Here is a 42,174-nt window from a genome sequence, read left to right as displayed (position 1 = left end):
TCTTCCCCCTCTTCCCCCTCTTCCCCCTCTTATCTTCATCATTTTATATCGAACTCAGGTGATACCTACCCCCTCAAAATACTTTTTCATCATCCCTAGCTATACATGAACGAATTAAAACGATCGATCTCCATTTCTGTGGGTACTATTGCATTAGTAAGCGTCACTATCTTGCTAATAATTTTGCTATGGCAACTTAGAAGTTTGTTGGTAATTTTGATGATTTCTTCGGTGTTAGCGGCAACTTTAGCCCCCATAGTCGATATAGGGGAAAAAATGCGGATTCCTCGATGGTTAGGGGTGATATTAGCCTATTTATTAATTTTGCTGATAATTACCGAAGCAGGATTAATTATCGGACCAACTGTAATTACTCAAATTCAAAGATTATTACAAAAATTACCTACTTATTTAGACATCATCACAACTTTAGCCCAATCTTTAATCATTCGTTTTGGTATTACCGAACCAAAAGCCTTAAACTTAATTGATCAATGGTTAGATTTACAAGGCTTAACGGCATGGGCTGTAAAATGGAGTCAAAAATTGATTGTAAGTTCTTTAGGTGTTACTAAAGGTATTGTGGGAGGAGTGTTAAACGTCCTTCTCTCCATCATCTTTTCAGGGTATATGTTAGCAGGTTCAACTAAATTAATCAAAGATTTTGTGAGCCTTTTTCCTTCCCCTTGGGATGCTCGTTTAGAAGCTCAATTCCCTATCGTGAGCGATCGAATGGGAAAATATATACAGGGTAGGATTCTTGTTTCCTTGATTTTAGGAGTAGCCATTACCATCGGCTTAAAATTTATCGGTATCACGGAATTTGCTTTGGGATTAGGCGTTATTGCAGGTTTTACCAACTTAATTCCCTTTTTTGGACCCGTTTTAGGCTCAATTCCCGCCTTGATAGTTGCGATCGCATCAGGAGGCTGGACGTTTTGGTGGGTATTACTGCTTTTTGTCATCATTCAAAATGTAGAAACCTATGTACTCGATCCTCTTTTAGTGGGTTCAAGTGTTAAAATACAACCCCTATACCAACTATTAGCAGTATTAGGAGGAGTGCAAGTATTAGGCATTCTTGGGGCATTAATCGCCCCCCCTTGGGTGGCAGGTGCAGGAGTTGTCTTAGAAAATTTATACTTAAAACCCAAACAAATAAATGAGAAGTTAGACATATGTACCAAAAATCAAGGGGTTGAGATTCCTTCGCTACTCTCGGAATGACAGAATATCATTTCATTAGAGGTGCGTAAATCCCATGAATTGAGAATTATTAGTTATTTTTTCTATTTTCGTCATTGCGAGGCACGAAGCAATCCCTTCTTTTCAGATAAAATCTAGTTGTTAAGATTAAGTTTTTGCACAAACGCCGAATGTCTATCTGAGTTTAAGTGCTTTTGTAAAATCGATAAAACTTTCGCTAAATCATACTCCAAAAGAGAATCGACGGCTAAAACCAATGCGGGGAAAACCTGACTTTCAATTAATCCCTCAGAATCAGGCTCAAAGGTAAGATACTTTCCTTCATGGAGATAAAACCAATCTATTTTACGGCTATATACCTGCCAAACAATATATTCCTTCACTCCGTGACGACGATAAACCTGTAGCTTATCATGTAAGTCATAAGAAGCCGTTGAACCTGCGATTTCCACAATTAATTCTGGTGCGCCTTCGATATAATCATCTTTGCTAACTCTCGATTGCCCACCTTTTTTGATTCTCAGCAAAGCATCGGGTTGAGGTTGATTGTCTAAGTCTAATCTGATAGTCGCATTATCTGCTAACTCTACTCCGAAAGTATTTGCCATATAAAAGCCTAACCAAGTAATAATTAAGCTATGGGGTAAACCATGTCCTTCGTATCTTAACGCTGCAGCCATATAAACAACTCCATTGATTAATTCTGTTTTGATGTTTTCAGGGATTGTATGGGAGAGTTTTTCAAACTCAATACTGTTAAGACGATCGCCATTTTCGATAGTTAGTGTGATATTAGTATTCATGGCTTAAAAATAATCTTGGTTGTTCAACTTTGAATATGATAAATTTTTAATGATTTGAAGTGTTAAAAAGTAGTTATATTTCAAGCTACTTTGAATTTTTAGAGATTAGGAAAAAATACCACTTTGCTAAGGATAGCTAAGATACCACCTGTTAAAACTCCAAAAATACCTAAAAACCCTATGGTTAAGGTATTAAGACGGTTGTTTATAGATGTTTCTAGCTTGTCAATTTTGCCGTTCAGTTTATCTTCTAATCCGTCAATTTTGCCGTTCAGTTTATCTTCTAATAAGTCAATTTTGCTGTTTAGTTTGTCGTCTAATGCGTCAATTTTACTATCTAGTTTATCTTCTAATACGTTAATTTTACTATCTAGTTTATCTTCTAATACGTTAATTTTACTATCTAACTTATCTATTTTTACGTCTAGCTTATTGAGTATGTCAACTAAACTAACTTCAACGGTTTGTGTCATGATAAAATGTCCTTAAGTTTTATGTAAATTAGAAGTTACACACTTGCCGCAAAAATCAAAGGATTGAGATTCCTTCGCTACTCTCGGAATGACAGAATATCGTTAGAGGTGCGTAATTCCTATAAATTATTCAGAGTAGTCGATGGCTACTCTTTTTAGTTTTATTTTAACTTACCTTTCCAAACGTGAATGTTTAAACTCTAATTTGTTGATGCACACAAGCAAGATACCACATATAATCATCAATTTTGTAGGAGATAGCTTTATCCATATAAAACCAAGATTTACTCTTTTCTCTTTGGGCTTCATAATATAAACCGATATAAAGATTTAGATAAAACATCTCTCTTATATCCTTGGTATTGGCATTATTAATGATGGTTTGTATGGTTGCTTTACCTGCAAAAAGTCGGTATATTGAGGTCATAAACGATCGAGCGTCGGGTTTCACGGGTAATAAACTATTTCTTGCTGACTGTGCATCCTCTAACTGGGCGATCGAAAGGTAATACCAAATAGTTTCTTCTATATCTAAAGAATTAATACTTAAATCCACTTCAAACTGCCGTGCGGCTTTAGCGTATTTTTGCAAATAATAATAGGTGATACCCCTCTGCCAAAGATAAGGAGTCAATTGAGGGTTTAACTCCTCTGCCTTATTAAAATCCCGTAAAGATTCTTCTAATCGAATTAACTTAAAATAAATCATACCTCGATAAATATACATTCGAGGATCAAAAGGATAAGTTTTTAATCTTTGATTACATTTGGTTAAATCTGACTCTAAAACATTTGTATCAATCATACTAAGCTAGTTTGCATTTAAGTTTACTGATAGAGGTAGGCAAAAGGCAAAAGGCAACAGGTAAACGATGAATTCATGGGCAAGGGGTTTAAACCCCTTGTTAATAAAAACTGTAAGTTAAATGCGTCTTAGTTTATTGATTAACTTTTTTACAGTGTCTATATATGTTATATTAAGCCTTTATTTTTTAAGGGGAAAACAAAACCAGAAATATGTAAATCAGATATAAACAAAAAAAATTTAATGGTGAAAAAATATTAATGAGATTTTTAAACAAATTTACTATAGTTCGATCGAAAATAAAAACAACAATGCTGGTATGATTTACAAAAATCAGTATATCATTAAAACTAAATTATAGTTACTACTTATTTTGGTGTGCAGGAGAATATAACTATGAAAGAAATAGATTTGCAGGGTAAACCTTTTCATTTTATTGGCATCGGAGGCATTGGAATGTCTGCTTTAGCCTATATTTTAGCCAAAAGAGATTTACCCGTTTCAGGTTCGGATATTCGTACAAGTCATATAACGGAAAGATTAGAAAGGGTAGGGGCAACTATTTTTACCTCCCAAACCGCAGAAAATTTTGAGCAATTAAACAAAAATAGGTATTTAAAAAACAACCTTCCTGATGCGAACTTAAGTAGTAACTATGTTCCTCAAATCGTTTGTTCTACCGCCATTAATAACAGTAATTGTGAATATAAAAGTGCCATTGAAAAAGGCTATCCTATCTATCACCGCTCGGATTTATTAGCCGCTTTAATTAAAGATTACAACAGTATAGCAGTAGCGGGAACGCACGGCAAAACTACTACCAGCAGTTTAATTGCTTATATGCTTTTACAATGTGGTTTAGACCCTACCGTTATTATAGGGGGAGAAGTAAGTGCATGGAAAGGAAATGCTCGTTTAGGTACAAGTTCCTATTTAGTGGCGGAAGCCGATGAATCCGATGGTTCTTTGGTCAAACATCATCCCCAATTTGGTATTATTACTAATATAGAATTAGATCATCCTGATCATTATCAATCTTTAGAGCAATTAGTTCATATTTTTCAAGAATTTTCGGCACAAACTGAAACTATCATCGCTTGTGTGGATTGTCCTGTCGTGGCAAAATATATTAAGGCAGATGTGACTTATAGTCTAAAAGACGATTCTTCAGCAAACTATATCGCCAAAAATATTGTTCATCATCCCTTCGGTAGTGAAGCCCAAATCTGGGAAAATGGTCATTTATTAGGTACAATTTCTCTTTTATTGTCTGGAAATCATAACGTTAGTAATGCTTTAGCCTCTATTGCTTTAGGACGTAAATTAGGACTAGAATTTGATGACATTGCCCAAGCCTTAAGTACTTTTGAAGGAGCAAAAAGAAGATTTGAGAACAAAGGTACTTATAAAGGAGGCACATTAATTGACGATTATGCTCACCATCCTAGCGAAATTCGTTGTACCTTACAAGGGGCTCGATCGAGATTACCTCAATACCAAGCAAAAAGATTAGTCGCCATCTTTCAACCTCACCGTTATAGTCGCACTGCTACTTTTTTAGAAGAATTTGCCCAATGTTTTACCGAAGCCGACATCGTGATTCTTACGGATGTTTATAGTGCAGGAGAAACCAATAATCAAGGGGTTACGGGAGAAACTTTAGTAACTAAGATGAAAGAATATCACGATCGAGTTTACTATCATCCGAACCTATCTACTATGACAGAATTTTTAGCCGACTTTTTACAACCCGACGACTTAACCTTATTTTTAGGTGCAGGAAATCTTAATCAAATTATTCCTCAATTAGTAAAACTAAATACCGTTAATCTACCTCAAGTAGCCTAAACGGGAATGAGGAATGAGTAATGAGTAATGAGTAATGAGGAATGAGGAATGAGTAATGAATAATATTAACTCCTTAAACAATTTAGAGTTCAATTTATTGAACGTGATTTTGTTAGATGTGTAATTTATTACACGGCGTGTTATTGATTAACACCTTTAATTCTTCATTCTTCATTTTTCATTCTTCAATTCTTCCTTATCATTTATAATCATTTATATAAATTATCACTATGAAAAGCATCTGTTTACCCGGCACCGAATGCCACATTCATCACTCTGTCGCTTTATCTAATTACACTTCCTACCGAGTGGGCGGTAACGCACAATGGTATGTTGAGCCTAAATCTTGGGATGAGATTCAAGCGGTATTTGAATGGATAGAAAAACAACAAATTCCCTTTACTTGCATGGGAGGAGGCTCAAATTTACTCGTCAGTGACAAAGGAGTAGAAGGATTAGTCTTAAATACCAAGTATCTTAAAGAGTGTGAGGTTAACGAAGAAAATAATACCATCACAGTCGGTGCCGGATACCCCTTGCCAAAACTGGCATGGAAAGCCGCTAAACGTGGTTGGCAAGGCTTAGATTGGGCGGTAGGCATCCCCGGCACTATTGGCGGTGCGGTGGTAATGAATGCTGGGGCGCATAAAGGCTCAATGTCTGATATTTTAATTAATGCTGTGGTAGTTTACGGAGACGGTAGTATGGAAATTCTCTCTAAAGATGATTTAGAGTATAACTATCGATCGTCGAGATTACAAAAAGAAAAAGCCTTAGTGTTAAAAGCGACTTTAGCCTTAACCCCCGATGTGGATAGGGAAACAATGCTAGAGATTACCACCCAAAATTTCCGCATGAGAAAAAGTACCCAACCTTACGATAAGCCTAGTTGTGGTAGTGTGTTTCGCAATCCTTATCCCCAAGCGGCAGGATGGTTAATTGAAAATATTGGCTTAAAAGGTTATCAAATTGGAGGCGCTCAAGTTGCCCATCGCCACGCAAATTTTATCATCAACTCAGGAAATGCTACCGCTAGGGATATTTTTACCTTAATTAACCATGTACAAGAACAAGTACAAGAAAAATGCTCAATTTTGTTACATCCTGAAGTTAAATTATTAGGACAATTTTAACGTAAAACAGGCATCTTGCCTGTATTTTTTAAGTTAATTTTTAAAAGCTAATTGCGGTTGTAAGTTATTCAGGTAACATCAGTGACTAACCAAATAATGAAAGGTAAAGTGGCAAAACTAGCTAATGTAGAAATAATAATTGTTCTTGCCACCATGACGGCATTGCCTCCAAATTCCTTTACCATTACTACCGCATTAACTGCCGTTGGCATGGCGGTTTGTAAAGTTAATACTTTTAAATCTAATCCTTCTAAACCAACTAATATCCCTATACCATAAGCTATTATCGGTGCGATCGCAAGTCGTCCGATCGTAGCATAAAACTCAGTCATCCCAAACTCAAATTTCGTTTTACTTAACTGCATTCCCAAAATAATTAACGCAATGGGAATAGAAGAAATACCTAACCACTCCACACTTTTACCAAGATTAAAAGGTAATGTTATATCTGTCAGATGTAGAATAATACCGATAATCATAGACCAAATTAAGGGTAATTGCCACATAGATTTTAGGGTAATGATTAAGCTATCACCCTTTAACATCACGGGTAAGAGTCCAAATAAAACCATACTAGAAAAAATCATATAAATTACGGCTCTTTCTAAGCCTTCGTTACCCAAAGAAAAAGCAATGATAGATAATCCCATATTCCCATTATTAGGACATAAACTAATGGCGAATAATGCTTTATCATCGTCAGTGGATAATTTTAGGCATCGACTAATAATTAAGACTGCACCATAGATAATTGAGGTCGTTAAAATATATCCTAATAGTAATCTCAAGGCGGCTTCTGTGGAGATGGTAGTGCGATAAAAGCTATCAATAACTAAAGCTGGAGCGAGGATATAAACACTAATCTGAGATAATGTTGATTGATCTAATTTTAGAATTTTGTTTGCCACATAACCCATGAGAATTATTAAGGCTACGGGTAAAACTGAGGATAAAATTATATTCACAATGATTTATACTTTAAAATTTATTGATACTACGCTTTTTTTTCCTATTGCAATATATTAAGCAATCAACTTGATTCAAGTTTAAATCATTATTCTTTTATCTCGAAAATATTGTTAATTGTTCTCGATCGTGCTAATAATGTTGAAATAAATAATGCCATCAAAAATATTTTAAATACTTATGTACATGACTCCTAAGAGTGGTTTATTACTACTCCTTTCTTCTATAGCTGCGATCGCTTGTGTTGGTTCGATATTTGAGTTAAGCTCAGGTATGCCCCAATTAGGACAAATGAATACCTCAATTATTTTAGCTTTAAGTATTCCCTTAACGATCGTTTGTTTTGTGTTAGCGGTAATGGATGCTAGGGCAAATCTAAAGTAATCTTTATGTGGATATGAAGATAAATTGATATATGCACAATGTGAGTTTAAACAAAAATTCCTTTAATCATTACTTCATTATCTCTTATCCACTCATAAATATCGATTAAATAGGATCAAAAAGTGAGCTTATGAAATATAAATACACGGCTAAATATACAAAAATTCCATCTGGATATATGGGACAAATTATAGAATGCCAAGAAGTCATTACCGAAGGAAAAAATCTAGCAGAATGTCGTTTGATGCTCGAAGATGCTTTAAAGGAAATGATTTTAGCCTATCAACAGTTGGAAAAACCCATTCCCTTAAATGAGAATAACATTATCGAAAGTTTATCCATTGAGGTTGCCTAATGTCGGTAAAAAGAAGAGAAGGAGGCAATCATTCTATTTACACCAATGATGAAATTACTATTCCCGTCAAAAGGCATAACATTTTCGATCGAATTACAGCTAATCAAATTTGCAAACAAGCAGGATTAGATAAAAGATTTTAACTTAAATATATTTTATAAAGTTACCATTAGACAAGGTTCGATTAAGGTAGAAAGTTCGATCGAGATTTTGTCTGATAAAATATAGAAAAATAAACGATTATAGTGATTAAAAGTAATGAATTGGCAAGAAAGAATTGTAATTGATCAAAATATTTGTCATGGAAAAGCCTGTATTAAAGATACACGGATTATGGTGTCTGTTATTTTAGATAATTTAGCAGTTGGTGTTACTATTCCTGAAATTCTTAAAAGTTATCCTTCTTTGTCTCAAGAAGACATCTTCGCAACCCTTGCTTATGGTGCACAATTAGCCCGTGAGCGTGTTATTTTATTAACAGCATAATTCATGAAATTTAAAATAGACGAAAATTTACCCGTAGAATTTGCCGAATTATTACGATCGCAAGGATATAATGCTGAAACTGTTAAAGAAGAAAATCTTTGTGGAAAACCTGATGAAAATATTATTGAAGTTTGTCAACAAGAAAACCGTATTTTAGTTACATTAGATTTAGATTTTGCTGATATTCGGGCTTATCCTCCTCAAAATTACCCCGGCATTATTGTCTTGAGAGCATCCCGTCAAGATAAATTATATTTACTACCTATTTTTGAAAAAATTATCCCATTGTTACAAAAAGAAACTGTTAATCAAACTTTATGGATTGTCGAAAAAAATAAAATAAGAATTAGAAGTTAAATAACCTATCTTTAACCTAATACCTAATACCTAACACCTAACACCTCCCCTCATCAAAATACTTTTTCAGCAAAACTTATTTACACCAATGATGAAATTACTATTCCCGTCAAAAGGCATAACATTTTCGATCGAATTACAGCTAATCAAATTTGCAAACAAGCAGGATTAGATAAAAGATTTTAACTTAAGAATATTTCTTGAGAGATAGTTTAAATCGTGCTAAACTGTTAAGAACGATCGTTCTTGATAAAAAGATCATTTAAGGGCAAAAAAACTAAAATAAAGCCTTAAACAGAGGAATTATACATATATGAGTACAGAAAAACAGACAACAAACTACGGTGCAGAGCAAATTCAAGTCTTAGAAGGCTTAGAACCTGTGAGAAAGCGTCCGGGTATGTACATTGGAACTACAGGACCTAGGGGATTGCATCATCTAGTTTATGAAGTTGTTGATAATTCGATCGATGAGGCTTTAGCTGGTCACTGTAGTCATATTGAAGTAGAACTTAACGCAGATGGTTCAGTCTCCGTCACCGATGATGGTAGAGGTATCCCTACAGATATTCACCCCTCCACCAACAAATCAGCCTTAGAAACCGTAATGACAGTGCTTCACGCAGGGGGAAAATTCGGAGGCGGTGGCTATAAAGTATCAGGAGGTTTACACGGAGTTGGTATTTCCGTAGTTAACGCCCTTTCTGAATGGGTACAAGTAACAGTATGGCGCAAAGGCAATATTCACACCCAACGCTACGAAAGAGGTAATGCCGTCACTGAATTAATCGCAAAACCTGATCCAAATCATGCTACAGGTACATCTATTAGTTTTCTACCCGATAACCAAATTTTCACCGAAACCACAGAATTTGATTATAATACCCTCTCAGGGCGACTCAGAGAATTAGCTTACCTCAACGCAGGAGTAAAAATTACTTTTAGCGATAAACGAGTTATACCAGAACGCATCGAAACCTACTGTTATGAAGGGGGTATCAAAGAATATGTTACCTACATGACAAAAGAAAAAGAGCCTCTGCATCAAGATATTATTTATGTAGAAGGAGAGAAAAACGCTGTACAAGTGGAAGTTGCCTTTCAATGGTGTGTGGATTCCTACAGTGATACTATTTTAGGATTTGCTAATAATATCAGAACCGTGGACGGGGGTACACATTTAGAAGGCTTAAAAACCGTCTTAACCCGTACTGTTAATAGCATTGCTCGTAAACGCAATAAAATCAAAGAAAACGAGCCGAATTTAGGGGGAGAAAACGTTAGAGAAGGTTTAACGGCTGTAATCTCGGTGAAAGTTCCAGAGCCTGAATTTGAAGGACAAACTAAGACAAAATTAGGTAACTCCGAAGTTAGAAGTATTGTGGACTCTTTAGTGGGAGAAGTTTTAAACGATTATTTAGAGCGTAATCCCCAAGTAGCGGATAGTGTCATTGATAAAGCCATTCAAGCCTTTAAAGCCGCCGATGCCGCTAGACGTGCCAGAGAATTAGTGCGCCGTAAATCCGTGTTAGAATCCTCACCCCTACCGGGTAAATTAGCAGATTGTAGCTCTCGTGATCCTTCTGAATCAGAGATATTTCTTGTAGAGGGAGATAGTGCAGGTGGTAGTGCAAAACAAGGGCGCGATCGACGTTTCCAAGCTATTTTGCCTTTGCGTGGTAAAATCCTCAATATCGAAAAAACTGATGATGCAAAAATCTATAAAAATAACGAGATTCAATCCTTAATTACAGCCTTGGGTTTAGGTATTCGAGGGGATGAATTTGATCCTAGTCAACTACGTTATCATCATATTGTAATTATGACTGACGCTGATGTGGATGGCGCACACATCCGTACTCTTTTATTAACATTCTTCTATCGTTATCAAAGACAGTTGGTAGAAGAAGGCTATATTTACATTGCTTGTCCTCCATTATATAAATTAGAAAGAGGCAAAAATCATTATTATTGCTATAGCGATCGAGAATTACAACAAAAGATTGCGGAGTTTCCTGCCAATGCTAACTATAATATTCAACGATTTAAAGGTTTAGGGGAGATGATGCCTCAACAACTTTGGGATACTACCATGAATCCCGAAACCCGTATGATGAAACGGGTAGAAATTGAGGATGCTGCTCAAGCTGATCATATTTTCACCGTATTAATGGGCGATCGAGTTGCACCACGTCGGGAATTTATCGAAACCCATGGACCGAGATTAAACTTAACTCAACTAGACGTATAATTGTAGGGTGGGCATTGCCCACCCATTTGAGCTGAAATTATTTCAAATTTTCCCTCAGAAGATAAAGGGTGTCTCGTTGCTGGTAAGGTCGATCGATCGAAACAATGGCGTTTTTAATGGTATCCTCGTCTAAGCAAGTGCCTCCTTTCGCCCCTGCCATGGTGGTAATATGCTCTTCCATGAGAGTTCCCCCAATATCGTTACATCCCCATTGCAAAGCCTCTAATGCCCCTTTTAAGCCCAATTTTACCCAACTAGGTTGATGATTTGGGATGACATCCCCTAAAAATAAACGGGCAACGGCGGTTAAGATTAAACTCGATCGTAAATCAGGTTGATCTCTGCCGACACGATTTCTTAAGGGTTTTGGGGCTTGTTCTCCCACAAAAGGAAGTAAAATAAATTCTGTAATTCTAGCAGGATAGTTCTTTTCTAAGGCTTTTTCTTGTATCGATCGAACCTTACTTAAATGTAATATTTGTTGCTCTGGAGTTTCAATATGTCCTGATAACATAGTGCTAGTAGTGGGCATTCCTAAACTATGGGCGGTGGAGACGATTTCTAACCAAGTGTCAGAGTTGAGTTTTTCGGGACAAATAATTTTTCTGACGTTATCATCTAAGATTTCAGCCGCAGTACCCGGCATTGAACCCACTCCATGATCTTTAAAGGCTAAAATAACATCAGAGTAGGTTAAACCGTCTTCTCTAGCGATAAATTGCACTTCTTGAGGAGAAAAAGCGTGTAAATGTAATTCAGGAAAATTATTTTTTATCCCTGTTACTAATTTAAGATAATATTGCAAACTGCTACCGTTGATTTTAGCTTGAGGATTTAATCCTCCTTGCATACAAATTTCTGTGGCATTTTTTTCGATCGCACCCTGACACTTAGCCAAAATATCTTCTAAATTAAGCCAAAATGAGCCTTCTTCTTCGGCATCTCGTCTAAAGGCACAAAAGCTACAATGTTGCTCACAAATATTGGTAAAATTGATGTTTCTATTGATAACATAAGTTACGGTTTCTCCTTTTTGTTCTTGACGAGTTCGATCGGCTTTAGTTTTGAGATAAGATATATCTTCATCAGAGTTGGACTTGAGTAAATAAAGAGCATCAGTGGAGGAAATAAACATAAAATCTATTAGGGGAATAAAAAGGAAAAATAAAAGTTGTCATGATGAGGGGATTATTTATCTCAAAATTCTATGGAATTGAATTTTCTTATTTCCCTCGAAGTCATCTTAATATTGCTTTATTATCACTTAATGAGGATGAGATTGCTTTAGATTGCTTCATGGCTCGTAATGACGAGAAAAACATAATACTATAAATTATTTGAAACTAAATTTTTTAGAGATTGCTTCGTGCCTCGCAATGACAAGGAAAAAAGAAAAATGGATGAGCCAATTATTGAATTAAAAGGAGTTTGTAAAGCCTTTGGAAGTAGGGTAATTTTAGATCATGCTGATTTAAAAATTTATCCTAATGATGCTTTAGTTATTGTAGGTCCTAGTGGCACGGGAAAATCGACTATTTTAAGGCTAATTGCTGGTTTAACCGAACCCGATGAGGGGGAAATTTATATCAAAGGAGAAAAAAGACATGGTTTAATCGAAGATCATCAAGATATAATGACTATTAGCATGGTATTTCAACAGGCGGCATTATTTGATTCTTTGACGGTGAGAGAAAATGTCGGTTTTTCTTTATATGAACATTCTGGATTACCCCGTAAACAAATTGCCCAAATTGTCGATCGAACCTTAGAAATGGTAGGTTTATCACCGATTACTGCGAATCTTTATCCTGCGGAATTATCAGGAGGGATGCGTAAAAGAGTTAGTTTTGCCAGAGCAATTATTTTCAATCCTGATAAACCAGAACAACGTCCAGAGGTAATATTATATGATGAACCAACGGCGGGACTCGATCCCATTGCTTCCACAGTGGTAGAAGATTTAGTAGGGCATTTACAAGAGAGTTTTTCGGATTCTAATGCCTATGTCATGGTAAGTCATCAAAATAGTACCATTCGCCGTACGGGAAAAAGATTAGTTTTTTTGTATGAAGGTAAATTTCAATGGGAAGGTGATATAAAAGAGATTGATACAACAGATAATCCTTTGGTTAGGCAATTTTTTAGTGCTAGTACTCAAGGACCAATTAAATAACCTTAGTTTGACACTCATAAAACTGATGAAGATGAGAGGGGGAAGAAGGGGAAGAAGGGGAAGAAGGGGAAGAGATGCAAAAAAAGATATAGGAGTGAGCTAAGATTATTTAGTGTAAATTCTTACGGGAAGGTATGTTATGCGATCGAGATTATTTAGAGAAGGTTCGGTAGGTTTATTTATTTTGGTAGGTTTAGCGGTTTTTGGGGGTATCATCTTTTTTTTGAGAGGGCATAAATTTCAAGATAATAGCTACCAATTAACATTATTTTTTGAAAACGCTGGAGGATTAAGAGAAGGGGGTAGAGTTTTTTTTCGGGGTGTGGGAGTGGGTAGAATTGTCACCATTAAACCTAGTAGCAATGGGGTAGAAGTAATCACGGAAATTAGTGACGGTTTACAGATTCCTTCAGATGTTCGGGTTTCCACCACTCGATCGGGTTTATTAGGAGATGTTAGTGTTAATTTAATTCCTCAAGCTGAATTGACAGAGGAAGCGAAACAAATTAGCCCTTTAAGTGAAGAATGCACAACTCAACAATTAATTCTTTGTAACAGAGAAACCATAAATGGTAAAGCTAGTCCAGACTTAGTAGAGAGTTTAAGCCGTCTAGCCGATCGATTTGACGATGATGATTTATTTGATAGTATCAGTGAAGCTGTAATTAATATGAATAAGGCAGGAGAAAAAGTTGCCAAATTAACCGATCAAATGTCAGAGTTTACTATAACTGCTCAAAAAGATTTAGCTTCCATTTCCGAAGCTGCCAACGAAGTAGGCAATACGGCACAGGCTTTTTCTCGTACCGCCGATTCTTTTTCTCGTACGGCAGAAATTACAGGAGAACAAGTTAAACTTTTAAGTGAAGATTATCGCAGTCTTCCCGCCGAAATTACCACCCTTACCAGTAACCTTAATCAAGTTATCAATGATAATCGATCGAATTTAAGTAGTGCCATCGCCAGTTTTAGTGACACTACCAGAAGTGTGAGTGAATTAGCCAAAAATGCAGATCAATTAATCACTAGGGTTAACAATAACGCCGATGTAGAAAAAATAGCGAAAAATCTCGAAACCAGTACCGAAAACCTAAATAAAATTAGCAATAATCTTCTCGCCCTTTCTGAAGAATTAAACAACCCCACTAATTTAGCTACCTTACAACAAACCCTCGATTCTGCTAGAGTTACCTTCGCTAATACGGCAAAAATTACATCAGAAATCGAAGAATTTACAGGCGATCCCGAATTTCGCAGAAACCTCAAAAATTTAGTCAACGGATTAAGTAATCTTGTTTCCTATACGGAATTTTTGGAAAAACAAGTCGAATTAGCCACTTTATTAGAGAATATTAATCAATATGAGTCACAAATGAAAAAAGGTGAATTAATAGGGAAAATATATAAATAGAGATTGACTCATAGTTTTTTGATGAAGGTAGGGAGAAGGGAAAAGGGAAAAGGGAAAAGGGAAAAGTGCTTAAATTTCTCTAACGGAGGGTTTACCGTCAATAATTTCTCCCACGAGTATCACATCGGCTACCCCTACAAATAAACCGTTTTCTAACACCCCCGGTAAATTATTGATTTTCATTTCCAATTCTGAGGGATTATCAATTCGATCGAACTTAACATCAATAACTAGATTACCTTGATCCGTCACCACAGGACCAGCTTTTCTGATACCCATTCTCAACTCAGGTTTACCTCCTAACTCTGCTAATTGGCGCATAACGGGAGTAACTGCCATAGGGATAACTTCCACAGGTAACAAAAAAGTCGAACCTAACTGATCAACTAATTTACCACTATCCACCACCACAATAAATTGTTCTGCTAAACTATCGACAACTTTTTCTCTCGTATGCGCAGCGCCTCCCCCCTTAATTAAGTTTTTGTGAGGATCAACTTCATCTGCACCATCAATAGCTACATCTATATGATCGATCGCATCGAGGGTAGTTAAAGGAATGCCGTATTTTTTGGCTAATACTTCCGCTTGAAAGGAAGTCGGTACACCCACAATATTAGTTAACTCACCGTTGGCTAGTCTTTCTCCGATATATTGAATGGCATAGGCAGTAGTTGAACCTGTACCCAATCCCACGATCGTGTTAGACTTTACTTTAGAAGCGGCGGCTTTGCCTACTTCTTGTTTCATTACTGTTACTGGATCTGTAGTCATAGTTACTGTTTTTGATAATCAATATTTGACATTATCTGTGATTCTCGATCGATTAACAATAAGAATTAGAAATTAAGAATTAAGACTTCTCCAGAAAAACAAGCAAGATGCCTGTTCTATAGTGATAAAATCATCTTCAATGGAAAAATCTAGTCTGTGCAAATACGACTAGGAATAGAAACGATCGATCGTCTAAACTGAGATAAATATTGTTCTAAAGCCACCATATTAGGAAGATTTAAACTATAGTAAGTCCATTTTCCTTGCTGACGAGTATTAACTAGATTCGCCTCCCGTAAAGTTTTGAGGTGAAAAGATAACTTGGATTGAGGAATATCTAAAATTTCAGTAAGTTCACAGACACATAACTCTCTACTGCTCAATAATTCTAAGACTTCGATTCTCAGACTATCAGATAACGCTTGAAAACCCTTAATATAACTTTCTTTAGTATTAATTTCCGTAAGAACCATAATAATTAATCATATACTCGTTTGTTATGATACTCGATCGTAAGAATTAAGAATTAAAAATTAAGAATTATCTAGTATTTATTACCGCTTATTTACGATAAAGCGATCGAAAAATATCTACAATAGAATATAAAGTTTTGTAACAAGATTGCCGTGAATTTTTTGAAAACCTTGCAAAGTATCGAAAAAACGAAATTAATCAATTTGGGGATACTGTTTTTCTGTGCTTTATTTTTTTGGACAAGTACAACCTCTTTATTACCAGTTTTACCTGCTTATATTCAAGACATGGGTGCTACTGCGAAGCAAGTTGGTTATGTAATGGGATGTTTTGCCATTGGTTTATTATTGTCGAGGGTATGGTTAGGAAAACTAGCGGATGAGGGGTTAACCAAGTTAATTCGAGGTATAGGCATCAGTGCCAAGATAACGAATATTTTAGTAGATATTTGTCGTCAAGTTATCGGAAAATTAGTGGACTATCCTAGTCGAAAAGTTGTTATCGTTATTGGTACTATGGTAGTGACTTTAGCACCTTTGGGCTACTTATTATTAGATACCATTCCAGAATTGATGGTAATTCGAGCTTTTCACGGGGTGAGTATTGCGGCTTTTACTACGGGTTATAGTGCGTTAGTGGTGGATTTGTCTCCCCCGAAACAAAGGGGAGAATTAATAGGTTATATGAGTTTAGCTGTGCCGATTGGTATGGCTTTTGGACCCGCTTTAGGGGGTTTTTTACAGGAAGCTACTAGCTATGAGGTATTATTTGCTATTTCCGCTTTTTGTGGATTTTTAGCGGTGGTTTTAGCCTTACAAATTCGGGAATTTGAGTCTTTCCCTAAGAATTATCCTACTAAACCTGTTTATGAGTTCGATCGAACCCAAGATAGAAGTTTTAAAGAGATTATTTTTCATCCCTCTTTTTTAGTACCAACTATAATTTTATTACTCATTGGTACTTTATTCGGGGCATTGGTGACATTTTTACCCCTTTACTTAAGGGAAATCGAGATTAAGTTTAATGTCGGCTTGTTTTATACTATCTCTGCCATCGCATCTTTTTTAGTAAGATTTATTTCAGGTGGTTCATCGGATAGATATGGTAGAGGTATTTTTATTAGTATGAGCATCCTTTGCTATATGTTATCAATGGTTTTGTTAACCTTTGCCAATAGTAGCAATATGTTATTATTTTCCGCCTTATTGCAAGGTTTGGGGGCAGGGATGTTAGTACCCATTATCCTAGCATTAATATCCGATCGATGTCAGCCAACGGAGAGGGGAAAAGTATTTGCTATTTGTGTCAGTGGTTTTGATGTGGGAGTAGCCTTAGGAGGACCTGTTTTAGGGAGTTTGGTGCTAGACTTTGGTTATCGTTTTCTGTTTGGCATGACAATCATCATGGCGATTTTAGCGTTAATAATCTTCATGGGTTTTTCTAATAAAAACATTGCTAACTCATGGCGTTTTGCTTTAGGTTACACACGGGATTTATATGCACTTAAATAACAGGATTTTTTCATTATCAAAATTTGATCTAGTTGGTATAATTGACATGGAATCTAGCCTTTTTTTATAGTAAGAAAATTGCTATATATTATTATGAGAAACCATGATATTTTTTATATAAATTGAGTTAAATTTATTGGCTCTTCTACAGTAGTTATGATATTTTAGTAGTAAATAATCCTTAAAATCGTTTATATATAATAGGTTTATGATTTTAAAAATGCAGATGTTATAGATTGACAATTTTAATTTAACCTAACACCTGCGACCTGATACCTGACACCTTTTTTTAGACATAATTTATCATACTCAAAGTAGAAGAACCAATTTATTTAACGATCGCTATTAGACGTATAATTCATTACACGTTGAGATAATAACTCCAAAACTATTACCTATTACCTATTACTCATTACCTATCATATTACCCCGTCTTGGGAGACAAAAGTTCGATCGAGGGGTAGAGGAGCAACCGCTTCTGATAAAGTAAAATTACCTTCTTCAATCCATTGTTTGAGAGTTTGTGCAACTTTATTACTCAAATACATACTAGCCACAGAAGCTACTCTTACAGTTTGCCCTTCGATTTTGATTTTACCGTGTTTCAACTGGGCATAGTTAACCAATCCAAAACTAGGGCGCACTCGTCTAGGAATAGAAAAATCCACTACGGGGGCGACAATATCTTCATCCTGCACAGCACAACGCTCAATAATTTTTTCACTCAAGACAGGGAAGGGAATACCAACCCCTAACATTAAGGATGGACCATAATTTTTGAAATAGCAACCCCTTACCCATTCAGGGGACATTTTTTTGGCATCGCCTATCAAGGCTAAAGTCGAAGCGGGCCCTATGGGTGTATCATTGGGCAATCTTTTTTGTAAGGGAAAATGTTGTGTACCCTCCCACACAATCATCCCCTGCGCACCGCCTAAGAATATTTTAGTACCAATACCCACTACTTCTAAATTGGGATCATTTAACAAAGGAGACATAGCACCGATACTACTATAAACAGCGTTACCTAAACGGGGTAACAGTGGCCCTAAATAAGTATATAACTGTCGATCGCCTCCATTCACTCCGACGATGAAATTTTGGTATAAATTACGAGGGTTGTATAAGTAAAACTGATTAATTGTCTCGATCGAGATGGAAGATTCAAAAGAGGCACGGGGATAACAGTCCGTAACTTGTCCAATAGCTTTTACAGTAACGGATTTACCAGCAATAAGATTTTCGATGACATGAGAACCACCTTTTTCGGGGAGGGGCGAATTATCATGATCATGAACGGGATTATAACTGGTGTGGGCGGTAGCACCCAAATACAAGTCCACTGCTCCAAATCCTGCGTAAGCTGGTACTCCATCTAGCCAACATTCCCTAATTTTTATGGGGGGATCAGTATGTCCTAAGTTCAAAATCGCCCCCGATGATTCCATCGGTTCAAATGTACCCGTACAAATTACATCAACTTTTTCATAAGTTTTCTTTATACCTAGTTTTTTTACTTTTGCTTTCAATTCTTCGATCGTGCAGACATTGGCTTTTTTGTCAAGAATTTTCTCGTTAATTTCTTCGATCGTGCGCATAAAATTAGCTAAATTTTGATTAATTAATTCATTATTAGACTCCGACTTCTTGATTGTCAATGACTTGATTAAGTTTGCCACTGCGATAACCTTCCAAGTCGAGGGTAACGTAAGTAAATCCTAATGATTGAAAATGACTAACGATGTCGGGGAGATTATTTTCGACTATAAATTCTTTGATTTGTTCGGGTAATAGTTCTATTCTAGCGGTATCTCGATCGAACCTCACCCTCAGATTACTATAACCCAACTTCCTAAGATAAATTTCTGCTCTACCGACACGGTATAATTTTTCATAGGTAATTTCTTCACCATAGGGAAAACGAGAGGAGAGACAAGGTTGAGAAGGTTTATCCCACCATGACAACCCCAAAAGTTTAGTCATTTCTCTGACTTCTACTTTAGTTATACCAACTTCTGCTAAAGGCGATCGAGCGCCCCTTTCTTTTGCCGCTTGAATACCTGGGCGATAATCTTGTAAATCATCGGCATTGACTCCATCCACTACATAGGGATAATTTCTTTCTAAGGCAATGGGTTTGAGCTTGTCGTGAAGTTCACTTTTACAAAAATAACAACGATTAACGGGATTTGAGGTATAGTTAGGGTTACTCATTTCTTCCGTTTCGATTAACTCATGGTTAATACCAATTATCTTAGCTTGTTCTTGGGCTTCGTCTAATTCTTCGGGTAATAAAGAAGGTGATACTGCTGTAACCGCAACACTTCGATCGCCTAAGACATCATAGGCAACTTTTGCCACCAAAGTGCTATCAATACCGCCTGAATAAGCAATTAAAGCCTTATCCATAGTACGAAAAATATCTTGTAAATCCTGTAATTTTTTTTCAATCATAGAAAATAATAAATAATTAGTGAATAGTGAATAGTAAATAGTGAATAGTGAATAGTGGATAGTTAATTAAGACTTATGCAAAGATAATCCTATTTTGTCATTGCGAGGAAACGAAGCAATCTTATAAATCTTGATTTTTGTCTTAAAAAGTGCTGACTTATTCTTGGTATTTTCTTCCCCCTCTCCCCCCTCTCTCTTTACCATTATCCATTAAGTATTGTCTCTACGGCGACGGCGACGACGGCGATTTTCTTGGGATAACTCCTGATGAGTTTCTTGCACAAGGGTTGTTTTATGATAACTTTCTCTCGGTTTAAGAGGCTCTAATTTAATGGTAGGTTTATCTAAAACTAATCTACCGGGGGGATGTCCAAAATTCTGAATGGGCATTTTATCTGTGGCTTTTAACATGAAATTACGCCACATTTGCGCCGTTATGGCACTACTTCCTCTGGTTTCTCCATTGTTATCATTACCTACCCATATTCCAGTAGCTAATTGAGGAATATAACCAATAAACCATAAATCCCTTGCTTTATCGGATGTGCCTGTTTTTCCTGCTACGGGGCGCCCTATCTGGGCGGGTACTCCTGTACCTGATCGTACAACTCTTTGCAACATCCACGTTGTGATATTAGCACTATTTTTGTCTAAGGCGGTTTGAGATGGAAATTTGGCTTCATAGAGAATTTCTCCTTTGGCATTGACAATGCTTTTAATGCCGTGAACTTGTATATGTTGTCCTTGATTTGCTAAAGTACCATAAGCACTTGTTAATTCTAAAAGGTTGACTTCCGAAGCGCCCAAGGCTAAAGAGTAAGTGGGTAAGAGAGGGGATTGTATGCCCATATTTTGTGCGACTTTGATGACAGGATTCCAACCCACATCAATCAGGTTTTTTACTGCAACCACGTTTAAGGAGGAGGTTAAGGCTTGGGCAATGGAAACATCCCCCCGATAACTTTCACCGTAGTTTTTAGGCTCATATCCATCTACTACATAGGGTGCGTCTAAGTAGCTTTTCTCTGGAGACATTCCTCCAGCAATAGCAGTAGCATATACAAAGGGTTTAAATGTTGAGCCGGGTTGCCGTTGCGCTTGGGTGACTCGGTTAAATTGATTTTTGGCAAAATCCACCCCTCCTACCATTGTACGGATTTCTCCCGATCGAGGATCAATAGTTACCAATGCGCCTTGAGTGAATCTTTGCCATTTTCCATAACGTTTAACAGCATTTTCTACCACTTCTTCGCCTACTTCTTGCCATTGAGGATTAAGGGTGGTATTAATCGTTATTCCTCCTTGTGCTAATATATCTCGACTGACGTATTTGCCCATTTCTTTTTGTATATATTCCACAAAATAAGGAGCTCTGCGAATATGTCTTTTTAAGGGGCTTGATTTTACTTCTAAGGGGGTTTCGATCGCACTTTGGGCTTCTTCGGCGGTAATATAGCCTTGTTGTGCCATGCGATTTAAGACTAGATTTCTACGGGTTTTTGCCTTATCAGGATTTTCGAGGGGAGAATAAAGACTAGGCGCTGGGGTAATTCCTGCAATGGTTGCTATTTCAGGAAGGGTAAGTTCATCTAAGGATTTGCTAAAATAACGATGGGCGGCATCTCCTACTCCATAAGCACCTGAACCAAGATAGACTAAGTTAAGATAGGCTTGTAATATTTCTTCTTTGCTGAGTTGATTATCGATTCTTTGGGCAATTACTGCTTCTTTGAGCTTTCTTTCTATACTACGATCTTGATCTAAATAAACGATTCTCGCTAGTTGTTGAGTAATAGTGCTTCCCCCTTCTCTTACTTCTCCTGATTGAAAGTTAGTCATGGTAGCGCGCGCGATACCTTGTACATCGACTCCGTTATGTTGATAATATCGACTATCTTCAATGGCAATAAAAGCCTGTTGCAGTTTTTCGGGAATCTCCGTAATTTTTTTTCTCTTGTGACTGAGATCACCAAATTGAGCGAGAATGGTGTTATCTTGGGCTTTAATAGTCAGGGTATTGGGTCGATCGTAATTAACCACCTCAGTCACATTAGATGGTAAAATCTTATCAAATTCAAGCCATTGACCGATTAAAAAAGCAAAGAAACCAAAATTAATGGTGAAACCTACCGCAAAACCATGCCAAAATATACGACTATGACGTAATTCCTTAATAGATGCGAAAGTTCCCATTTTTTCCTCGATGGTTGATAAATTTTCCTTGAATAATGGTACTTTATTTTAACTCAATTTGCAGAATAGTAAGAATTAGGAATTAAGAATGGCAAGAGTAATTTTTGAAATAATTTTCTTTTCTAGTCTTCTAGTCTTCTAGTGTTCTAGTCTTCCCCCTCTTATCATCATCATTATAGTTCACTTAGATTAGATATTAGGTGTCCATCTTCTAATTCGATAATTCTTTCGGCTACGTCTAAAATTCGATCGTCATGGGTGACAATGAGAATAGTACAACCTTGATTTTTGGCTAAATTTTCCATAATATCCACCACATCACGCCCTGATTTGCTATCTAATGCCGCCGTAGGCTCGTCTGCTAGTACCATTTTCGGGTGACTGACTAAGGCACGGGCGATGGCTACCCGTTGTTTTTGTCCCCCTGACAGATTTTCGGGATAATAATTAATATGATCTCCTAATCCTACCGCATTTAACATCTCGATCGATCTTAACTTGGCTTCCTTACTTGAGATATGATTATGTAGTTCGATCGACATTTGCACATTTTGTCTTGCCGTGAGAGATTTAAGTAAATTATGGGCTTGGAAAATATAACCAATATTGCACCGTGTTTCGATTAATAATTTATCCTTCCCATTGACTAATTCTTTTCCAAATACCTTTAAACTACCATGACTGCTCGATCGTAATGCACCCATTAAAGTTAATAATGTAGTTTTACCAGAACCTGAAGGTCCTTTCATAATCACTACTTCCCCTTTTTTGAGGGTTAAATTAATGTCAAATAGAATCTGTTTTTTTAATGCACCACTACCAAAATAAAAATCCAAGTTAGTGATTTCTACAACTTTATCATTATCATTAGTATTATTGTTAACTGGATTAGATTCAGAATTGAGTAGTAACATGATAAATTTTCTCTTTATTTATTCAAACTTTGTTGGTTAGATTCGTGACAGTGAAATTAATAAAAAAATGAATTTAAAAACTAGACATTGATAAATAATTCTGTTTTCATAACGTTTCACCATATAGTAGGAACAATAGATGCAGTAATTTTTGTATCACGAGTAATTAAAGGTAAGTTCAAATACAGTGCCGTAGCTGTGATAATTCTATCAGGCATTTCAGGCACTACTTGACGATCGATTTTTGGTAAACTTAAGGCTATGTCTAAATCAATAGCTATAACTGCCAATTACTTGATACTTGATTTAAGGCATTAATCAATCTTGTTAATGCTAATTCAGGTATTCTTCCTTTTTCTGTTAAATAAGTTATCTCGATGATAGTAATACTACTCAAGTAAATTTTAGAAGCAGAATCGATGGTTTTTCGTGCTGTTTCCGAGAGTTTAGGAGATTGTAAAAAATACCAAATAGCTGTATGAGTATCAACTACTACTGCATTCATAGCTCAATCTCCTTACCAAAGTTAGCCCATATTTCTTGTCTAGCTGTAGCTATATCATCTTCGTTAACAGAGAAATTTAAATCCTCCCATAATCCTTTGAAATTCAAGTCGATGATAGGCTGATTTTTTTCTTGATACTTTAGAAATTTCACAAACTCTAATACTGTTTTCTGTTTATCAATACTTAAGTCTTTTAAGTTATCTAACACAGCTTTTTGTATGTTCATAATTATTGTTATTAAACCTCTTGTAAAATAAAAATTAGGATAATTATAATATCAGTATATTTTTGAATTGTTATACTTAGTCCATTATAACTACTGTATAAAGTTCATCACTAATGTATATAATGTAAAATTAAATAACTAATCATTTATTATTTATCTCAAGTATAATGCAAAAACAAACTATTTTATATACATCTAAATTAGATGCTTTAATTGCGGTTGCCAAAAGGTTAAGTATGTATGAGACTGAACAAAACATGGATTCAGAAGAATTTTTCCACCGATATAATCAGGGATTATTGTCTGATGATGTTTTATTTGTAGAATGGGCTAATGATTACCAACATTATCTTGCTTTACATAAAGAATTATCACAAAAATTAAACTATGTTGCCGCCTAAAATTTTAACCGATTATCTAAATCAAATAGAAGAAGTAATTAACCATTTCAGAAATGTTGATATTGAACATTATAAAGAGGAAATTTTAACCACAGAAAGAGCAAATATCAAAATTAGATTAAGATTTAATCATAAATATTTGTTGGAAATAAATGAGGCAATAATAGTTTCTGAAAATAAATTAAAAACTCTCGATTATCGTTATCATTTTCAAGATGAACACAATAGGCTAATTTTTCGTTATGATAGCACCCCCCATTTTCCTAATCTTTCTACTTTTCCTCATCATAAACATTTATCAAATGATGTAATTAGTTGTCAAAAACCCGAAATTACTGAAGTATTAGAAGAAGTAAAAAACATTATTTATTCTTGATATATTAACCTAAGTATATTAAAATATATCCGCAGGATCGGCAGATTTTAATTTACTAACGGCGATCGCACCTGAGAAACAACACATCAACAAAGTAAGCACATAAACAAAGAAAATAAGAGATTTTGTCATGAAAATTGGTAAACCCGTAGCATTAGCGGCACTTTGATAAAGTAGAGTAGAAAAGACTAAACCGGGGATAAAACCAATACAAGCCAAAATAATTGCCTGTTGAAATACTAGCACTAATAAATAATTGTCACTATAACCCATCGCTTTGAGGGTAGCATATTCGGGCAAATGATCCGCTACATCAGTATAAAGGATTTGATACACGATGACAGTACCCACAATTAAACCCATGATAGTACCCAAACCAAAGACAAAACCAACGGGGGTGCTAGTTTCCCAATACTCTCGCTCATAATTAATAAATTCATCCCTCGATAACACTAACACATCCCCCTCATTTAACTTATTTTTCAAGGTAGCAATAACGGCATCACTATTCGTATTGGGTTGCAGATGAATCACCCCTATATCAATTAGTCCTTTTTTTCGATTAGGAAATAACCTTAAAAAGTTTAAATCACTGGTGATAATGTTACCATCTGCGCCAAAAGTCGTACCCAAAGAAAATAACCCACCTACGGTAATTTGACGGTTAGCTAATTCCGTTTTAACTTCTTTGCCTGAGTTAAAAATTTCTGCAACTTGCCCATATTCAGGGCGAGATTGATCATCAAACAGCATAACATCAGGTAACTTAATTCGATCGAAACTCTCATCTAATCCGGGTAAGTCAAAAACGTTATCTTTTGGATTAACCCCTATCACCATAATTTGACGGGTATTTTTTTCGACAGGGTTGCGCCAGTTAGCAAAACCTACATATATAGGGGTAATGGATTCAACTCCTTCCACCGATAATGCTTCGTATAAACGGCGAGAAGAAAAGTTAGTCATACTAATTAAAGCCATAGATTGAGGGCTTAATAAAAATACATCTCCTTCGATGTTTTGGTGCATTCTTACGGCACTATTTAGCAACGCCGTTTTAAAGCCTAACTGCATAAACATCAACAAGTCAGCGAAGCTGATACCTGCTAAAGCAATCAAAAATCTAACTTTTTCACGGGTTAACTGTAACCATGCTAGAGGAATTTTCATTGTCGGAGCTAGTTTGTATCTAAGTTAATTGGTTAAGACAGGGTTGAATATTATTCAACCCCTACATTTGACTTTTGACATTATTTTGAGGGTCGATGTCTAATAAAATCCTTGCTAATACTTTAGAATAAATTAGACTAGCTATTTTGCTGGTATCTTCGGCACGGACATCAATTTTCACCTCTACCACTCTAGCATCAACATCGGCGGCAGGATCAGTATTTAGCACATCTTTTTTACCGATTTGTCTGCCAATGTCCACTACTATCCCCTTGATTTCCCCTGCAAATGCTCCATTTTCGCTAGTAATTACCGCTTGTTGTCCTAATTTAACTTTATTTATATCACTTTCATAGACTTCTGCAATTACCCTCATTTGCTTGGTATTTGCTAATTCTACTATTCCTGTACTCATATCGATATTTTCTCCTTCATAGGCTTTTATATCAATAATTTGTCCGTCAGAGGGTGTTTTAATATAACTTAGTTTTAAATCTGCTTCGGCTTGGGTTAATAGTGCGATCGATCGATTTAATTCAGCTTGGGCTTTATTAACATCAACCTCCCTTACTTCCTCAATTTTAGCTAAGGTTGCCCTTCCTTCCTGTATTTGTTTTTCTAAAGTATTAACACTTTGCACAGATATAGCTTCAATTTCCCTGATTTCTTCATTCAAGGTGTTAACGGTTTTATCATAACTAGCCTTCGCCTCTCCATATCTTTCCCTTGCTGTATCATAAATCAATTTTTTTTGGTCTAATTCCGATTGAGAAATAGCACCTTCTGAGGCTAATTGTTGATACCGTTGCCATTCTACCCTTGCATTTTCCAACTCGGCGGATTGCCGTTGAATAGTGGCTTGTTTTTCCAGTTTTTCTGAGTTTAATTGCGCTTTCAGTCGAGACAACCTTGTCTTATTAGTGGCAATTTCTCCTTGTAATTGAGCTTCTAATCTTTTAATAGTTGCTTGTTGAGCCTCAATTTCCCCTTGTTTTGCCCCTGCTTGTACGATCGATAAATTCGCCCTAGCTACTTCTACATCGGTTTTTGCGGTTGCCACAGAAGCCTTTTTCGTCTCATAATCATCAAGAATAGCAATAGTTTGCCCTTGTGTTACCTCATCTCCTTCTTTCACCAATAATTGCCCTACCTTTGCACCACCCATATTAGGCGATGGTGCTACTCGTATTACTTGCCCTGATGGTTCAATTCTTCCTAAAGCACTAACAGAAGTAATGGGTGCTGGTTGATTAACGGGATTTTCTGAATATGATGATATTGAGTTAGTTTGACGAAGGGTATAAATAATTATTCCACCTGTTATCAGTATCCCAACTCCGATTACAGCCAAAACCAATTTTTTATTATGTTTGGTAAATACATTAATGGTTTGTAGCATCTATTTAGTTATACTAGGCGTATAGTTTGATTGATATTAATATGGTGAACTTTCAAGTCTAAGTTTGTCAAGATATAACGAGGAGATAATTTGTGCTAAGACGCATTTAAAACTTACATTTTTTATTAATTTGTGAAAATGACTGAAACTCTTAACTCTTAACTCTTAACTCTTTCTTCCCTTTTCCCTACCATCACCAGTAAACTTCAATGCAAACTAGCTTAATCGTTATCGGATTATTTTTATAGTTGAGGGTATTTTGCCTTGTATTTTGCCTGTACGTCATGGCAGTAAATCTTTTCTTGATTTTAACCCCTATAATATTATTATTCATTTTTACGGAAAAGCGATCGCCATGAAATTTTCCCGACGCAATTTTTTACAAAGTATCGGTATTAGTCTCACTTCTTGGGGTGTCTTAAACAATAGTATTTTTTTTGCTGATGATAATGCCTATGCCACTCCTCCCTCTCGCAAATTAGCTTTATTAGTGGGGATTAATCAATATTCTCACGGTAATAATTTAAGGGGATGTACTACTGATGTTGAGTTACAAAAAGAGCTACTTATTCATCGTTTTGGTTTTTTACCTGCTGATATTATTACTTTACTCGATCGAAAAGCTACTAGAGAAAATATTTTAGAGACTTTTGAGCAACATTTAATTCAACAAGCCCAAAATAATGATGTGGTTATTTTCCACTTTAGCGGTTATGGTCGTCAAGTACAACTAAAGGATGATAAATCTTCTCCTCAAAATAGCTTAATTACCTATGATAGTATTAAACCTAAAAATAATTTTGTTGACGATATTTTATTCGATACTATTGTTAAATTAGCCCAATCTTTACCAACGAATAAATATACTTTTATTCTCGATACTAGCTTTATTTCTTCTACTCCATCTTTAAGTAATCAATTTTCTCTGCGTAGTTATCAATCTTCAGAAAATTCTATTATTAGTCAAAAAGAAACAGAATTTAATGCACTATTACCAAAAAAGAATAACTCCCTATCGGGTTTAATTTTATCTCCTTCTCCAGATTCCATCGCCGTGGAAATAAATAGCTTAAATTTTCATGTCGGTTTATTTACCTACGCTTTAACTCAATCTTTATGGCAAAATTGTCATCAAATTGATAACTTAAATTTAATGCAAAAAGTTGCTTTTCAAGTAGCTTTAGCTAGTGGTAATGGCGAAAAAATTTTCTTTCCTCTCAACAATAATAATCAATTTTTATATAATTTACCCTTGATGAATAATACTCAAGGAGAAGCTATTATTACTAATTTTAATGAACCTAATATCGTAGAATTGGAATTATTAGGATTGCCATTATTAGTTTTATATAATTACCAAAATAACTCTTACTTTACTGGAATAAATAACGAAAAATCTATTACTATTTTAATTAATTCTATTCAAGGCAATAAAGCAAAAGGAGTTTTAATTAATACCCCAAAAGAGTTAATTAGTAACGGTTTAATTGTACAAGAGTCTATACGAGTGATCGATCGAAATACAGGGTTAAGTGTCGGCTTAAATAACAGTTTAGAAAAAATAGAAAAAGTCGATGCCACCAGTGCATTAAGTGCAGTAAATAATATAGAATCGGTAGTAAATTTAGGGGATAATTTTGCCGATTGTATTTTGGGAAAATTTACGAATCCCAATAATTCTATCGAAGGTTATGGTTTATTTTCCACGGCGGGAATACTCTTTCCCAATACCTATCCAAAAGTAGCTAATGAAGCAGTATCTTCTGCCGTCAAACGTTTAACCCCAGCGTTTAAAGTTGCCTTAGCAGAAAAATTATTACATCTGGCTTTTAATAATCCATCATCATCTGATTTATCCCTTGATGTTAACCTTAAAATTCAGCATGAGAATAAAACATTTATTCATTCTCAAAATACTAACCAAACAGAAGTTAAAAAACCCTTAATTTCTTCAAAAAATTCTATCAATAATCAAGAAAAATTATTAATAACAATTCCTTTAGGTAGCCAATTTACCGTAACAATTAATAATAAAAATGACTATGATTTATACTATATTTTATTAGGCATTAATTCTTCTCGTCAACCTATTGCTTATTTTTCTCCTCATTTGTTAATGATGAAAGGGAAAGAAACTATTTTAATTCCAGAAAATACCAATCCTTTAAAATGGTTATTTAATGGAGAAAAAGGCATAGGAGAATTAATATTAATTTGTGCAAAATCACCTTTTAATGAAACTTTAAATCAAATATATAAAACTGCTGAAATAAAACCAGATAATGAACAAATAATTTTATTAGACAATCCAGTTATGATTGCCAAAGCAATTTTACAAGATTTACATTTAGGGAGTAATATTACCAGTAATTTAGTGAGTAATTTAAGCGATGTTTATGCCTTAGACTTAAATAATTGGGTAACGTTTAATTTTGTTTATGAAATAGTCAATAGTTAGGGGGTGTTGAAAAAGTCTTTTGATAAAGAAAGGGAAGAGGGAAGAGGGAAGAGGGAAGAGGGAAAAGGGAAGAGTTTTAATATTATTATCTATTTAAGAAATCTCAGTACTTCTCCAGCTTAATTTTAAGTTTAACCAATAATTCCATACTGTCACCAATGCGATCGAAATTAAATTAGCAATATAGCGATTTAAACCAAACACATTAAAGAAGAAATTGAGTAATAAAACATTAAGAATTAAACCACCTAAACAGATAATATTAAACTTAATTAATCGCTTAATTTTTTTGCGTTTACCCGGTTGTTTTAGGGAAATATCCTTAAATGTCCAAGCATCATTCCAGAGAAAATTATTGATAATTGCTAATTCTGCCGCTATAATTTTGCTACGGGTTAAAGGTAATGCTAAAGTGGTAGGATCACTAAGAAGATATAAAAATGTCATATCCACAAATACGCCACTCAACCCCACTAATCCGAAACGAATAAAACGGGTAATTTGCCATAGAGACAATCTTAAACGAATTAAATGGCGAATATAGTCGATATATTGTTTTTTGGTAACTTTACTTTCTCCTTCTTGTCTCTCTTGAAAAACATAACCAACTTCTGCAATCCAGCCAATTTTACCCCTTCCTAAAACTTCCACTAAGATTTTATACCCTAAAGGACTAAGACGACACCCCAACAAGCAACGGCGACGCACTAAAAAATAACCACTCATGGGATCAGAAACTCTACCGATTACTTCGGGTAATATGACTAAACCTAAAGTTTGTGCGCCTCTGGATAGGAAACGTCTTAAGATACTCCAATCACTAACCCCTCCTCCTTCAGCGTTACGACTGGCTACGGCTAAGTCAGCACCTTTTTGTATTTCTTTCCATAAATTTAAGAGGGTTTCGGGAGGATGTTGTAAATCCGCATCAATGACTCCTAAAATTTCCCCTCGCGCCACTTGCCAACCCCTTATCACCGCCGTTGATAATCCTTTTTCTTTTTCCCTTCTCATTACCCTTAAACAGGGGTATTCTTCCGTTAATTCTAAGGCTATTTCCCAAGTTCGATCGAAACTATCATCATCAACTATAATTAATTCATATTCATTAGGTATAATTTGCTCTAATAATTGAGTAATTTGTTCTATTAAATTTCTAATATTTTTCCCTTCATTATAGGTAGGAATAATTAACGAAAATAAAATAGGATCATCGTGAGATTTTATGTCATTATGGGTAGGTATAGGGATTAATTTTTCCAAATTCATTGAGTTTTATAATAGGAGAAAAAATAAATTTTATTATGTTTATAGATAAAATAATTTGTTGAGATTGCTTCGTTACCTCGCAATGACAAAATATGGAGTTCAATTTATTGAACGCAAATATATTAGACGTGTAAAATATTACACGGTGGCTATGGATTAACACCCTAAAACGTCATTACTCATTAGACTTCAACCTTAATTCTGATTTAGAGGGCTGAAGCCCTTACTACAAACCAACAAAAAATCTTTTTTGGAGATGTCTATTACTCAAAAAGGATTGCTTCGTGCCTCGCAATGACAGAAGAAAATTGATTTATTGCCAAAAGCGAGATTTATTGAAGAAATTTTTACCATATTTTTGTCTTAATAATTGCCATATAGCCGTTAAACAAGTTTTCGCCTCACTCACAGAATTTCCATGATAACGACACAATAACCCTTGTTGTAAAGTAGTCACCCCGATAATTAAATCCTTAAATTGAGAGTTAATTAATGCTCGGATTTCTCCTATGACATCTTTATTTTTATCGGTAGAGATTAATATTAGACTACCCACGACAGGTTGACAAGCTAAACCGTTAATACTCTGAAAAAGGTGACAATCTCCTTGCAATGATTGTCGATCGATCCATAAAGGTTTATGATGATGCCATACTTCAGTATAATTGAGCCACTGTCCTTGAGTAAAGGTTTCACCTTGGGCGGTTCTGCCAAAACGGATGATTTCCCATGCTAACCATGTACTATTATCATTCAATTCCACCCTTATTTTTTGTTGATATTGACACTCATTAAAAACGATCGATTCTTGAGGTAAATATTCTAAATAAGTATCATTTTCTAGTTTAATAACTATGTCTTGAAGGGCTTTTTTTCCTTGACTACGATAAATTTTTGTAGCGGCAGGAGTGGTAATAAAAACTTGGGAATTAGGTAATAAATGAATATTTTGATTCAGTATATCACCGCCGACAATACCTCCTGCGGTATGTAAAATTAGACTATGACAAATACTATTTCCTTCGGGATAAAATAATCTTTGAAATTTAAAAGGTGCTTGATGATAAGCTAATTTTAGTTTAGTTTTACTTTCTTGATATTCATAAACTAAATTAATTTTTCCTGTCCAATTACTGTCTAACATTATACTTTTTAAAATGATGATAATTTATAGATTCGATCGAATTTAATCTTGTGTTAATAAAAGGAGTTTTTATTTTACCTAATATTTAATATCTATAACCTTTTTTTAGACAAATTTATCATAATAAAAGTACAAGAGCTAATTTTATACGCAAAAATTAAAACTAAAATGGCAAGAAATATGCTTACATAGTCTTAGGTCTATTATTCATATCTTATTTTTCAATATTTCTCAATTCCATGACATCGAATTTTAAACAGGCTATCATCGACAAAAAATTTTTAATCACCGCAGAAGTCACCCCCCCAAAAGGAGGCAACCCTCAACGAATGCTTGAAGTTGCTCAATTATTGAAAAATCGTGTTCATGCTGTTAATATTACCGATGGTAGTCGTGCCGTAATGAGAATGTCCTCGATCGTACCTTGTTACTTATTATTACAACAAGGGCTAGAACCTATTTGTCAAGTTACGGGGAGAGATAGAAATTCAATTGGAATACAAGGAGATTTAATGGGTGCTTATAGTTTAGGTATTAGAAATATTTTAGCCTTAACGGGTGATCCTATTATAGCTGGAGATCATCCTCAAGCAAAAGCAGTTTTTGAACTAGAATCCGTGCGATTATTAAAGTTAATTGAGAAATTAAATTTAGGTTTTGATATTAATAATAAACCCCTAATTGATGGTAATTTAAACTTGTTTGCTGGTGCCGCAGTTGATCCTCAATCCAAAAGTTGGTCAGGATTACAGCGTCGTTTTGAAGCTAAAATTAATGCAGGAGCTAATTTTTTCCAAAGCCAATTAATAACAGATTTTGATAAACTAGATTTGTTTATGAATCAAATTGCCGTAGGTTTTAATAAGCCAATTTTAGCAGGAATATTTCTATTAAAAAGTGCAAAAAATGCGTTATTTATTAATAAAAATGTGCCGGGGGTACACATACCAGAAAGTATAATTAAAAGACTAGAAAAAGCTGATAAACCATTAGAAGAAGGGATGAAAATTGCCGCCGAACAAATTAATTTAGCCAAAGATATTTGTCAGGGAGTGCATTTAATGGCTGTCAAAAGAGAAGATTTAATTCCCCAAATTTTAGATTTAGCCAATATTCCACCATTAATCAATTAAGGAATGTTCATAAATAACAGTATTTTCTCAAAAACTTTCGCTAGAATAAGTCTTAAACTTGCTAAATTTAACAATTAATTAAATTATTGAATTTTAGTTAAAAATTTTAATAACTTTTGTCGTTTAACATTGAGGAGAAGATCATTAATTATGTCCTATTCCTTTGATATTGTCGGAATTACTCCCGTTTTAGATTTTTTTTATTATCAACAAAAAGTTGAACAAAATCCCCTCCGTAGTAAAGCCTATCTGGCAAGTTATCAATGTACTTTAGATAGTTTCATCCAATCTACGGAAATGATCCTTGAAAAACCAGACTGGAATTGGGATCAAGTCGTAGAAACGATCGTAGATTTTTGGTTACACCAAGAAGAAACCATTAATCAATGGAAGCAAACTTTAGAAAAATCTCAGGAAGAAAATTTGATTGTTGCTAGAGTTGCTAATGTCCAATGGTTACGAAAAGAGTTTAAGTCTTTACTAGAAAACAATTAGGAATGAAGAATGAAGAATGAAGAATGAAGAATGAAGAATGAAGAATGAGGGATGTAGGGGTTTAATATATTAAACCCAACCTCATCAGAGTCTTTCTGTCTCTCTTCATTACGGTACAATCATTGAGCCAATACCGTCATCGGTGAAGATTTCTAGTAACAACGCATGGGGTATTCTGCCATCGATGATATGCGCAGCTTTTACTCCTTGTGCTAACGATCGAACACAGCAAGTAACTTTAGGAATCATACCACCGCCGACCACACCTCGATCGATCAAGTCTCTTGCATCTTGAATCGATAGTTTATAAAGTAAAGTAGAAGGGTCTTTATAATCCTCTAAAATACCGGGGGTATCCGTCAAGAGGATTAATTTTTCTGCACCTAAAGCGGCGGCGATTTCTCCTGCAATAGTATCCGCATTGATATTGTGTGCTTGACCATCCACATCAGCCGCTACACTAGAAATAATAGGAACATAACCACTTTTAACTAAAGATTCCACGAGGCTACTATCAACACTCATTACCTCTCCCACAAAACCGACTTTTTCTCGATCGACCGATCGAGCTAGTACTAAATCACCATCCTTGCCACAGATACCAACGGCTTTGCCCCCAGCATTATTAACCATCGTTACCAATTCTTTATTAACCCTTCCCACCAATACCATTTCGACTACATCCATAGTAGCGGCATCCGTTACCCTTAAACCGTCCTTAAATTGAGGCTCAATGCCTAATTTTGTCAACCAAGTGTTGATTTCGGGACCGCCTCCATGAACAACTACAGGACGTACTCCCACAGAGGCTAAAAAGACAATATCTCTAATGACATATTCTTTCAGAGTACCATCTTTCATCGCCGCTCCGCCATATTTTACTACGATCGTACGTCCTGCAAATTTTTGTATGTAGGGTAACGCCTCACTCAAAACTCTAACTCTAGTGGCTTCAGTTTCTAAAAAATACTCACTTTCCTTAAGGTCTTTTTTCATAATTGATATTATTGTAATTTTTCAAACAATCATATTATTAAACAAGGGGATATTAAAATTGTTCATGGATAGCTTTTTTCAATTTAGAGGGAGAAAAAATATTAATAGAAATTAATCAATAGTTGAGCAACAATTGATGGAGAATAATCAATGATAAATTGAGGATAAGCTAAAACGGGCTTAGTTTGCAATCCAAAATGACTCTAGGGTGGGCATTGCCCACCATGTTTATTGGTTAAAATTAGGGTAAAAAACAAGGTATCAAGGGTTTTTCATTAATGGTTTATATTTTTCGCCTTTGGAATAATCCACTAATTGAGCCTTTTTGAACCATTCATCATCTAATTCAGGTATATCAGAGAAATCAATATCTTCATCTGGTATTGCCTCAATTTCTTTCATTCTTTCTTCCGTCATGGGGGGAATTTTATTAGCTTTGACTATAATAGTCGTCATATTTTAACCTCTCTTTTTTATGGGATTTACGGGCTGATATAATCATAATCATCTCTCCTCTTTGGTGTAAAAAAATAATCAAAATTGCCTACCTTTTTGTTAATCTATAGTGTCTTAATCCTTGATTTTAATAGCTTTTACGACTTATTCACCAACCAATGAGCAACAAAAAAATTAATACCATAAACCCTGAATTACCTAGTCTAAGTGCGATCGTGGCTATGAGTGTCGATGGTAAAATCAGCATAGCATCGGATAAACCTGCTAGATTTAGTAGTAAAGCCGATTTAGAGCATTTAGAAAGTAAAATATCTGAATATGATGCCATTATTTTTGGTGGTAATACTTTACGAGCCTACGGTACAAGTTTAGTAATTAAAAATCCTTATTTGTTAGCAAAAAGACAGAAAAAAAATCAACCATTACAACCGTTAAATATTGTTTGTTCTCCCTCTGGAAATATTCCTCCTGATATACCTTTTTTTTCGCAACCTTTACATCGTGGATTGTTAACTACGAATCGAGGTTTAATATATTGGCAAGAACAAATTAAGACTTTTAACAGCGAAAATAATGCTAGTTTTTTTGAGCAAATATTTACTTTTGATTATCCCTTTAATTGGCAGGATATTTTAAAAAAAATTTATGCTTTAAACTATCACAAAATTGCTATTTTAGGGGGAAGTCAGTTAATATCTTCTCTTTTACAAGAAAATTTAATTGATGATTTATGGTTAACAATTTGTCCTTTAATTATCGGACATAAAAACGCCACTAATCTACTAGATAATAATTTATTTAGCAGTTCGATCGAGCTAAAGTTAATAGAAGTAAAACAAATAAAAGAAGAACTATTTTTACACTATCTTATCAAGAAGCCAAACTAAATCAGGATTTTTTTATTCTCGAAATTTGGTATAACTGAAAACTATAATTAACAAGAAATTTAGCTATTTTTAATGGTTATAAAATGCAATTTTACCCCGGCTTTGAAAAAACCCTTTTCAAAAAATATTGATAAGCTAAGACGGATATTAACTTTTGCCTCTTGCCTTTCTTTATCAGTAAACTTAGATTTGTCCTCCCTTATTCAACTGGGTTTTTGCGGAAGGTTTAATGTGAAACAACTACCTTGATTTTCTTCTGATATTAAAGTAATATCTCCTCCATGAAGTTTTGCTAATTCTCTGGAAATAAATAGCCCTAATCCTGTACCTTTACATTGTCGATGGAGAGGAGTATTTAATTGAGAAAAAGGTTGAAATAATTTGTGTTGTGATTCTTTTTTTATGCCAATTCCCGTATCAAAAACTCTAAAAAATAAGTTATGATTATCTTGTTTAACCTCTAAAGTAATTGAGCCTTTTTCAGTAAATTTAACCGCATTTGATAATAAATTTAGTAAAACTTGTTTAATGCGACGATAATCAATATAACAATATTCCACTCGATCGACAATAGTTAAAATTAACTCTAGTTTTTTTTCTTCAGCTTTTGGTTTAATTAAGGCTAAACAAGATTCACATAACTCATGGACTAATATTTTTTCGATATATAATTCCTCTTTTTGAGCTTCAATTTTTGACAAATCTAATAAATCATTAATTAAATCTAATAAGTACTTTCCTGATTGATAAATTGCCTCTACATATTGAATTTGTTTGGGATTTAATTCACCGTATAACTGTTGTTGCAACATTTTAGCAAAGCCTATCACCGCAGAAATCGGAGTGCGTAATTCGTGATTCATGTGTGATAAATATTGACTTTGGTTTATTTTATTTTTAGTTAATATTTCTTCTTTTTTCTGAATCTCTTTTTCTCGACATTCTAATTCTTTATGATAAAGATAAATAGCTAAATATTTGCATATTAAAGTGAAGATTTTTTTTACTTCATTGTCTGATAATAAAAAATACTCAATTCCTATTAATATATTTCCGAAATATCTTTTTTTATAATGTAGTGGTAAAAGATATAAATAGTTGATATTATTATTTTTTAAATTATCATCAATATTGATATACTTATAACAAGTTCGATCGAAATAAATCTCAAAATGATGATCTAAATTATCAAAATCAGAGGTTATAATTTCAAAAAGTCGGGATAAATATTGAGTTGATTCATTATGATCAAGATATTGATAAACTACCTCCATTTTATCTTGATGAGGAATAGCCAACATTAAACACTTTAATTTTAAATATTGAGCGAGTATTTTAACGCAAGACTCACAGAAAATATTAATGTCATCAACACTTTCTAATAACAACAATAAATTGTCATGAATTTCTCTAATATTAACTCTGTCTAAAATTAGGTTATTATCCATATTTTGTAAGGTTTTACTGAGCTAAAATGAAGGAGAATATCGATAAAAGAAAGAGGGAAGACTAAGAGAATAGGAGACTAGGAGACTAGGAGAATAATACTACTTTTGCCTCTTGCCTCTTGCCTCTTGCCTCTTGCCTCTTTGCCTACCTTCACCAAAAGACTTTTTCAGCATCCTCTTACTTAGAATTGACGACGAGAAAATATAGTGATAGTGATGGTTAATAAAAGAATTATATATAAAATGGCATAAATTAAGCTATTTATCAATTCACCAGTGCTAGGTAAAATATTATAAACCGCTTCATTTTTTAAATTTAATCTTTCTAAATCTGGCAAAATTAAAAATAGCCCTTTTGTAAGTCTTTCTATGCCCGGATTCTCAGTGATTTTACCTAATTGTAACAAATCTCTAGTTAAATGTCCCATAATATACACCCCAAAACTAAGAAGGGTTGCTAAAATAGAACTGGTAAACACACCAAATGTCATAGCTATAGCAGTTAATAGCATTAATTCTAAGAGAATATACCCAATTGCAATCAATAAACTTTGTAAAGGGTAATTCATGCCTAACAGACTCATCATCGCAAAATAAAACCCTGTCATGGTGGCTACTAAGACGATTAAAACTCCTGATAAACCTAAGTGTTTGCCAATGATAAATTCTGTACTGGTAAGAGGTTTTGGTACTAAAATTAAGACTGTTCTTTTTTCTATTTCTTTGTTTATTAATCCAGTACCTACAAATATCGCCACGATCGAACCTAATAAACTTATAGCACCAATTCCCAAATCTAAAAAAATTTTTTCATCGGCACTGACGGCGATAGGGGGTAAAATACGAGACGCTAAGACTAATAATAAAACAAAAAAAGCAAGAACATATAAAATACGATCTCTAATTACTTCTCTAAAACCATTAGTTGCGATGGCAAAAATACGAATGATATTCATAGAAAATCAACAATTAATAATTAACAATTAATAATTCTCCACTATTCACTATTAACTAAAATGTACTTCCATTCCAGCCCCAAAGATAACCTTTAGAGTCGTTAAATTCTATATAAATTCGATTTTTAGGGATAGTTAAAACTTGATTAATTTCTGTACAAAAATCTTGACTCATGGCTTTAGTTTGATTAGCACTCATAGTGCCTACACTTTTGATTTCCACATAACAAACAGGCTCAAAAGTACCGCCGAAAGTCATGGGAATATTTGACTCAAAACTTGTCATTACATAGGATTCAGGTTTACTTAAGTGTTTTGCTAATTTTGCTGACAAATTAGTTAATAAATCATTAACTATATCTGATTCGGGATGAGAAATTGAGGTTTTAACTTTAATTAAAGGCATATTTTTATCTATAAGTAGGTAGTTAAATTTAATTAATTGAAGGCAGTTAATTATAAAACAGAAATTAACGCTAATTCGATAAAATTATCATCTTTTTTGGCAATATCAACAGTAATATTTGGACCAAAAAATTTAGTAATTTTTTCCTGTTTTTCTAACCACTGTTCAAAGGTTATTAAAGGAGAATTAAAAATTAAAATCAGCGCATAATGATCATTAATATTAGTCTCTTTTATTTTAGTTAAAATTGGTCGTTCATCATCTGTAGGACTTAAGCCAATACGTTGTAAAGCATCATCTAAATGAGCTTCTTGCCCGTAACGATAACGAGTGACATCTTTTCTTAATTGATTTTGAGTATCCGTCGCCTTTTCATTTCTCAAGGCAACAACTTCGGGGGGGGTAACTTCTGCAAAAGGTATGGGTTTTAACTCGGCGGCTTTCAAAGCCAAACCCCCTAATAACAAGGGAATACCGTAGAAAAACCCTGCTAAGTTGAGGGTAGAGTTACCAACAGCATAGGCATAAAATCCCATTACTGTTAAGATTGAGCCTACCACTAAACCGACTAATGCTAAAGGAATTTTTCGCAACATAATTTTTTATACTTTAAAAGGTGTTATTAATTTGAATTGTTCGTAGTAAGGGTTTTAACCCTTCTTTTGTCAATTGATGGAGATGGTTAATAATCCAGAAAATTGAATTGATTTTTGGGTGTTAATCAATAGCTCACCGTGTAATTTATTACACGGCTAATATGGTATCGTTCAATAAATTGAACTTTTTTATTCATTGTTAATTGTTAATTGTTAATTGTTAATTATTCCTCCATTTGGCGAAAGAAGTCGATCGAACCTTTAAGGGCTACAATAAAAGCATCAATATCCGCAAAAGTATTGTAAAAATAGAGACTTGCTCTGGCGCTTCCCGATATGTTTAAATAACGGTGTAAGGGTTGGGTACAATGATGACCCGATCGAATTGCAATACCTTCATGATCTAAAAGTGTGGCTAAATCGCTACAGTGAATATCTTTAACGTTAAAAGAAGCTAAAGCCGCCCTTCCTTTACCATCAGCAGTGGGTTGATTCCCATAGATTTCTAAGTCTGGTATTTCGTTTAACTGTTTAAAAAGATAAGCCGTCAACTCTTCCTCGTAATGATGAATATTCTCCATGCCGATTTTAGTAAGATAATCCACCGCCGCCCCTAAAGCAATGGCTTCCCCGATGGCTGGTGTACCCGCTTCAAATTTATGGGGTAATTCACCGCAGGTAAAATGATCTAAATATACGTCTGCAATCATTTCGCCACCGCCGAGAAAAGGAGGCATCTCTAATAATAATTCTTCCTTACCGTATAAAAAGCCGATACCCGTAGTAGCACACATTTTATGTCCTGAACCTACAAGCCAATCACAATCCATCCGTTGTACATCGATCGACAAATGGGGTAAACTCTGACAAGCATCAATTAAAACTTTAGCACCGTATTGATGAGCTAAATTGATGATTTTTTTAACAGGATTGATACAACCTAAAGTATTGGAAACATGAACAACTGACACTAATTTTGTCTTATCGGATAAGAGGGATTGATAGTGATTGAAGTCAAATTCCTGAGTAGGGGTTAATTCTACAAACTTAATAATTGCGCCTGTTTTTTGGGCGATAATTTGCCAAGGAACAATATTACTATGATGTTCCATTACTGTTAAAATAATTTCATCTCCTGCTTTTAAGGTATTTAAACCCCAAGTATAGGCAACGATGTTAATAGCTTCACTGGCATTTCTAGCATAGACAATCTCATTACGACTTTTGGCGTTGATAAATTTAGCAACTTTATCTCTAGCACCTTCGTACCCATCCGTAGCCCTTCCGCTTAGAGTATGCGCCCCTCGGTGGACATTGGCGTTATCATATTCATAGTAATGACGTAAAGCATCGATAACAGCGTTTGGTTTTTGGGATGTTGCTGCATTATCAAGATAAATTAGGGGTTTATCGTGAATTTTTTGATGAAGGATAGGAAAATCTCCCCTAACCTCATCAGCAATAGTTTTTACTTGAGTTATTGTCATAATTAATTTAAAAATAAAATTTAGTCATTGCGAGGTTACGAAGCAATCTCTTGCAATTCAGAGTCATTAATAATTAAGATTTAGAGATTTTTCGGATTTTATCATTAACCGTCTTGCAGACTGATAAAGTTATCATTAACCGCCTTGCAATAAATTGACAAGGCTTATAGCAAAAATCGGCTAAAGCGATTATGAGAATTGAAAATTTAAAATTAATAACTATCCATTTATAAATATCTATTATTCACTGTATCACTATTCACTATTAACTATCAACTATTCACTATTTAAAGAAACTGCTTTTTTTGCGTTTTTTCATTTTACTTTTTTCATAATCGATTTCTTTGATTTTCTTCATAATTCGATCGAAATATTCCTGCATATAGGCTTCTAAAGTAGTAGTTTCTTCGGGATTAAGTTGAAAAGTTTGATAGATTTCTGTCATATCTGCATTCATGGGTTTACCACTAGCTAACACTTCCCCGAAGGCTAGTCTATCAGAAATATTGAGAGTCCATTTAAACCAACGGGTAAAACCACGCAAAAACCGCAGTAAATTTAAGGGAATACGAGAAATCTTCGCTTGTTTGCCTGATAATCGCTCACAAAGTTGGATAATTTCCTCCCCAGTCCACGATCGAGTTCCCACCACAGGGTATATATTATTATTAGTATCAGGGATTTCGATCGCTTTAACAGCAAATTTAGCAATATCTTGAGTATTCATATAAGCAATAGGAGTATTTTCACCGCTTACCCACACCGCTTGATTATCCAGAATAGGAATACCATATTGCCCAATTAAACCCTGCATAAATCCGGCTAATCTGAGAATGGTATAATCTAAACCACACTCTTGTAAAAATAACTCCGTACAATGCTTAATATCCATTAAAGGCACATTTTCAAAATCCTTAGCATTGAGAATCGAAAAGAAAATATAGCGCTTAATATTTGCCTGTTTAGAGGCTTCAATCAAATTAAGTTTACCCTGCCAATCCACCTCTTGGATTCTGAGAGAATCTGTCGCCCTTGCTGTTGCCGCATCAATAACAATATCAACCCCTTCTAAAGCAGATGTTAACGTTTTTGGCTTACAAAGATCACCCTTTACTAATTCCGCCCCCCATTCCTTCAAAAAACTCGCTTTTCCATTATTTCTGACTAAACAGCGCACTTGGTAATCTTTATCTATGGCATGGCGGACTATTTGTCTGCCTAGCGTACCTGTACCACCTACAACTAAAATTTTCATTATATTGTTAAGTTTATTTACATATTTTAAAATTTCATTAAGATTTTATCAGAAAAGAGAAGCCCCTCAGAAATTATAGTTATTTGAGTGAACTATAAAATGATGAAGATAAGAGGGAAAGGGGGGAAAGGGGGGAGAG

Annotated in this window: 44 protein-coding genes; 18 read left to right on the top strand and 26 right to left on the bottom strand. The window is 34.7% G+C overall.

What is annotated here, in order from left to right; genetic code table 11:
• The first annotated feature begins 105 nt into the window (after window positions 1-105).
• Window positions 106-1,227 carry an AI-2E family transporter gene (locus tag ACN4EE_RS10650; protein WP_431706426.1) on the top strand — a complete coding sequence of 374 codons (1,122 nt, stop codon included), beginning with the start codon at window positions 106-108 and terminating at the stop codon, window positions 1,225-1,227.
• 113 nt (window positions 1,228-1,340) lie between these two features.
• On the opposite strand, the gene ACN4EE_RS10645 is transcribed toward ACN4EE_RS10650, so the two are convergent.
• The 3 genes from ACN4EE_RS10645 to ACN4EE_RS10635 form a co-directional block, all read right to left on the bottom strand.
• Complete coding sequence (locus tag ACN4EE_RS10645; protein WP_431706425.1) at window positions 1,341-2,009, bottom strand: Uma2 family endonuclease; 669 nt, start codon at window positions 2,007-2,009, stop codon at window positions 1,341-1,343.
• Window positions 2,010-2,107: 98 nt separating this feature from the next.
• Window positions 2,108-2,482, bottom strand: coding sequence for a coiled-coil domain-containing protein (locus ACN4EE_RS10640; RefSeq protein WP_431706424.1), 375 nt, complete (start codon window positions 2,480-2,482; stop codon window positions 2,108-2,110).
• Between the two features lie 193 nt (window positions 2,483-2,675).
• Entirely contained in the window at window positions 2,676-3,287 is a 612-nt protein-coding gene (locus ACN4EE_RS10635) for a tetratricopeptide repeat protein (protein WP_431706423.1), read from the bottom strand.
• A 396-nt stretch (window positions 3,288-3,683) separates the two neighbouring features.
• Here ACN4EE_RS10635 and murC point away from each other — a divergent pair, with 396 nt between their 5' ends.
• Both murC and murB read left to right on the top strand, forming a co-directional pair.
• Complete coding sequence (murC, locus tag ACN4EE_RS10630) at window positions 3,684-5,135, top strand: UDP-N-acetylmuramate--L-alanine ligase (protein WP_431706422.1); 1,452 nt, start codon at window positions 3,684-3,686, stop codon at window positions 5,133-5,135.
• Window positions 5,136-5,365: 230 nt separating this feature from the next.
• Window positions 5,366-6,268, top strand: coding sequence for a UDP-N-acetylmuramate dehydrogenase (murB, locus tag ACN4EE_RS10625; protein WP_431706421.1), 903 nt, complete (start codon window positions 5,366-5,368; stop codon window positions 6,266-6,268).
• A 68-nt stretch (window positions 6,269-6,336) separates the two neighbouring features.
• Here the strand turns inward: murB and ACN4EE_RS10620 are convergent, their stop codons facing one another.
• Window positions 6,337-7,233, bottom strand: coding sequence for an AEC family transporter (locus tag ACN4EE_RS10620; RefSeq protein ID WP_431706420.1), 897 nt, complete (start codon window positions 7,231-7,233; stop codon window positions 6,337-6,339).
• A gap of 187 nt (window positions 7,234-7,420) precedes the next feature.
• Here ACN4EE_RS10620 and ACN4EE_RS10615 point away from each other — a divergent pair, with 187 nt between their 5' ends.
• The 6 genes from ACN4EE_RS10615 (at window position 7,421) to gyrB (ending at window position 11,067) form a co-directional block, all read left to right on the top strand.
• A complete protein-coding gene (locus ACN4EE_RS10615) occupies window positions 7,421-7,618 on the top strand; it encodes a hypothetical protein (protein ID WP_431706419.1) in 198 nt (65 codons plus the stop codon).
• 130 nt (window positions 7,619-7,748) lie between these two features.
• Complete coding sequence (locus tag ACN4EE_RS10610; protein ID WP_431706418.1) at window positions 7,749-7,973, top strand: type II toxin-antitoxin system HicB family antitoxin; 225 nt, start codon at window positions 7,749-7,751, stop codon at window positions 7,971-7,973.
• Entirely contained in the window at window positions 7,973-8,116 is a 144-nt protein-coding gene (locus ACN4EE_RS10605; RefSeq protein WP_431706417.1) for a type II toxin-antitoxin system HicA family toxin, read from the top strand. Before ACN4EE_RS10610 ends, ACN4EE_RS10605 begins: the two co-directional genes overlap by 1 nt.
• A 115-nt stretch (window positions 8,117-8,231) precedes the next feature.
• Window positions 8,232-8,459, top strand: coding sequence for a DUF433 domain-containing protein (locus ACN4EE_RS10600; protein WP_431706416.1), 228 nt, complete (start codon window positions 8,232-8,234; stop codon window positions 8,457-8,459).
• Between the two features lie 3 nt (window positions 8,460-8,462).
• On the top strand, window positions 8,463-8,816 hold the full coding sequence (locus tag ACN4EE_RS10595) for a DUF5615 family PIN-like protein (protein ID WP_431706415.1): 354 nt from the start codon (window positions 8,463-8,465) through the stop codon (window positions 8,814-8,816).
• 313 nt (window positions 8,817-9,129) lie between these two features.
• Window positions 9,130-11,067 (top strand): DNA topoisomerase (ATP-hydrolyzing) subunit B, encoded by a 1,938-nt coding sequence (gene gyrB / locus ACN4EE_RS10590; protein ID WP_431706414.1) that lies wholly within the window; start codon window positions 9,130-9,132, stop codon window positions 11,065-11,067.
• 37 nt (window positions 11,068-11,104) lie between these two features.
• Here the strand turns inward: gyrB and cofH are convergent, their stop codons facing one another.
• Window positions 11,105-12,202 carry a 7,8-didemethyl-8-hydroxy-5-deazariboflavin synthase subunit CofH gene (cofH, locus tag ACN4EE_RS10585; protein WP_431706413.1) on the bottom strand — a complete coding sequence of 366 codons (1,098 nt, stop codon included), beginning with the start codon at window positions 12,200-12,202 and terminating at the stop codon, window positions 11,105-11,107.
• 261 nt (window positions 12,203-12,463) lie between these two features.
• On the opposite strand from cofH, the gene ACN4EE_RS10580 reads away from it, so the two are divergent.
• Both ACN4EE_RS10580 and ACN4EE_RS10575 read left to right on the top strand, forming a co-directional pair.
• Complete coding sequence (locus ACN4EE_RS10580; RefSeq protein ID WP_431706412.1) at window positions 12,464-13,240, top strand: ABC transporter ATP-binding protein; 777 nt, start codon at window positions 12,464-12,466, stop codon at window positions 13,238-13,240.
• A gap of 139 nt (window positions 13,241-13,379) precedes the next feature.
• Entirely contained in the window at window positions 13,380-14,651 is a 1,272-nt protein-coding gene (locus ACN4EE_RS10575) for an MlaD family protein (protein ID WP_431706411.1), read from the top strand.
• Window positions 14,652-14,720: 69 nt separating this feature from the next.
• On the opposite strand, the gene rpiA is transcribed toward ACN4EE_RS10575, so the two are convergent.
• Window positions 14,721-15,425, bottom strand: coding sequence for a ribose-5-phosphate isomerase RpiA (gene rpiA, locus ACN4EE_RS10570; protein ID WP_431706410.1), 705 nt, complete (start codon window positions 15,423-15,425; stop codon window positions 14,721-14,723).
• Window positions 15,426-15,574: 149 nt separating this feature from the next.
• Window positions 15,575-15,898, bottom strand: a complete 324-nt coding sequence (locus ACN4EE_RS10565) for an ArsR/SmtB family transcription factor (protein ID WP_431706409.1) — start codon at window positions 15,896-15,898, stop codon at window positions 15,575-15,577.
• A 153-nt stretch (window positions 15,899-16,051) separates the two neighbouring features.
• Here ACN4EE_RS10565 and ACN4EE_RS10560 point away from each other — a divergent pair, with 153 nt between their 5' ends.
• Window positions 16,052-17,410 (top strand): MFS transporter, encoded by a 1,359-nt coding sequence (locus ACN4EE_RS10560; protein WP_431706408.1) that lies wholly within the window; start codon window positions 16,052-16,054, stop codon window positions 17,408-17,410.
• 419 nt (window positions 17,411-17,829) lie between these two features.
• On the opposite strand, the gene ACN4EE_RS10555 is transcribed toward ACN4EE_RS10560, so the two are convergent.
• The 7 genes from ACN4EE_RS10555 to ACN4EE_RS10525 form a co-directional block, all read right to left on the bottom strand.
• A complete protein-coding gene (locus ACN4EE_RS10555) occupies window positions 17,830-19,008 on the bottom strand; it encodes a homocysteine biosynthesis protein (RefSeq protein ID WP_431706427.1) in 1,179 nt (392 codons plus the stop codon).
• 34 nt (window positions 19,009-19,042) lie between these two features.
• Window positions 19,043-19,864: an ATP-dependent sacrificial sulfur transferase LarE gene (gene larE / locus ACN4EE_RS10550; RefSeq protein WP_431706407.1), complete on the bottom strand. Its 822-nt coding sequence runs from the start codon at window positions 19,862-19,864 to the stop codon at window positions 19,043-19,045.
• A 210-nt stretch (window positions 19,865-20,074) separates the two neighbouring features.
• A complete protein-coding gene (locus ACN4EE_RS10545) occupies window positions 20,075-22,057 on the bottom strand; it encodes a transglycosylase domain-containing protein (RefSeq protein WP_431706406.1) in 1,983 nt (660 codons plus the stop codon).
• A gap of 173 nt (window positions 22,058-22,230) precedes the next feature.
• The gene (locus ACN4EE_RS10540) at window positions 22,231-22,971 is read right to left on the bottom strand and encodes a DevA family ABC transporter ATP-binding protein (protein WP_431706405.1); all 741 of its coding nucleotides are present in this window, start codon (window positions 22,969-22,971) and stop codon (window positions 22,231-22,233) included.
• Window positions 22,972-23,087: 116 nt separating this feature from the next.
• Window positions 23,088-23,261: a hypothetical protein gene (locus tag ACN4EE_RS10535; protein ID WP_431706404.1), complete on the bottom strand. Its 174-nt coding sequence runs from the start codon at window positions 23,259-23,261 to the stop codon at window positions 23,088-23,090.
• Window positions 23,249-23,476, bottom strand: coding sequence for a type II toxin-antitoxin system VapC family toxin (locus tag ACN4EE_RS10530; protein WP_431706403.1), 228 nt, complete (start codon window positions 23,474-23,476; stop codon window positions 23,249-23,251). The genes ACN4EE_RS10535 and ACN4EE_RS10530 overlap by 13 nt, the downstream gene beginning before the upstream one ends.
• The gene (locus tag ACN4EE_RS10525; RefSeq protein ID WP_431706402.1) at window positions 23,473-23,703 is read right to left on the bottom strand and encodes a hypothetical protein; all 231 of its coding nucleotides are present in this window, start codon (window positions 23,701-23,703) and stop codon (window positions 23,473-23,475) included. Before ACN4EE_RS10525 ends, ACN4EE_RS10530 begins: the two co-directional genes overlap by 4 nt.
• Before the next feature lie 167 nt (window positions 23,704-23,870).
• On the opposite strand from ACN4EE_RS10525, the gene tumA reads away from it, so the two are divergent.
• Together tumA and tumE are read left to right on the top strand one after the other, a co-directional pair.
• Complete coding sequence (tumA, locus tag ACN4EE_RS10520) at window positions 23,871-24,104, top strand: antitoxin TumA (protein WP_431706401.1); 234 nt, start codon at window positions 23,871-23,873, stop codon at window positions 24,102-24,104.
• The gene (gene tumE / locus ACN4EE_RS10515; protein WP_431706400.1) at window positions 24,091-24,480 is read left to right on the top strand and encodes a toxin TumE; all 390 of its coding nucleotides are present in this window, start codon (window positions 24,091-24,093) and stop codon (window positions 24,478-24,480) included. Before tumA ends, tumE begins: the two co-directional genes overlap by 14 nt.
• Before the next feature lie 18 nt (window positions 24,481-24,498).
• Here tumE and devC read toward each other — a convergent pair whose 3' ends face one another.
• Together devC and ACN4EE_RS10505 are read right to left on the bottom strand one after the other, a co-directional pair.
• The gene (gene devC, locus ACN4EE_RS10510) at window positions 24,499-25,650 is read right to left on the bottom strand and encodes an ABC transporter permease DevC (RefSeq protein WP_431706399.1); all 1,152 of its coding nucleotides are present in this window, start codon (window positions 25,648-25,650) and stop codon (window positions 24,499-24,501) included.
• 61 nt (window positions 25,651-25,711) lie between these two features.
• Window positions 25,712-27,049, bottom strand: coding sequence for an HlyD family efflux transporter periplasmic adaptor subunit (locus tag ACN4EE_RS10505; RefSeq protein WP_431706398.1), 1,338 nt, complete (start codon window positions 27,047-27,049; stop codon window positions 25,712-25,714).
• 259 nt (window positions 27,050-27,308) lie between these two features.
• Here ACN4EE_RS10505 and ACN4EE_RS10500 point away from each other — a divergent pair, with 259 nt between their 5' ends.
• Entirely contained in the window at window positions 27,309-29,507 is a 2,199-nt protein-coding gene (locus ACN4EE_RS10500) for a caspase family protein (RefSeq protein ID WP_431706397.1), read from the top strand.
• A gap of 93 nt (window positions 29,508-29,600) precedes the next feature.
• On the opposite strand, the gene ACN4EE_RS10495 is transcribed toward ACN4EE_RS10500, so the two are convergent.
• Together ACN4EE_RS10495 and ACN4EE_RS10490 are read right to left on the bottom strand one after the other, a co-directional pair.
• The gene (locus ACN4EE_RS10495) at window positions 29,601-30,776 is read right to left on the bottom strand and encodes a glycosyltransferase (RefSeq protein WP_431706396.1); all 1,176 of its coding nucleotides are present in this window, start codon (window positions 30,774-30,776) and stop codon (window positions 29,601-29,603) included.
• Between the two features lie 313 nt (window positions 30,777-31,089).
• Entirely contained in the window at window positions 31,090-31,920 is an 831-nt protein-coding gene (locus ACN4EE_RS10490) for an urease accessory protein UreD (RefSeq protein WP_431706395.1), read from the bottom strand.
• Between the two features lie 239 nt (window positions 31,921-32,159).
• Between ACN4EE_RS10490 and ACN4EE_RS10485 the strand changes: the two genes are divergently transcribed.
• Together ACN4EE_RS10485 and ACN4EE_RS10480 are read left to right on the top strand one after the other, a co-directional pair.
• On the top strand, window positions 32,160-33,053 hold the full coding sequence (locus tag ACN4EE_RS10485; protein WP_431706394.1) for a methylenetetrahydrofolate reductase: 894 nt from the start codon (window positions 32,160-32,162) through the stop codon (window positions 33,051-33,053).
• Window positions 33,054-33,203: 150 nt separating this feature from the next.
• On the top strand, window positions 33,204-33,548 hold the full coding sequence (locus ACN4EE_RS10480; protein ID WP_431706393.1) for a hypothetical protein: 345 nt from the start codon (window positions 33,204-33,206) through the stop codon (window positions 33,546-33,548).
• A 108-nt stretch (window positions 33,549-33,656) separates the two neighbouring features.
• Here ACN4EE_RS10480 and argB read toward each other — a convergent pair whose 3' ends face one another.
• On the bottom strand, window positions 33,657-34,544 hold the full coding sequence (gene argB, locus ACN4EE_RS10475; protein WP_431706392.1) for an acetylglutamate kinase: 888 nt from the start codon (window positions 34,542-34,544) through the stop codon (window positions 33,657-33,659).
• A 261-nt stretch (window positions 34,545-34,805) separates the two neighbouring features.
• Entirely contained in the window at window positions 34,806-35,000 is a 195-nt protein-coding gene (locus ACN4EE_RS10470; protein ID WP_431706391.1) for a hypothetical protein, read from the bottom strand.
• 158 nt (window positions 35,001-35,158) lie between these two features.
• Here ACN4EE_RS10470 and ACN4EE_RS10465 point away from each other — a divergent pair, with 158 nt between their 5' ends.
• On the top strand, window positions 35,159-35,887 hold the full coding sequence (locus tag ACN4EE_RS10465; protein ID WP_431706390.1) for a RibD family protein: 729 nt from the start codon (window positions 35,159-35,161) through the stop codon (window positions 35,885-35,887).
• 203 nt (window positions 35,888-36,090) lie between these two features.
• Here the strand turns inward: ACN4EE_RS10465 and ACN4EE_RS10460 are convergent, their stop codons facing one another.
• From ACN4EE_RS10460 to ACN4EE_RS10435, 6 genes are all read right to left on the bottom strand, one after another.
• A complete protein-coding gene (locus tag ACN4EE_RS10460; RefSeq protein ID WP_431706389.1) occupies window positions 36,091-37,335 on the bottom strand; it encodes a sensor histidine kinase in 1,245 nt (414 codons plus the stop codon).
• A gap of 182 nt (window positions 37,336-37,517) precedes the next feature.
• A complete protein-coding gene (locus ACN4EE_RS10455; RefSeq protein WP_431706388.1) occupies window positions 37,518-38,291 on the bottom strand; it encodes an ABC transporter permease in 774 nt (257 codons plus the stop codon).
• Window positions 38,292-38,346: 55 nt separating this feature from the next.
• Complete coding sequence (locus ACN4EE_RS10450; RefSeq protein WP_431706387.1) at window positions 38,347-38,697, bottom strand: phenylpyruvate tautomerase MIF-related protein; 351 nt, start codon at window positions 38,695-38,697, stop codon at window positions 38,347-38,349.
• A 50-nt stretch (window positions 38,698-38,747) separates the two neighbouring features.
• Window positions 38,748-39,293, bottom strand: a complete 546-nt coding sequence (locus tag ACN4EE_RS10445; protein WP_431706386.1) for a DUF2854 domain-containing protein — start codon at window positions 39,291-39,293, stop codon at window positions 38,748-38,750.
• A 224-nt stretch (window positions 39,294-39,517) separates the two neighbouring features.
• A complete protein-coding gene (locus tag ACN4EE_RS10440; protein WP_431706385.1) occupies window positions 39,518-40,780 on the bottom strand; it encodes a SufS family cysteine desulfurase in 1,263 nt (420 codons plus the stop codon).
• A 283-nt stretch (window positions 40,781-41,063) separates the two neighbouring features.
• Complete coding sequence (locus tag ACN4EE_RS10435) at window positions 41,064-42,035, bottom strand: SDR family oxidoreductase (RefSeq protein WP_431706384.1); 972 nt, start codon at window positions 42,033-42,035, stop codon at window positions 41,064-41,066.
• Window positions 42,036-42,174 lie beyond the last annotated feature (139 nt).

Source organism: Geminocystis sp. CENA526 (genome assembly GCF_050753365.1).
Taxonomy (GTDB): Bacteria; Cyanobacteriota; Cyanobacteriia; order Cyanobacteriales; family Cyanobacteriaceae; genus Geminocystis.
The sequence above is the reverse complement of the archived record's forward strand: the minus strand, read 5'-3'. Positions and strand labels throughout refer to the sequence as shown.

What these genes read in the sequence shown, in the direction of transcription:
- ACN4EE_RS10650 (WP_431706426.1), top strand. Translation starts at nt 106, where the DNA reads ATGAACGAATTAAAACGATCGATCTCCATTTCTGTGGGTACTATTGCA.
- ACN4EE_RS10645 (WP_431706425.1), bottom strand. Translation starts at nt 2,009, where the DNA reads ATGAATACTAATATCACACTAACTATCGAAAATGGCGATCGTCTTAAC.
- ACN4EE_RS10640 (WP_431706424.1), bottom strand. Translation starts at nt 2,482, where the DNA reads ATGACACAAACCGTTGAAGTTAGTTTAGTTGACATACTCAATAAGCTA.
- ACN4EE_RS10635 (WP_431706423.1), bottom strand. Translation starts at nt 3,287, where the DNA reads ATGATTGATACAAATGTTTTAGAGTCAGATTTAACCAAATGTAATCAA.
- murC (WP_431706422.1), top strand. Translation starts at nt 3,684, where the DNA reads ATGAAAGAAATAGATTTGCAGGGTAAACCTTTTCATTTTATTGGCATC.
- murB (WP_431706421.1), top strand. Translation starts at nt 5,366, where the DNA reads ATGAAAAGCATCTGTTTACCCGGCACCGAATGCCACATTCATCACTCT.
- ACN4EE_RS10615 (WP_431706419.1), top strand. Translation starts at nt 7,421, where the DNA reads ATGACTCCTAAGAGTGGTTTATTACTACTCCTTTCTTCTATAGCTGCG.
- ACN4EE_RS10610 (WP_431706418.1), top strand. Translation starts at nt 7,749, where the DNA reads ATGAAATATAAATACACGGCTAAATATACAAAAATTCCATCTGGATAT.
- ACN4EE_RS10605 (WP_431706417.1), top strand. Translation starts at nt 7,973, where the DNA reads ATGTCGGTAAAAAGAAGAGAAGGAGGCAATCATTCTATTTACACCAAT.
- ACN4EE_RS10600 (WP_431706416.1), top strand. Translation starts at nt 8,232, where the DNA reads ATGAATTGGCAAGAAAGAATTGTAATTGATCAAAATATTTGTCATGGA.
- ACN4EE_RS10595 (WP_431706415.1), top strand. Translation starts at nt 8,463, where the DNA reads ATGAAATTTAAAATAGACGAAAATTTACCCGTAGAATTTGCCGAATTA.
- gyrB (WP_431706414.1), top strand. Translation starts at nt 9,130, where the DNA reads ATGAGTACAGAAAAACAGACAACAAACTACGGTGCAGAGCAAATTCAA.
- cofH (WP_431706413.1), bottom strand. Translation starts at nt 12,202, where the DNA reads ATGTTTATTTCCTCCACTGATGCTCTTTATTTACTCAAGTCCAACTCT.
- ACN4EE_RS10580 (WP_431706412.1), top strand. Translation starts at nt 12,464, where the DNA reads ATGGATGAGCCAATTATTGAATTAAAAGGAGTTTGTAAAGCCTTTGGA.
- ACN4EE_RS10575 (WP_431706411.1), top strand. Translation starts at nt 13,380, where the DNA reads ATGCGATCGAGATTATTTAGAGAAGGTTCGGTAGGTTTATTTATTTTG.
- rpiA (WP_431706410.1), bottom strand. Translation starts at nt 15,425, where the DNA reads ATGACTACAGATCCAGTAACAGTAATGAAACAAGAAGTAGGCAAAGCC.
- ACN4EE_RS10565 (WP_431706409.1), bottom strand. Translation starts at nt 15,898, where the DNA reads ATGGTTCTTACGGAAATTAATACTAAAGAAAGTTATATTAAGGGTTTT.
- ACN4EE_RS10555 (WP_431706427.1), bottom strand. Translation starts at nt 19,008, where the DNA reads ATGCGCACGATCGAAGAAATTAACGAGAAAATTCTTGACAAAAAAGCC.
- larE (WP_431706407.1), bottom strand. Translation starts at nt 19,864, where the DNA reads ATGATTGAAAAAAAATTACAGGATTTACAAGATATTTTTCGTACTATG.
- ACN4EE_RS10545 (WP_431706406.1), bottom strand. Translation starts at nt 22,057, where the DNA reads ATGGGAACTTTCGCATCTATTAAGGAATTACGTCATAGTCGTATATTT.
- ACN4EE_RS10540 (WP_431706405.1), bottom strand. Translation starts at nt 22,971, where the DNA reads ATGTTACTACTCAATTCTGAATCTAATCCAGTTAACAATAATACTAAT.
- ACN4EE_RS10530 (WP_431706403.1), bottom strand. Translation starts at nt 23,476, where the DNA reads ATGAATGCAGTAGTAGTTGATACTCATACAGCTATTTGGTATTTTTTA.
- ACN4EE_RS10525 (WP_431706402.1), bottom strand. Translation starts at nt 23,703, where the DNA reads ATGAACATACAAAAAGCTGTGTTAGATAACTTAAAAGACTTAAGTATT.
- tumA (WP_431706401.1), top strand. Translation starts at nt 23,871, where the DNA reads ATGCAAAAACAAACTATTTTATATACATCTAAATTAGATGCTTTAATT.
- tumE (WP_431706400.1), top strand. Translation starts at nt 24,091, where the DNA reads ATGTTGCCGCCTAAAATTTTAACCGATTATCTAAATCAAATAGAAGAA.
- devC (WP_431706399.1), bottom strand. Translation starts at nt 25,650, where the DNA reads ATGAAAATTCCTCTAGCATGGTTACAGTTAACCCGTGAAAAAGTTAGA.
- ACN4EE_RS10505 (WP_431706398.1), bottom strand. Translation starts at nt 27,049, where the DNA reads ATGCTACAAACCATTAATGTATTTACCAAACATAATAAAAAATTGGTT.
- ACN4EE_RS10495 (WP_431706396.1), bottom strand. Translation starts at nt 30,776, where the DNA reads ATGAATTTGGAAAAATTAATCCCTATACCTACCCATAATGACATAAAA.
- ACN4EE_RS10490 (WP_431706395.1), bottom strand. Translation starts at nt 31,920, where the DNA reads ATGTTAGACAGTAATTGGACAGGAAAAATTAATTTAGTTTATGAATAT.
- ACN4EE_RS10485 (WP_431706394.1), top strand. Translation starts at nt 32,160, where the DNA reads ATGACATCGAATTTTAAACAGGCTATCATCGACAAAAAATTTTTAATC.
- ACN4EE_RS10480 (WP_431706393.1), top strand. Translation starts at nt 33,204, where the DNA reads ATGTCCTATTCCTTTGATATTGTCGGAATTACTCCCGTTTTAGATTTT.
- argB (WP_431706392.1), bottom strand. Translation starts at nt 34,544, where the DNA reads ATGAAAAAAGACCTTAAGGAAAGTGAGTATTTTTTAGAAACTGAAGCC.
- ACN4EE_RS10470 (WP_431706391.1), bottom strand. Translation starts at nt 35,000, where the DNA reads ATGACGACTATTATAGTCAAAGCTAATAAAATTCCCCCCATGACGGAA.
- ACN4EE_RS10465 (WP_431706390.1), top strand. Translation starts at nt 35,159, where the DNA reads ATGAGCAACAAAAAAATTAATACCATAAACCCTGAATTACCTAGTCTA.
- ACN4EE_RS10460 (WP_431706389.1), bottom strand. Translation starts at nt 37,335, where the DNA reads ATGGATAATAACCTAATTTTAGACAGAGTTAATATTAGAGAAATTCAT.
- ACN4EE_RS10455 (WP_431706388.1), bottom strand. Translation starts at nt 38,291, where the DNA reads ATGAATATCATTCGTATTTTTGCCATCGCAACTAATGGTTTTAGAGAA.
- ACN4EE_RS10450 (WP_431706387.1), bottom strand. Translation starts at nt 38,697, where the DNA reads ATGCCTTTAATTAAAGTTAAAACCTCAATTTCTCATCCCGAATCAGAT.
- ACN4EE_RS10445 (WP_431706386.1), bottom strand. Translation starts at nt 39,293, where the DNA reads ATGTTGCGAAAAATTCCTTTAGCATTAGTCGGTTTAGTGGTAGGCTCA.
- ACN4EE_RS10440 (WP_431706385.1), bottom strand. Translation starts at nt 40,780, where the DNA reads ATGACAATAACTCAAGTAAAAACTATTGCTGATGAGGTTAGGGGAGAT.
- ACN4EE_RS10435 (WP_431706384.1), bottom strand. Translation starts at nt 42,035, where the DNA reads ATGAAAATTTTAGTTGTAGGTGGTACAGGTACGCTAGGCAGACAAATA.